Below are 57,671 nucleotides of genomic sequence, written 5' to 3'. Positions count from 1 at the left end.
TCGTTGCCTCAGATAACATCAAAGGCGGCGAAATGGCAGCGAACTTTATGATCGACAAGGTTGGTAAAGGAGCAAAAGTGGCTGAACTAGAAGGTGTACCAGGCGCTTCTGCGACACGTGAACGAGGAAAAGGCTTCCATCAAATTGCAGACAAAGAGTTAGATGTGACAGCCAAACAAGCCGCTGACTTTGACCGGACAAAAGGACTGAATGTCATGGAAAACCTGCTTCAAGGAAACCCAGACATCAAAGCTGTTTTTGCCCATAATGATGAAATGGCACTTGGCGCTTTAGAAGCGATCCAAAGTTCTGGAAAAGACATTCTTGTCGTCGGCTTTGACGGTAACGAAGATGCACTGAACTCGATCAAAGCAGGAAAGCTCTCCGCAACAGTCGCGCAGCAGCCAGAGCTGATCGGTCAGCTGGCAGTCGACGCTGCAAGCGATGTATTAAAAGGCAAGAAAGTAGAGAAAAACATTGCAGCTCCATTGAAACTCGAACAAAAGAAATAAACGAAAACCCCCGATAGCTTGGGGGTTTTTCACATTATTCTGGTCTTTTCAGCACAAAGGACGTGCCTAAATGGGCATAATCATTTCCCGCTAAACGCGCAACTGGCTTCAATTCATGAGTAGAAACATAGCCTTTTTCCGCATCATAAACAGTCTCATCTAAATGCGCACACACCACCCGTCCAATGATATGATCGACTGTGATCTCCCCTTCATCATTTTGAAAGGTGAGATGCTTTTCCAGCTGACATTCAAAGCGAATGCGCGCTTCCTGAATCCCCGGCACTGAAACGACATGGCTCTCCACTTGATGAAGACCGGTGCGATCCAGCTCACTCTCTTCCTGCGGCAAAGTAGCAGCTGTTTCATTAATATCTTCGATCATCGCTTCATCACTCACATGGACCACAAACTCTTCCCTGTCGATGATATGCTGCGCTGTATCTTTCATCTGTCCTTGACGTCGCCCGATAGAAACAGCGATGAGCGGCGGGTGTCCGCTGACGACATTAAAGAAACTAAATGGTGCGGCATTGACGACATGTTCTTTAGACAGACTTGTAATAAACGCAATGGGTCTTGGAACAATGGAACCAGATAATAATTTATATGCTTCTTTTCGTGACAGCTGATCCATTTGTAATGTAATCACTTCAAGCATGCCTCCTCTTTTATGTAACGACATCATCCCATGTCTATCTCTGTCTGCCCTTGCTCCGGCTCAGCGCGATGAAGTATATGGTGGACAAGATGAAATAAAGCCGGATTATGGTTTTCTCGTCTATAGGAAATGGTCCATTCCGCCAGCAGCTGTTCATCTTCAATTGACCGATACACCACATCTAAGTTAAATAAACGCCGGGCTGATTTTGGAATGACAGCAATACCGATACCTGCTGTAACAAGTCCAATAACCATTTGATATTCCGCCGCTTCCTGCACGATATTCGGAGAAAATCCATACTTTTCACATAGCAGAATAAAGTGCTGATAAAGGGACGGCCACGATTCCTTACATAAAGAAATAATCGGTTCATGACGAATATCTTCAATGGTGACCGTTTCTTTTTTGGCCAATGGATGATTTTTCGGAATCGCAAAAATACATTCACTTTGTTTCATTAAACGACTGACCAGTTCTTCATGCGGTGAGGTAGGATGTAAAAATCCAATATCAATTTCCCCGTTCAAAAGTGCCCTGAGCTGCTGCGGTACAGAAAGCTGCTTCAGCTCAATACTGACAGAGGGATAGAGCTCTCTGAATTCACGTACAACTGGCGGCAGAATATCATACGTCGCTGTTCCAACAAAACCAATGATGATTTTTCCAAGCTCCCCTCTTGCTGTATGACGGGCATGATCGACGGCTTTATCCAGCTGATGCAGCACGCCCCGGACCTCATGTAAAAAAACCTTCCCAGCAGCCGTTAACTCCACCACTCGTTTAGACCGGTGAAACAAAGGAAATCCCAATTCTTCCTCAAACTGCTTAATTTGCTGACTAAGTGGAGGCTGTGTCATATTCAATCGTGCGGCCGCTCTGCCGAAATGCAGCTCCTCCGCCACTGTGACAAAATACTGCAAATGTCTCAGTTCCATCCTTTCACTCCTCACACACTTATTCGTGAAACATATTAAAACTACGTTAAACATATATTGGAAAATCTAATTTGTGAAATGTATAGTAAATCATATCATGAAAATATATTTTCATAAAAAATTTTACTTGCCGAAAGGAGTGCGGGGTACATGAATTCTCAGACACAACCCCTAACAAAACGAGGAGCAGAGTTGATTGTCGATACGCTGATTGCTCAAGGTGTGACCCATGTTTTTGCGATTCCAGGCGCAAAAATTGATGCGGTATTTGATGTATTGAAAGACAGAGGTCCAGAGCTTGTACTATGCAGGCATGAACAAAATGCAGCCTTTATGGCAGCAGCTGTCGGCCGTTTAACTGGTAAACCAGGTGTTTGTCTCGTCACATCAGGTCCTGGCGCATCCAATTTAGCGACAGGTCTATTAACAGCCAACACGGAAGGTGACCCTGTTGTTGCAATCGCTGGAAACGTCATGCGTGCGGATCGGCTCAAACGAACACATCAATCACTCGACAATGCGGCATTATTCAAACCAGTGACAAAATATAGCGTTGAAGTACAAGACGTAAACAATATACCAGAAGCATTAACAAATGCTTTTCGCGCGGCACAAAGTGGTCAAGCTGGAGCAGCATTTATCAGCTTTCCACAAGATGTCGTGACAGAACACACCACACAAACACCAGTGTCTGCTCACCCTTCTCCAGAACTAGGTCCTGCACCGGATGCTCTCATCAGTTCGGCCATCGCCAAAATTCAAAATGCGCACTTATCTGTTGCGATTGTGGGAATGAAAGCTAGTCGTCCTGCTGCGGCAAATGCCACAAGAAAATTATTAAAAACACTTGGTATCCCATTTGTCGAAACGTACCAAGGAGCCGGCGTTCTTTCAAGAGAGCTTGAGCCTCAATATGTGGGCAGAATCGGCTTATTCCGTAATCAGCCAGGAGATCTTCTCATTGAACAAGCAGATGTTGTGTTAACCATCGGCTTTGATCCCATCGAGTATGATCCGAAGCATTGGAACCTAAAGCCGCAGCAGCGTCAAATCATCCATGTTGATGACATCCAGGCAGATATCGACCATTTTTACGAACCTGCGCTTGAGCTTGTGGGCAATATATCTGAAACCGTCCAACATCTAGCCCTCGACAGCGTTCCACTTTCACTATGCAAAGAGAACGTAGATCTCGTCACTGATTTACAAGAGCTTTTAAACGACATCGAAAAAGCACCAGAAAGAGAAAGTCATTTATCTCACCCGCTGGATGTCATTCATACGTTGAGAAGACTCATTCCAGATGACACGAAGGTCACATGTGATATCGGCTCTCATGCCATTTGGATGTCACGTCACTTCCGCGTCTATGAACCGAATACTTTCCTGGTGAGTAACGGCATGCAAACCCTCGGCGTGGCCTTACCATGGGCGATTGCCGCTTCCATACTGAATCCAGATGAAAAAATTATTTCTGTCTCAGGGGATGGCGGTTTTCTCTTCTCTGCGATGGAATTAGAAACAGCCGTACGCATGAAAACAAACCTCGTTCATCTCGTTTGGAACGACAGCACATACGATATGGTGGCTTTCCAGCAGGAAATGAAATATAACCGCACATCTTGTGTTGAGTTCGGCCAGATTGACTTAGTGAAATATGCCGAAAGCTTTGGAGCAACTGGATTACGCGTGAACTCACCTGAAGAGCTTTCAACAGTCCTTGAAAAGGGTATAAACATAGAAGGACCTGTCATTATTGATATACCGATTGACTATCAAGACAACCCAGACCTCGCCAGTCAAAAATGGCCAGAAGTCTTTCGTGAAAAACGAACGTTAAATGTCAGATAAGATTTCCATAAATGACATCAAAGGAGTGAGCGAATATGGGGATGATGCACCCAATGAACCAACAGAACGACACAAAACAGCATGACAAACGGCACGAGATCTATCAAGTATCAACGATGACCTCACTGCTTGAAGCCGTATACGATGGAGATTTCTCTCTATCACATATCCCTGAACATGGTGATTTCGGTATTGGCACATTCAATCAGTTAGATGGGGAATTGATCGGCTTTGACGGCACATTTTATCGACTGCGCTCTGATGGAACAGCCACACCGGTAACAGATCAAGATTATTCACCTTTCTGCTCTCTAGCCTTCTTTGAAACAGACATCGTTCATCGAATTGATACACCGATGACGTCCAAAGAACTGGAGAAAGAAATCGACCGTATCTTACCAAGCAAGAATATCTTTTATGCGATTCGTATTGATGGCTCCTTCAAAAAGGTTCAAACCCGTACGGTCGAAAAACAGGGAAAACCTTACGTTCCAATGGTGGAAGCAGTCAAGTCACAGCCTATTTTCGATTTCGAGGATATTCACGGGACTATCGCAGGCTTCCGTACACCGCAGTACGCACATGGCATTGCAGTGAGTGGATATCATCTTCATTTTATTGACGATGGTCGAAGTGTCGGCGGGCACGTATTTGATTACACCGTTGATCAAGTGACCATTCGAATGTCTCAAAAACGTCATATGAATTTACATCTGCCAAATACGCAGGATTTCTTCCAAGCAGACATTGATCGAGCTGACCTTGCACAGCAAATTGCCAGCGCGGAAAGCAGCCCAGAAAAATAAAATGATAACACCTCGGTGATCCGAGGTGTTCAGGCTGTCGAGAAAATCTCGACAGCTTTTATTTTTCCCTTAAAGTTTCCATCCCCTCATTTTATAATAGAGAAAAGCATACTAAAGGAAGGTGTTTTTCTCATGTTCCACACTAGAAATTCTTCTCAGCACGAAGCCGAATTTGTATTGCTAGATCAACTGGTCGAAGAGGATCACCTGCTTCGTAAAATTGATCAGTACATTGATTTTTCATTTATCGTAGATAAAGTAAGACCGTATTATAGCGAGAATAAAGGTCGCCCTTCTCTTGATCCGCTTATTTTGTTCAAAATGATGTTTATCGGATACCTGTACGGTATCCGTTCTGAAAGACAACTTGAAAAAGAAATTTACTATAACATGGCGTATAGATGGTTTTTAGGTTTGAACATCAATGACCCCGTTCCTCATCACTCGACCATTAGCTGGAATCGTCGTACTCGATTCAAAGATACAACGATTTTTCAAGACATTTTCGACGAGATCGTGCTTCAAGCTATCAATCATGATATGGTAGGAGGCCGCGTTCTTTTTACTGATTCAACTCATCTTAAAGCCAATGCCAATAAACATAAATATACGAGAAAAACGATTGAACAAGATACCCAGAACTATATAAATGATTTAGAAGAAGCGATCCAAGAAGATCGGGTGGCACACGGAAAAAAGCCCTTAAAGGTAAAAGAGGAGGTGAAAACGGAAAAAGACATTCGTCAAAGTAAGACTGATCCTGAAAGTGGCTATCTTTATCGTGAAAACAAGCCAGAAGGCTTTTTCTACCTAGACCACCGTACAACAGATATGAAGTACAATATCATCACTGATGCTCATGTCACACCAGGTAATGTCCACGATTCTGTACCATATCTTGAACGACTGGATCACCAAATCGCACGATTTGGTTTTCAAGTAGAAGCTGTTGCCCTTGATTCTGGTTATTTGACAACCCCAATCTGTAAAGGTTTATCCGATCGACGTATTTTTGGTGTTATCGCACATAGACGCTTTCATCCAACAAGAGGATTATTTGAGAAGTGGAAATTTCAGTATGACTCTGAACACGATCACTACATATGCCCGAAGGGTGAAAAGCTTTCATATACCACAACTGATCGAAAAGGTTATAGGTTCTACAAATCAGATCCCAAAAAATGTGCTTCGTGTCCTTTTCTTGAAAACTGTACAAGATCTAAAAATCATCAAAAGGTCATCTCAAGACATGTGTGGGAGGAACATAAAGAAAAGGTCAGACAAAATCGTCTGTCTCCCGCTGGAAAAGAGCTATACAAAAAAAGAAAAGAAAAAATAGAGCGAAGCTTTGCAGATTCAAAACAACTGCATGGGCTTCGCTACTGCCGGTTGAGGGGAAAACAAAATGTGAGTGAGCAAGTGCTTCTCACAGCTGCCTGTCAGAACATGAAGAAGATTGCCACACACCTAGCGAAGCTAGGCTAGGTGTGTGGGAGGCCTTTTTCATTCAATCTTATCCACCATCATTACGATGAAAATAAAAAAGATTGTAGAAAAACATGAGTTTCTCTACAATCTGAACACCTCGGTGATCCGAGGTGTTTTTTATATACATAAAGACTATTGATTGATTATTATATTTTCATTTCGTTAGCAAATGAGAAAATAAACATTCTATTCGTAATAAAATATGATAGAATATCAACAGAAGAAAGGTGGTTATATGGTGTCTAACGACTATAGTATTCCAAACTTAACATTAGACGAAAGAGACAAACAAATTTTATCCATCTTACATGAGGACGGTCGTATGTCCTATACAGATCTCGGAAAACAAGTCGGTCTTTCGCGTGTTGCCGTTCAAGCCCGGATTCAGCAGCTCATTGAGGCAGGTGTCATTGAACGATTCACCGCTGTCATTAACCCAGCCAAGATCGGCATTCATGTCTCTGTCTTCTTTAATGTAGAAGTTGAGCCGAAATTTTTAGAAACAGTCGCTCTTCAGCTTGAGGAGGAAACAGCCGTTACAAGCCTTTATCATATGACAGGACCAAGTAAGCTGCATATGCATGGCATTTTTCAAAACGACCAGGAAATGGAGACTTTCCTGACAAAGAAGTTATACCCGCTTGAAGGCGTCGTCAGTGTCGACTGCCAAATGCTCATTAAACGATACAAAAGCCGAATGGGCATGAAATTGTAGATAGGAGTTGAACCACTTGCAATCATATATTGAACTGATTATCGCTATGGTACGAACCGGTATTCTCGGCTTTGGCGGAGGCCCTTCCGTGATTCCGCTCATTCGCCATGAAGCGGTGGTCAAATACCAATGGATCAATGACGACGAATTTGGAGAAACACTCGCCATTGCTAACGCATTACCCGGTCCGATTGCCACAAAAATGTCGGCTTACCTCGGCTATCGATTAAAAGGCGTATCCGGTGCAATTGTCGCAACAGCTGCTCATATTTTACCGACCTGTCTCGCCATGGTGGCACTTGTCACACTTGTCGGTGTCTTAAGCTCCTCAGTTATTATTCAAAATATGATCGGCGCTGTGACACCTGTCATTGCCGTTCTGTTAGGCATCATGGCATATGAATTTGGACAAAAAACGCTGAAAGGCTTCGGCATGATCTTTGGAGTCGCTTTATTTCTTTTGGCATTTGTCGGTCTTCAGGTGCTGTCGATCCATCCAGGAATTATTGTCATCATCTTTTTATTCTACGGTGCCCTTCATTTCAAACTGAAAAATCGCTGGAATCGGACAAATAAAGAGAAAGGAGTGTCTTCATGATACTGATTCTCTTTTTATTCTGGGCATTCTTCTTGTCCAATCTATTAGGGTATGGAGGAGGCCCTGCATCTATTCCGCTCAATTATGAAGAAATTGTTCATCATTTTCATTGGATGACGAACGAAGGGTTCTCCAATATGCTGGCTTTAGCCAATGCACTCCCAGGACCAATCGCGACGAAAATTGCGGCATATGTGGGCTATGATGTCATGGGCTGGCCAGGATTCATTGTGGCACTACTTGCCACCGTATTACCTTCAGCTGTTGGATTAATATTGTTACTGAAACTCATTGACCGCTTTCGCCAATCCCCTGTCGTAAAAGGCATGACCTTATCCGTACAGCCTGTCATCGCAATGATGATGCTTTTATTAACTTGGGAAATTGGCGAGGATGCCGTGAAAGCCATTGGCTGGACTCAATCGCTCACCATTGCCGCTATTTCATTTTTCTTAATGACCAAATTCAAATTGCACCCTGCCTTTTTGATTGTGGCTGCATTTTTATATGGCGGATTCATTCTTCCACATTAACGTGAAAACCGATAACATCAGCTGTTATCGGTTTTCTTTTTACATATAAATAGGCGAGACTGGACGACGCCCGATCGAATGATATTCGACCCCTGCTAATTCTGCCGCTTCAAGCGTATGACAGTTTCGTCCATCAAAAATAAGCGGGTGTCTCATCCAACCCTTGTAGGCTGAGAGCGGAAAAGTCTGAATATCCGCCCATTCTGTTAAAATACAGACGGCATCGGCATCCTTTATCGCTTCTTCAATGGTTTGAGCAAAAAAGACTTGCTTAGGCAATTCACGAGCTGCTTTGTGTGCGGCAACTGGATCATAGGCCACCAGATCGGCACCTAGCTCATGCATCTCATGGGCAATCGCAATCGACGGCGCTTCCCGCATATCATCGGTATTCGGCTTAAAAGACAGACCAAGAAGGGCGATTCTCTTCCCTTCCAGGTTTGCCCCCATCCGCTCCTGCACACCTCGAATAAAACTTGCTCGCTGCTCATTGTTCACTTTAATCACAGCCTTCAATAGCTCAAAATCATGGGACACATGCCCTGCAATTTGGACAAGTGCATTTGTATCCTTCGGAAAACAAGAACCACCGTAGCCAATGCCAGCCCGGAGAAACGAAGAACCGATCCGCTGATCCAGTCCCATCCCCTCTGCCACCCTTTCAACATCAGCCCCCGTTTTTACACAAATCGAAGCAATTTCATTCATGAAGCTGATTTTTGTGGCAAGAAAAGCATTTGATGCGTACTTGATCATTTCTGCACTTTTACGATCTGTTTTTACAAATGGTAGGTGAAAATCAGCATACATGTCCTCTAGCTGGTCTAAGACGTTCTGTGTTTCCGCTCCAATCACAAGCCGATCCGCCCTCAATGTATCTGAAATGGCAGACCCCTCCCGTAAAAATTCTGGATTAGATGCGACAGATAATGGCTCCTTCCGGCCTAATTCTTGATGAATCAAACGATCAATTTGATCACCCGTTCCGACAGGCACTGTACTTTTCACCACAAGCACCGCGCCTGGCTTCGCTTTTAAGCCCATCTCCTTTGCAGCCTGAAAGACATACTGCAAATCAGCTTGACCATCTGCCTGCTGCGGGGTACCGACAGCAATCATTAACACATCAGCCTCTGAGTAGGCTGCCGCTCCATTGATGTGAAAATGAATGTGTCCTTGCTCTAGATTTCGTTTGAGCAGCTCTTTTAATCCCGGCTCATACATTGGAGGAGTCCCTTGCTTCAGCTTCATGACCTTGCGCCGGTCAATATCAATACATGTCACATGATGCCCTGCCTCCGCTAAACATACCCCTGTGACAAGCCCCACATACCCACAGCCTGCAATCGCAATATTCATGATCCATCAGCTCCCCATACTCCTTATGCTTGTAATGTCATCGTATGCCGGGAGTTTTCGTTCCATTCATAAAAGCATACAAAAACCCCCTGCTGTCACGAGCAGGGGGCTACTTTTATGAAACAAGACCATTTCGAATATGAGCAATCAGATTTTCAAGCATTTCTTTTGTTGTGACATCATTTGAATTTTCACCAATATCATGAGCGTACATCAAAATCTTTAAAAATTCTTCTTGATTTAAACCCTTATTATCCATGTCTGTATCCTTTCGAATCCACTAATTTCATTATTATATGCTGTATGGTTGGTTTATGCAATACTCTAATACATCATTCGACAGCTTTTGAAATTTATGACCATTTTCATGAAAAACTTTTTTATAAATCACCATTGAGCTATAATAAAAGAATTGGAATCTTTTACTTGGTTAGGAGCGGATCAAATGCTTCAGCACAACATCAACGAGGAAGAAATCAAACAAACAGCCGAACAGATCAAAGAACTTCTTCCTGCAACAGATGAAAACAAACAACTCATCAAAAAAGCATTGATTACTTATAGACAGGACAGCGTATATCGTCTCAAGCAAGAGTCTGATACCGAATGGTCAGCTTATGTCCATGATGTCGTGGTAGCAAAGGTGAATCTGCAACTATTATTACCAATCATCAGTAGATGCACTTGTCCAGCTGATGGATTTTGTAAACACATCCTCGCTGTCTTCTTTTCGCTGTACGCTCAAGTAGAGAGTGTGACCGGCTTTACAGAGAATTGGTCAGAAAAGGATGAGTTACAGCGCAGCAAAGAACTGATTCGCCAGCACTTCCAAGTGAAGCGCCCAGACGAACAATCACTCCAAAGCTGGCTGACTTTTTTCCAAGAGGAATTTAACCTCTGGCTTAAACGAACACCGAAGCACCAGCAAACACCACAGCATTTGTATTACGGCTATTTATCGGTCCTGAAAAAACACGCACCCACTTCACCTGAATTCAAGAGTTTGTATGCGATTCATATGTCTATCGATGTGTGGCTAAGGCTTCATGAGCTCATCGACCTCGGCCGGCTTGATGCCGAAAAGGACTTTTATTCCATGAATCCTTATGTAGAACAGCTCATGAACACCATTTTTGATTCAGTGGATCATTTAAAGACATATGCACTTTCCTTTTCCCTCGATCCGTTTCTTGAAAACACACCAACTGCCGTTCGGACACTTCTTCAAATAGACGGACCTTTCCAGCATGAACGAGTCGCGGTCTTTATGGAGATTTGGGGAACTATATTAAATAGAGGGAAATGGGTCAAAAATGAAACCACATTACTCAAAAAAGCACAGCAGCAAGAACAAACGGTTGAGCGCACCATCGGGCTGATGCATATGGATTATTTGCTAAAAGAAGACGAACGACTCTTTCAGCAATTACAGCTGCTCAATGCAGATATGCTGCCAAATGTGCTCAATTGGCTAAAGGATCTCACAAACCGCAAAGATTGGAAGCGGCTTAATCACTGGTATCACGAGATCACATATATATTAGAAGAATATTGCCAGCTGGACCTTTCCTACAGAGAACTGCGAGGAGCCGTCAGTGATTTCTTCTTTTATTTAGATGCATACTTTAAGCAGACGAAAGATCATCACTTGTATGAACGCTACCTCCAAGTCTGTATGCCTTATGCATTTACTGAATATAGCCAGCTTTTATATGCACAGCAGCGCTACGCAGAATGGATTGAAATACACAGCCTCGTTGGTTTCTCCATCAGCGAATTGGAGAAAGAACTGATCAAACAGATTGCAAAAGAAGAACCTGAAGCGCTCATTCCTTCGTACCATCGTGAAATCTCACTGCTCCTCGATCAAAAGAACCGAAGTGCCTATCGAGAGTCTGTGAAAATGCTCAAAAAACTGCGTACGCTTTATCATAAAACGAAAAAAACCGTGATTTGGGAAAGATATGTAAAGCAGCTGCAAGATTCAACGAAACGGCTGCGTGCGTTCCAAGAGGAAATGAAGAAAGGAAAATTGATTGATGACACGCCATAAACAAATTGTCATTCATGCAGAACAAACAGAAGATTTCTCTTTCACCATTTCAGCGCAAGCAGAGGACGGACACCCTGTTCCGCTTAATGAAATGAAGAGGCAGCTTTTTCAATGGCACGAATCTTCTTTTTATGGAACATTCTTAGAAGATGTGAGCTTTATTGGCACACCTGCCTTCCTGTTAAGCCCTTGGATGACCGTGGAATTGCTAGGAAAAAATTCATTTAATACCTTCAGCCATGTGACCTTAACGGATGAAACAGAGCCGCTTATGAAAACAGCCTCTACCATTTACGAATTCATCGAGGATGAAGATTTCGTTCCAGATTACGAGGCATGGACAGAGGGCGTGATCCGGTTTAAAGACAAAGAAGGCTTATTAGAGGGCTATACGGCTGATTGGTTTTCCGCTGCCGTACAGGATTATATTCAATATGATGATACCCTGCAGCACAAATGGAACCGAATGACTGCACAATCGCCTGCCCTTTCATCCTTCCAAGGACATTTTTTAGATGAGCAGGATTTCTTGGAGACGATTGGCTGGATTGAAGATGAGACGCCTTTCACTGTCGGCTTGCGCTTAAATGAGCCGGAATTCGACGGGGATGATTGGAAAATCGAATTGTTTTTGCGCGATAAGAAAAACAGCAGTCTTCACTTCTTTGAAGGCAACCGTTCATTAAAAAAATCTTGGCGTCCATATCAAGAAAAAATCGCAAGAGAACTGGAGCGATTCAGTCAAATTGTTCCCTGGCTCTCTTTCACATCTGGTACAACGCTCATGTCAGAAGAAGAAGCCTGGCTTTTCCTATCTGAAGCAAGTGAAACACTTGTGAATATGGGCATCGAGATTCTGCTTCCATCGTGGTGGCAAATCGTCAAAGAAAGCACCATGATGCTAAAAGCAAAGGTTTCCTCAACACCGCGAGGCGAATCGCATGTTGGAATGGATGCCTTAATGGACTTTAATTGGCGCTTTGCCACAAATGGCATTGAGCTGACAGAAGATGAGTTCAATGAGCTTGTTCAAAGTAAACGCCGCCTTGTCAACATTCGTGGACAATGGATCAAAATCGACCCGACCTTCATCCAGCAAATGAAAAAATGGATGGCGCGCGCCGAAAACGAAGGGCTTCACATGTCTGATATTTTATCTCGTGAACTAGCAGATCAAGAGGCCTCCTCTGAAGCGGTTCCAGAACTATTGGACAGCTCGGCATTTGCTCATATTCAATTTGAACTTTCTTCTCAATTAAGAGGCCTTGTCCATCAGCTAAATGATACAAAAGAGCTGCCTTCCTACAAAATGAGTGAATCCTTTAAAGGTACACTGCGCCCATATCAGCAGCACGGTGTCAATTGGCTTTTATTTTTAAGATCTCATGGATTCGGCGCTTGTTTAGCAGATGATATGGGACTTGGTAAAACGATTCAAATGATCGCTTATTTCACCTATTTGAAGGAGCAGGAGCAAGACGCCGCTCCATCTCTCATCATTGCGCCAACCTCTGTTTTAGGTAACTGGCAAAGAGAGCTGGAAACATTTGCACCACACTTGAATGTCGCTCTGCACTACGGACCATCACGTCCACAAGGCGAAAACTTCACCAAAGCATATGAGTCAACAGATATTGTCCTGACATCTTACGGACTCTCTCACTCTGATCGTGATGAATTAACATCAGCCAAGTGGAATACCATTTGCTTAGACGAAGCGCAGAACATTAAGAATGCCCATACGAAACAATCGAGAGCGATCAGGCAATTAAAAGGGCAGCATCACATTGCCCTCAGCGGGACACCGATGGAGAACCGCTTGACAGAGCTGTGGTCCATTTTCGACTTCGTCAACAAAGGGTATCTCGGCAGCCTGACCAGCTTTCATAAAAAATTCGTCCTTCCAATTGAAAAAGATCGTGAACAAAAAAGAATTGAACAGCTGCAGCAGCTGATCAAACCTTTCTTATTAAGACGAACAAAACAAGACGAAGAGGTCGCCCTGAACCTGCCTGAGAAACTAGAAGAAAAAGAATTCATCCCGTTATCGGCTGAACAGGCATCTTTATACGAACAGCTCGTCAAGGATACATTCGAACACATGGCTTCATTAACAGGGATGCAGCGGAAGGCCATCATCTTAAGTATGCTCGGCAGACTCAAACAGATTTGTGATCACCCTGCCCTCTATTTAAAAGAAAGCGGGACAGATGTGAAGCTGTTGAAACGTTCATTAAAAATGGATAAATTAGCAGAGCTGTTAAAAGCCATACATGATCAAGGAGAAAGTTGCCTCATCTTTACGCAATATATTGAAATGGGCAACATGATCAAACAACTTGCGGAAAAGATGTTTGGAGAACCCGTTCAATTTTTAAATGGCAGTTTATCAAAACTTGAGCGGGACAAAATGGTGGAACGCTTCCAGAAAAAAGAGTTCAACATCTTAATTCTTTCTCTAAAAGCAGGAGGAACAGGACTGAACTTAACCGCCGCCAATCATGTCATTCATTATGATAGATGGTGGAATCCTGCCGTGGAAAACCAAGCGACAGACCGTGCGTATCGTATCGGACAAAAACGATTTGTGCACGTCCATAAAATGATCACAACCGGCACAATTGAGGAAAAAATTGATCAAATGCTCGAAACAAAACAAACATTAAATGATCAAATTATCCAAAGTGAAAGCTGGATTACAGAGCTATCGACGAACGAACTAGAAGATTTATTTACATTGAGTGCGGCCGCTCAATCATCTTAACCACAGCAAAAAGAGGACTTTTCTCAAGCTCGATGAAAAGTCCTCTTTTTTCATTTTCATATGAAAAAATGTTAAATTTGCAGCTTTTTCAAAGCAGATTTTACATTCATATACGTATTCAAATCACGGAAGTCTTCTCTCATTTCTCCCATTTTCATCGCAAGATTTGGTTTAATTCCTGTCACAATCAGTTCAGTGCCAGTCATTAAAATCAAATCGTTCAACTTAAAGATGGCATCCGCCACAAATGAATCGACCTCTAATAAACCGGACAGATCCACAATAAAATAATCGTCCTTGGATTGAGAGATATAGGTGGAGACCGTTGAAATGATTTTATTAAATCTTGGCGCTGTTAACGTACCAATGATCGGTAACACAGAGATACCATCCTTCACCGGAACAATCGGTACAGAAATATTCAACACTTCATCAATTGATTGCTCAAGAAGCTCCTGCTGTTCCTTCTCCTTCGTGACATCCTTTTGCAGACCAACGAAATAAAGACGTTTCCCTTCATTTTCGTCTATCCAAAGAGGAGCCACACTTAACTCGTTCCAAAACATTTGTCCAGATTTTTTATAATTTTTCAGCTGAACAGTGACAGCCTCTTTGTTTTCAATGGCTGCCCTCATTTGTTTTAACACGATTTGCTCAGTTTCATCCCCTTGAAGGAAACGGCAATTCTTCCCTAATACTTCGGTTTCTTGATAGCCTGTCATATCTAAAAAGCCCTTGTTCACATATATTAAAGGATTATCAGGTAAAGACGGGTCCGTTACCGTCAGGCCAACCTGAGTATAGTCTAAGGCTTCCTTGATTAAATGCAGATTTTCGGACTTATAAGATTCCAGCGCCATTCGTGTACTCTCCTTCATTTCCTTACAAGCGGGTTATACTCATAATGAAATTATATGATGTTCCACACCAGGTGTAAATAGAAGTAGTTCTGATTTCTCTTTTGTAGAATGCGCTTCATCCTATAAGAATTATACAAAACACCCAATTCGTCTATTTCAGCAGATGTTGAATCATATGCGCCACACCATGTTCATCATTTGTTAACGTGACATGGTCGGCTAGTTCTTTTATATCCTGTCTCGCATTCCCCATTGCAACACCAATACCAGCTGCCCGAATCATGGATTCGTCATTTAAACTGTCTCCTACAGCCGCTGTTTGGCTTAGAGGAATACCGAGCTTTTCCGCCAGCCTTGTCAATGCCTGCCCTTTTGACGCATCCTTTGAACCAATTTCAAAGTTATGATCAGCCGAACTGACCAATGTTAATTCTGAATCATGTCCAAACGTATCCCACCCGGCTTTCAATCTGTCTTGGAAGAACGAAAAGCCTAAGATGTTGTAAAATGACAGCTTTTGATCCTCACGAAACAACTCTTTATATGTATCAATATAGGCAAAGCCCGACTGGCTGTATTGCACTTCAGCCGCTTGCTTCAGGACATTCGTATCCGTTTCTGGATTTGCACTCTTTAAGCGGTCCATTTCGATGGCAAGAAGCTCTCTGCCGCGGTTCGGTGTGAAAATGGCCTCATTCGTGAAAACTTCATAGTAGTAATCACGCTCTTCAAGCCATGATAAGATGTGTTTTGCTTTTTCTTCGGTTAAAGCAGCCGAATGGTACACCTGCCCATCTGGATCATGAATGACAGCTCCATTTGCACTAATCACCCACGTATTCATACCTAGCTGGTCAAAAATAGATTTCACATCAAAATACGCTCTTCCTGTTGAAACGACAACCTCAATTCCGCTCGCGGCTGCTTCCTTTAATGCCTGCTCGTTTTCCTGACTGACTTTGTGTTCACTGTTCAATAAGGTTCCATCTAAATCCGTTGCGATTAATTGAATGTTTGTCATCGGTCTCTCCTTTTTTGACTTCATTTTCAACTGACATTCCGTTTGTTACATCCATCATCATTATGAAATGAGTATCCACTATTTGCAAGAGATGATCGGCTTATCAGTCAATAAAAGGGTACCCGGTCATGAACACATAACCGGGTACGTATAAGGGGAGACAGGGGACACATGACCTTTACAAAAAAGCATCGGTTTCTATTACGCAGTGTAAATGTGCACAAGGCAGTGTCTATCAGCTTTAGCTAGAGGGGGGCTGTCAGATGCTAGACCTTTGCCTTTTGATTCAAAACTGACCTCCTTTCCTTTCAACTAGCCCTAGTCTACTAAGAATAAGCGCAGCAGACAAAACACGAAAATGGCAAAATAGCCCTTCAAATTCTCTATTTCCTCACTCATTTTTGTTTTTTACCGCTTGTGTATAAAACATCATCTTGTTTTGTTTGACGAAATACTTATTTTTCATAAATTGATAAAAAACATCTGAATGAATCCAATTACTAGCAGGCATGTGAATATAATCAGATCCGTCCCACGCAAACCAATAAAAACAAAGCCGCCCGTCATGAATCGACAATTGGAATTCAAAGCAGTCCATTTGATCGCCGGTGACGTATTGAAAAGTGAGAGACTCGCCTTCCTCCATATACACATCACAAAATGAGAGAATGTCTCCCCATGAATACACTCTCATATCGCGTTCCTTTTCCTTACCAATATGTATTTTTCGCAGTTGATAGGACGTCATAAAACATCTCCTTTCACTAATGTACTGCCTGTTCTGAGTAGGCAGCGGTTTCATTTATACAGATGTTGTATGCTATAATGATACATACGAATAATGAACGCTTGTGAGGTGATAAATATGAAAACCTTTAGGCTGATTGATTTAAAAATCGAACTTGATCCAAAACAAGATAAAATGTCCAGCATTCCCCTTCGAGACGGCTTAATCATTAATAAAGAAGACGGCGAAAATCACTGGATGATCGAGGCACTCCTTCCAAAGAAACATAGACAGGTGTTTGAGGTACTCTTTCAGCAGCATACAGAAGTGAAGATTCTCGTGACGATCACAAAAGAAAACAATCGCCCGGTTCATCTATCTGTCCAAGTCAAAAACATCGTTGCCTTAGAAGAAAATATTTCTGTGCTACTCGATGGTAAAATGATCACAAATCGTTACAGAACAGAAACCGAAGAAGTATTAAAGGACCTCGTCAAAGAGGGACTTTCAGGAGAAAAACTGCTGGATGCTTTTAAACAAAACACATAAAAAAAAGAGCGGGTTCAGCCGCTCTTTTTCTATTACACATCTTTCGATTGGCTTTGATTTTTCAATAGATCTCTAATTTCCGTTAGCAGCACTTCCGTTTGATCTGGTGTTTCCACAACTTCTTCTTCCTCTACCTTTTCTCGTTTTAATTTATTTAAATAACGAATAAAGATAAAAATGGAAAACGAGATAATTAAGAAATCGACCACTGTTTGAATGAAGTTTCCATACAAAATTTGCGCAGAGCCGATTTTAATGGACAACCCGCTAAAATCATGTCCACCAATTATAATCCCGACAAGCGGCATGATCAAATCATTCACAAGAGAAGTGACAATTTTGCCAAATGCTCCCCCAATGATGACACCGACAGCGAGGTCAATGACATTCCCCTTGACTGCGAACTCTCTAAACTCTTTCAGCATCCTTATCACCTTCATCTTTTTTGTCTAATATGACGTTTTTTTGTCAAAAATGCAAGTCCTTATCCGTTTCGACTGAACTTCCCCATTAAAAAAAGCGGTTCATGCAAGATGAACCGCTGGATCAATCACGATACTTTAGGACCGATAGAAAATGTAAGTTCTGCTTCACATGCCACTTCGCCATCCACCGTTGCTACCGCTTTTCCTTTGGCAACTGGACCGCGAAGACGCGTCACTTCAACCTCTAAACGAAGCTGATCGCCAGGCTTGACCTGTCTTTTGAATCGGCAGCTGTCAATCCCTGCAAATAGACCAATTTTCCCTTTGTTTTCTTCTTTGCCTAACATAATCACCCCAAAAACCTGTGCAAGGGCTTCTACAATCAGCACACCCGGCATGACTGGGTATCCTGGGAAATGGCCGTTAAAAAATTCTTCATTCACTGTCACATTTTTAATTCCGACCGCTCTTTTCTCACCATCAACCTCTAAAATACGGTCGACCAATAAGAATGGATAACGATGTGGTATCATTTCTTGAATTTGCTGAGCATCAAGCATGTCTTGATCTCTCCTTCTTTTCTATATCGCTGATCTTCATTTGATTCCTCTAGAAGTATATTATGAATGCGGTCATTTTTCAATGTCCAGTCAACAAATATGGTAAAAAGTAACATCTACCATTACCAATTGTCATGAAATATAATCCACACTACACTCATCGTTTTTTCACAAATATGGTAATATATATTACATCATTGATTGAATAAGAGGGTAAAAATGAATTTTATGAGCGATAAATCCATTAAAAAACTTCTCCATTCGTGGTATACAATGCTGAAGCATCGACATTTTTCGAAGGCTGAAGAGATGAAAACGACCTTACTCAAATATAAACGCAGATTATCGAAAAAACAGGAGCTCTATTTACATTATCAGCTTATGCTTTTTCGCCATCAGCTCTGGATGAATCAGAATGAGGACTTAGAAAAACTCAAACATGAACTGATGCAGCACAAGGATCAAATGAACGAAGAACTGCAATATTACTTCTACTTCTTTCTCGGACTATACGAATCTTTAAAAAGTGATCAACATGATGCCATTCACTATCTTGAAAAGGCAGAGGAAAAACTGCCATTACTAAACGATGAGCTGGAAGAAGCAGAGTTTCATTTTCGTACAAGTGGTGTTTATTACAACAACCGCTATTCGTTGTTATCCATTCGTCATGTTCAAACAGCCATGGATATCTTTGCAAAGCACGGAGATGTCCATAGCATTTATCGGTGCAAGATTGTGCTCGCACTTAACTTTAGCGACCAAAAAAAATATGAGGAAGCTGAAGCTATTTTTAATGAGATTATCGAATACGTGAAAATGATTGACGATCAGGAACTGCTCGGCATTGTTTATTATGACGCTGGTTTTATTCAATCGAGACAAAACCGTCATAAAGAAGCACTTGAATACTTTAAAAAAGCGCTTCGTCTCCCAGCATACCGAAAGTCGGCACACTCCTACGTATCGTGTCTCTACGAAACAGTGCGCTCCTGCTTTAAAGAAAATTTAACCGATGAAGGAATGAGGTATATTCAAAAGGGGCTAAAAGAAGCGGTTGATTCCCAGTTTGATCTATTAAGAATCAAGTTCCAAATCTTATTCCTTCTTTACAGCCAAACACCTAAGGCAGATGAGCAAATTGCCAATCTCGTCACATGTCTTGAACGAAAAGAAGCCTGGGTTGATCTTGAGGATTTGCTTGCAGATGTCTCAGATTTTTATAAAAAAAAGGGCGACTTTGAGCGAGCCGCCTTCTTTATCATGAGAGGCTGATATCAGCCTGCTCATTATCTAATCGTATTGATTAACCCTAGCATCTGATCGCCCATCGTAATGGTTCTTGAGTTCATCTGATACGAGCGCTGTGTTGTCATGAGGTCTGTTAATTCTTTAGACATGTCCACATTCGAGGTTTCAAGCGCACCTTGCTGAAGCTGAATCGCTTGGCGGTTTGCCCCATTCAGTGCCGTTAATGCGCCTTGATAGTTGCCGTCTACTGAGAACAAATTATCTCCTTCAGAGATGAGCGCTGAAGAATTATTCACTTGTACAACTCCCAGATTCACCTGCTGATTCGGTTGATTATCTCGAGAAACTGCCGTAAGCCGTCCATTCTTATCGATAGAAATATCGCGGAAATTCGCATTTAAGACGATCGCATTTCCGTTTTCATCAAGAATTGGATAGCCTTCGCTTGTCACAAGCTGGACCTGATTACGATTGTTACCTGGCTGTAAATAAAGAGAGCCGTCTCTTGTATAACGGATATTACCGCCGGCATTGACCTGCAAATACTGCGATGGTGCACCAAATGCAACATCAAGATCACGGCCTGTTTCTTTAATAGAGCCTTGCAATGAGTTAATGGATGCATTGACCATTGTACCAGTTCCAAGCCTTAGCCCGGCAGGTGTTAAACGACTGTTTGCCACCTGCTCATTTTTTTCATCAACCTGATCAAACTGCTGCCTGATCAGCTCTGAGAATCGGGTGTTTTTTGCGCGATAGCCTGTTGTTTCACTGTTGGCAATGTTATTACTGATGATATCAAGCTGCTTTTGCACCTCGTTCATCGACACTGCTGCATTGATCATCGTTCTAAGCATGAGAATCCTCCTTTCTCTTTCTTTTCTTCATTAGTACACTCTTCCAATTTCATTCACAGCTTTTTCTAAGCTTTTATCATACGCCTGAACCACTTTTTGGTTTGTTTCGAATGCTCGATAGGCTGTAGTCATTTCAGTATACGATTTCGTCACATCAACGTTCGACAGCTCTGATACACCTTGGCTTAACGTATAGGACACTTGACCGTTATTGACTGCACTTGGCAGAGGCTGGTTATCAGCTGTACGGTATAAATCATTTCCTTCACGCGCAAGGTTTCTTGTATCCATCGCAACACGTACATCAATTTGTCCGAGATTTTGTCCATTTTCACTCACAGTACCATCTGCATTCACTTTAAAATTCTCACTTTGAACTGTTATCGGCTGGCCCGCAACTGAGAGAAGGGGACGGCCATTGATGGTCAACTGATTTTGGTCGTTCAATGTAATGGAACTGCTTTTCGTATAACGAACGCCTTCTGGTGTATTCACAGCATAAAAAAGCGCTGACTTTTGATTTGTCTCCGGGTTGATGGGTACATTATTTTCTACTAATGCAATATCAGTTGTTTGATCCGTTGTTTTTAATGTTCCTTGGGTAAATTGAGGAATCAATTCCTGCATGTATGTCCCCGTATTAATACCGCCAATCGCCGTTTGCTGCGGGATACTAAAGCTTTTGCCTGAAGATGTTTGGAAACGTCCCGATTCCATTCGGCTCAGCAGCATTTCGGGAAACGCCCGCATAGCTCCTTCATCCGCTTTATAACCTGGTGTATTCGCATTTGCGATATTATTTGAAAGCATTTCTGTCCGCCGCTCTTGAGCGATCATGGCAGATGTTGCGGTGTATAATCCTTTTAACACATGCTCACCTCATTCAAATTCTTTCACATGACCTAAAACCATCAGTACACAATCTTCTAAGAAATATATCGGCATATTTGCAGGCTTCTTTAATAAAAATCCCTCATTCTTTCTAAAAAGAATGAGGGAAATCATTAGCTGAGTTTACGCTTTGGCAGCTTGTCCATATTATCAAGCATCACGCCAGTACCTACTGCTACACAATCCATTGGATTTTCAGCAACGAAAACTGGTACTTTCAGCTCTTCTGCAAGCAATTGATCAAGCCCGTTTAGAAGCGCTCCGCCACCTGTAATGATGACGCCGCGATCAATGATATCAGCTGATAATTCAGGCGGTGTTCTTTCAAGAACTTGTTTGGCTGCCTGAACAATCGCAGATACAGATTCACGTAAAGCTTCTTCTACTTCTTTGCTTGTGACGGTAATTGTTCTTGGTAATCCTGTCACCATGTCTCGTCCACGAATCGAAATCTCTTCGTGACGTGCGTCTGGGAATACCGTTGCAACTTGGATCTTAATGTCCTCTGCAGTGCGCTCACCAATCAACAGCTTGTACTCTTTTTTAATGTAGTTTAGAATTTCCAGATCAAATTTGTCTCCAGCCATTTTAATAGAAGAGGCGGTCACAATGTCACCCATAGAGATGACAGCGATATCTGTCGTTCCGCCTCCAATATCTACGACCATGTTTCCACTTGGCTGAAAAATATCCATACCAGCACCAATGGCTGCTACTTTTGGCTCTTCTTCAAGAAATACATGCTTCCCGCCGCTTTTTTCAGCAGCTTCTTTGATCGCTTTCTGCTCAACAGATGTAATGTTTGTCGGGCAACAGATGAGCATACGCGGCTTTGAGAACAGCCCTTTCACATTTAATTTGTTAATAAAATGCTTGAGCATTGCTTCAGTTACTTCAAAATCAGCAATTACGCCATCTTTTAATGGACGAATCGCAACAATATTCCCAGGCGTACGTCCAACCATACGTCTCGCTTCTTCTCCAACAGCCAATACTTTTCCGCTGTTTTTGTCAAGAGCGACAACAGATGGTTCATTTAACACAATTCCTTTTCCTTTGACATGAATCAGTACATTGGCAGTACCTAGATCAATTCCAATATCCCTAGCAAACATCTATATATATCCTCCTTGATAATCTGTTTCCATAGCAAATACCACATTCTACCCTAATTATATATTCTATCATAATTTGAAGAAAAAAAGATATTTCTTTACAAAAGTCTTTACAAAATTTGTGGTTAGAAACTACCGATAAGAGGAAGATATATATATCATGTTTATGAACAAAGAACTAAGCTTACTGTTTCACAGGCTCGCCTTCTAAAATTTCTTCTTTTTTATACTTTAACTTGGTGGCTTCTCCTCCTCGCAAGTGGCGGATTGATTTATGATAATCCAGTATCTCCTTCACTTCATTAGCCAGATCTGGATTAATTTCTGGCAGTCTTTCTGTTAAATCCTTGTGTACAGTACTTTTAGAGACTCCAAATTCTTTCGCAATTACACGAACGGTTTTCTTTGTCTCCACGATATACTTTCCTATCTTGATTGTTCGCTCTTTGATGTAATCGTGCACACCACTCGACCTCCCTAAAATGGATGTGAGAAGTGTGAAATGAGATCCGTATCAATATTATCTATTTTCAGAGGCGCTTGTTCGTCTTAATTTCTCATCCATTAGGTAGTAAATGCCAAACACGATCCCTCACCTCAAACACTCTCTTTGTCAGGTTTGTAACAGTGTATTAGCATTGCAGAGGGAATATGCTAAAAATGAAGTGGGACAAGGGATTTATCAGAAAAATGCAAAACAAAAAATCATTTCGAGTGGCGAACATTTCCCCTTTACAAGCAAAGGTGTAACACGTAAAATAGGAAAGGTGATTTTATTTACCTAGCTAAATATTTAATGAAGGTGAGCATATGGATACATTAAACAGACAGTGTTTACATCAAATACATCAAAGCGCCCGGCTGCTGTCTAAAAAGGCGAACGAAGCGCTTGCTGCTTATGACTTGTACATGTCCCAGTGGACTGTACTTTTTTGTTTGGATACATTCGGCCCGAAAACACAAAAAGACATTTGGACCTATTTGAACGTCGAAGCACCGACCATTACCCGAACCGTTACGCGCCTAGAAGCAAACGGCTGGGTGAAGCGTGTCCAAGGAACAGACAAACGTGAAAATCTCATCGTCATGACAGATGACGCAAAGGCCCGTTTTGAAGAAATCAAACAGACGATGGAACAATTTGAAGAAGAATGTCTTTCGGATTTTACCCGCGAAGAAAAACAACTCCTCCATACACTTTTACACAAATTATCAACTGAATAGGAAGTGACATACATCATGAACGAACGTATTTGGACAAAAGACTTTATCATGATTGTCCTGGTGAATTTATTTACCTTCACCTCTTTTTATGCCCTTTTGACATTGCTGCCCATTTACACAATGGATGAACTAAATGGAACAGAATCACAGGGCGGCCTCCTTGTGACGGTCTTTTTATTATCTGCCATTGTCACGAGGCCATTTTCTGGTGCCATGATTGAGAAATTCGGCAAAAAACGCATGGCGATCTTCTCTTCAACGGTCTTTGCCTTACTCACTTATTTATACATTCCGATTGATCAATTCCAAACGCTTCTGATCCTGCGTTTCGTACAGGGGATCTTTTTTAGCATTTTGACCACAGTAGCCAGTGCCATTGCGGCCGATATGATTCCGAAACATAAACGCGGGGAGGGTCTTGGATACTTTGTGATGTCAATGAACCTCGCCGTAGTTATCGGTCCGTTTATCGCACTGAATCAAGTAGGAAAAATAGGTTTCCATTCTTTATTTCTTCTCTTTTCCATCATTGTCACCATCGGAGCGGCTTTTACGATGTTGATTAGACAACCAGAGCCTGCAAACGGCGGCAGCGTCATCTTTCGATTCACTTTTTCTCATCTGTTTGAAAAAGGCGCCTTAAAAACGGCGGCAGTTGGAATCATTATCTCTTTCTGTTACTCGCCGATCATTTCATTTATTTCAGTCTATGCCAACTCCCTTCATCTGATGGGGGCAAGCAGTTACTTCTTTATTGTTTTTGCAGCTGCGATGCTCGGTTCACGTCCATTTACAGGGCGACTGTTCGACCGAGTCGGACCTCACATTGTGATCTATCCATCTATCGCTCTTTTTGCAATTGGTTTATGGATGCTGACCGCTACACATTCAGCCACAATGCTTCTTCTATCAGGTGCTGTCATTGGTCTTGGCTACGGCTCTTTGGTACCATGTCTGCAAACCCTTGCGATTCAGCACTCACCAGCTCACCGTACAGGCTATGCAACCGCCACTTTCTTTACCCTGTATGATACCGGAATTGCTGCTGGCTCATTTGTATTCGGTCTCCTTGTCAGCTTCACAGATTTTTCAAATGTGTATCTCATTGCAGGCATTGTCGTTTTACTCAGTATGGGTGTTTTTTATTGGAGCGAACGAAAACCGCAAGAAGCAAAAACACAAAAGGTTTCCCTATCAGAATAGGATACTGTTTTAAACTTCACCGAAAACATGCTAAAATATAGGATGTTTCAAATGGACATACAGACCGTTTGAAAAATAGGTGGCGTTAAGCGAAAGTATAGGTGATGTTTTGAATTACGAATTGTTTAAAGTCATACACGGGATGGCTCATCATTCTGAGTTTTTAGATCAGACCATGATTTTCATTACAAAAAAGGCCCTTCTCGTGTATGCCCTTGTCTTATTGATTTGCTGGTTTTTAGGTAATCACACATTTAAGAAGCACGTCTTCTTTTCCGGTGTAACAGGCATCGTGGCACTTGTCGTCAATTTTGCCATTACGCTGTTTTATTATGAAGAGCGGCCGTTTGTGGCGCATAAAGTCGACACACTCATCCCGCACTCAGCAGACGCTTCCTTCCCAAGTGACCATACAACAGGCGCACTGGCTCTTTCATTAGCCATTAGATCCCGTAATAAAAAGCTCGGCAACATATTGCTCGTTTTTGGATTACTTACAGGGTTCTCCCGCATCTGGGTCGGCCACCATTATCCATTTGATGTTTTAGGCAGCTTAATCGTATCCATTGTGGTTGTCTTCATCATGAATAAATTATGGAAGTTCTTTGACTCTCCAATTGATCGCATCGTGACATTTTACGAGGCCATTTTGGGAAAAATATTCAGAAGGAAGCAAAAGGATCAAGGCTCTGACCTGTCCAACTCTTAAGCGGCTTGTGATAAAGTGATGAAGATGTCTCTTCTCCTTTATCCAGCCGCTTTTTTGATTGTTTGTCTTCCTCTGACCATACTTGAAAAGTAAAGACTGACACCAATACCGATCAGAGAAATCATGATCAATGTCCAGCCTAATTGTTCAAAATGAGAACCCGCAATTTCCTCACCAAACAGCATCCCAAGCACGGCAGATGACAAAATGGAACCAAGGTACCGGCATGTTTGAAAAAGTCCAGATGACGTGCCAATCATTTGCTGAGGGCTTGCTTTTAGCATCGCAGCTTGAAGCGCAACATTCCCAATGCCGTAACTCACTCCAAGCAATGAAAGGACCACTCCTTTTCCCCATAACGGCGCAGGAATAAAAAAGAAAGTCATGGCTGAAGCCCCGGCCAGCATCAGCACAGCACTTGCTAAAACAGGATGACGTTCATCCCCGCGATCCACCCACTTTCCAGTCAGCGGCGATACAATGATGCTCATTCCTGACATGCACAGCATAAAGAGACCCGTCATCTCCACACGCCAGCCCAATTCATCCTGAAAATAACTAGGCAAACCAAAAAAGAGACAATAGAAGAAAATATTCAAAATGATAAATTGCACATACACAAGTGACAGCCGCTTCTCTTTTCGAAACATCCGAATTTGAATGAACGGTTCATCCACCTTGTGTTCCCACCAAACAAAAGCACCTGCACTCAAAAGACAGAGAATGCCCTGTACATACTGAATACCATCAGCAAATGATAATAAAAATGAAAGCAGCGATACAATACAAGCTGTAAAAAGAAGCATCCCTGGCAAATCGAGCTTACGTACCATTTCTCCTATGCGAAGCTTTTTCTTCTTCTCCTTAGGAAATAAAGAAAGACCAAGGAAAAAACTGATCAATATAAATGGCAGATTCACTAAAAAGATCGCCGGCCAGCTGCCAATTGTCATTAAAAAACCGCCAAGCGTTGGCCCAAGCGCTGTCATCGCTGAAGCAAAGATGGACAATACCGCTAAAGCCGAAGCCTGTCTTTCCTTCACATGATCCCGAATGAGCCCGACGCCAGAAGGATAGATCGCGCTGCTTCCAATCGCCTGCAGCAGCCGAATCACAATCAGCACAGCAAATGTCGGGGCAAACGGGGCACAAATAGCTGAGACTGCCACTAGAGCTAGTCCAAATAAAAATAAGGTTCTCCTGCTCATCACATGATCTCCAATCCGTCCGCTCACTGGCTGCGTGACCGCACTGGCCAAATAAAAGGTTGAAATGAGCCAGGATACCGTCGTAAACGACAAACCGAATTCATGCTGAATTTGATGCAAGGCCAAAGAAATCATCGAGGAATTCAGTGGATTTAACATCGTTCCAAATGCGATAGCAGTTAAAAAAACTTTCCGGTTGTTTTTCCATTTGTTCATACACCGGCTCCTCCTTGTAAAATGGCATGTTATTGGCCTGTTCTTCCGTTATTATGAGATTCATTTCCCTTTTTTACCCTAAGCAATTCAAGTTCTCTCTCACAAAAGCATGTCATACATTGTAAAAAGGGTGTGTGCTGGAAAAACACATATAAAATTGAGAATAAAAGGTTCAAATGGTAAGATGCACACATATGAAAATGCCTACTTTCTCCTTATATGGAGAACGGCTGAAAAGGAGGAAAAGCCAATTCATAAAAAAAGACGGTTGTGGGTCCCAGCCCTTTTCTCAGTTGCAGTATTACTTCTGTCTTCGTGTGGTTCAAATGAAACGAATGGGAACGGAGATAAACGTAATTCTACAGCGAAAGGGTCACCGATTTTGGAGGATGGAAAGTTTATTTTTGCAGCATCAGGTGAATTTCACCCATTCAGTTACATGGATGGAAACCAGATGTCAGGCTTTGATATTGATGTAGGCAATGCGATTAGTGACAAGCTCGGCCTCGAGCCTGTACAGAAAAAATATAAATTCGCAGGCATCGTCGAAGGCGTCAAATCAGGGAAATTTGATGCGGCAGTTGCAAGTCATACCATCAATGAGGAACGAAAAAAACACGTCCTTTTTTCTCAACCTTATTACTACTCCGGTCCGCAAATCTTCACACGACCTGGAGCAGACATTCAAAGTGCAGATGACTTAAAAGACAAAGAGATCGCTGTCTCTAAAGGCTCGTCCTATGCTGATATTGCGAAAGAACATAGCGGGAAAGAACCAAAATATTACGACAGTGATGTTGTCGCTTTAGAAGCACTAGCCAACGGTAAACACGATGCGGTCGTCACTGATTTCGCCACAGGTGCAGAAGCCATGAAGAAAAAACTAAAAATCGAAGCGCAAGAAAGACTCGGACAAAGCGAGCAAGCAATCGCTGTCTCTAAAGACAATAAAGAACTGATAGAAGAGATCAACGATGCGATTGATGCACTAAAAAAAGACGGAACATTAAGACAAATTAGCGAGAAGTATTTTGACGAAGATATTACCGTCAAACAAGATTAAAACCACGATTGTGCGCCCTTCTACTCTAGGCGCACTTTCTTCAAATGGAGATGATTTATTTTGCCTACCCTATCACACTTTTTCCAAACGCTGATTGAGTCTAGAGGCGTTTTCTTAGAAGGGATGCTGCTGACCTTACAACTGACTGTGATCAGCATCCTCATCGGTATGTTCATCGGGCTTTTCTTCGCTCTAATGAAAATATCTCGTGTGGCGGTTTTCGGATATATCGCGAATGCTTATATCTTTCTTGTGCGCGGGACGCCACTCATTGTGCAAATTTTCATCTTATATTTTGGACTCACGGAATTAAATATACCTGACTTTTGGGCGGCCTCTATTGCCCTTGCCTTCCATAATGGTGCCTATATAGCAGAAATATTCAGAGGCGCTATCCAATCAATTGACCAAGGTCAAAAAGAGGCAGGACGTTCTCTTGGCATGGGACGCTTTTTAACCATGAGACGCATCATTCTCCCGCAAGCGATGCGGCGTGCCCTTCCCCCACTTGGCAATCAGTTTATTATCGGCTTAAAAGACTCATCTCTTGCCGCCTTTATCAGCGTCAATGAACTATTCAACGTAGCGACCACTCAAGGCTCCAACAGCTTTGACAATATGACCTATTTACTGGTTGTCGCTGTCTATTACTTAGTTCTTGTCCTGCTGTTAACATTCGCTGTGCAAACCTTTGAAAAGAAACTTTCAGTCAGTGATCATTAGGAGGAGAAGCATGACAGAATCGAAGGAAATCATTCGTGTTGAAAATCTCAATAAATACTTTGGGGAGCTGCATGTCTTAAAAGATATCAATCTTACTGTGTATGAAAATGATGTCGTCGTCTTAATTGGTGCAAGCGGCTCTGGGAAAAGCACCTTGCTCCGTTGTATGAATTTTTTAGAAATAAAAAATGAAGGTCAGATCATCATTGATGGCAGTCCCGTTCATCCAAAACGAGATCAATTAAACGAAATGAGGCAGAAAATAGGCATGGTGTTTCAGCATTTTAATCTCTTCCCTCACAAAACCGTACTTGAAAACATTATTGAAGCACCTGTGATGGTGAAGAAAACAAAGAAGGCACAGGCCATCGCTGAAGCCAATATCCTGTTAGAAAAAGTCGGCCTTGCGGATAAAGCCAGCGTCTACCCCTCTAAGCTATCAGGCGGTCAGAAGCAGCGCGTTGCCATCGCACGAGCTCTCGCCATGAGGCCTGATGTCATGTTATTTGACGAGCCTACATCCGCCCTTGACCCAGAGCTTGTAGGCGAGGTGCTGCATACCATGAAAAGCCTCGCAAAAGAAGGCATGACAATGGTCATTGTCACACATGAAATGGGTTTTGCAAAAGAAGTAGCCGACCGAGTCGTCTATATGCACGAAGGTCGTATCATCGAAGAGGGCATCCCAGCAGAATTGTTCGATTCCCCTCGAGAGGAGCGAACCAAATTGTTTCTCAGCTCCATTTTATAGGTCAAATGCCCTTTATTTTTAGCGATCCACACACGTTTTTTCTCATTTTTTACGAACTTTTCTTCCATTTATATTGATAATGACTAAAAAACCATGTGAGATAAACTTACATGAATATGTTATATATGACTTTTCTCTCTATAATGAAGAATTAAGAAATCTTTTAATTCTGAATGATTCGGGGGAATGCAGCATGCAAATGGGTGATACAGTATTTATGTTCTTCTGCGCACTACTCGTGTGGTTAATGACACCGGGTTTAGCATTATTCTACGGAGGACTTGTGAGAAGTAAAAACGTGTTAAGTACGACCATGCACAGCTTAACATCACTAGCCATTGTCTCTATCGTCTGGATTGTGTTTGGCTATTCACTCGCCTTTGCGCCAGGCAATGCATGGATCGGAGGCTTTGACTGGGTTGGACTAAAAGGCGTTGGCTTCGAGCCTGGTTCATATAGCGATACCATTCCACATTCATTGTTTATGATGTTCCAAATGACCTTTGCCGTCTTAACCACAGCCATCATCTCAGGCGCCTTTGCTGAACGTATTCGTTACTCAGCAGTGGTCGTGTTTACACTCCTTTGGGTCACATTTGTATACGCCCCAGTCGCACACTGGGTTTGGGGCGGTGGTTGGATTGGAGAAATGGGTGCGCTTGACTTCGCTGGCGGAAACGTCGTTCACATTTCTTCCGGTGTTGCCGGTCTAGTCGTTGCGATTGTTCTCGGAAAGCGAAAAGAAGCGGCAAGTTCTTCCCCGCATAACTTAATTTACACACTTCTTGGCGGAGCTGTCATCTGGTTTGGCTGGTTTGGCTTTAACGTTGGAAGTGCCCTGACTTTAGACAGCGTCGCCATGTATGCCTTTATCAACACCAATACAGCAGCGGCCGCAGGAATCATCGGCTGGCTGTTAGTCGAGTGGATGATCAACAAAAAACCAACGATGCTAGGCGCCATCTCTGGAGCCATTGCTGGTCTTGTAGCCATTACACCTGCCGCAGGTTTTGTTACACCGTTTGCTTCTATTATAATAGGATTGATCGGCGGAATCGTTTGTTTCTGGGGAGTCTTCTCACTCAAAGCCAAATTCGGCTACGACGATGCACTGGATGCATTCGGACTTCATGGAATTGGTGGTACTTGGGGAGGAATTGCCACAGGTCTTTTCGCGACAACATCTGTCAATGACGGCGGAGCCAATGGCTTATTTTATGGAGATCCAAGCTTACTTTGGAAGCAAGTGGTCGCCATTGTTGCCACTTATGTCTTTGTTGCGGTCGTCACATACGTGATCATCAAAATCGTCAATATCTTCTTCAAGATTCGCGCAACTGAAGAAGAAGAATCAGTCGGTCTTGATTTAACGATGCACGGCGAAAAAGCATATCAAGATTAAAGAAGAAGGGGTGTCTCTATGAGTAAAATGTATAAAGTGGAGATTGTCACACGTCCAGCTAATTTTGAAACATTAAAGGTGGAGCTTGGAAAGATTGGTGTCACCTCTATTACCTTTTCAAATGTGCACGGCTGCGGCTTACAAAAGGGACATACAGAACTATACCGCGGCGTCAAAAAGGAAAGCAATGTATACGAGCGTTTAAAGATCGAAATCGTCCTAAGCAAAGTACCTGTCGAACAGGTTGTTGAAACAGCTCAAAAGGTACTTCGCACAGGCGAACCAGGGGATGGGAAAATTTTTATATATGAAATAGAAAATACGATTAACATTCGGACAGGTGAAGAAGGACCTGCCGCGTTATAGCACCCCCTCCGCCAAATGGCGGAGGTTTTTTTGAAGACAGAAAAAAACCTCTGCATACGCATCTACACAGAGGATCTTACAAGACATTAAGATTGTTTGGTTTCTTCTGACTGACTGCTGTCTTTAGATGAATCTGAAGACTTTTCCTGATCAGAGGATTTCCCCTTCTCATCAGACTTTTCTTCGGTTTTCTCTCCAGCCGGCTCTTTTGCCTTATCTTCAGCAGCAGGTTCCTTCGTTTTTTCATCAGCTTTTGGCTGAGCAGGTTCTTTTGCTTCTTCCGTCACTTCTTGAGCTGCTTTTTCAATAGTAGAAACAGGCTTATCAATGAAGTTAAGTGGATTGAGCGCTAAACCTTCCATACGAATTTCAAAGTGCACATGGTTGCCGCTTTCAGCACCATATAGATTCTTACCAGAAGCACCGATGACATCATTCTGCTTCACTTCATCGCCTTCTTTTACACTTACTTGAGACAGCGATTGATAAACAGTTGACAATCCATCTTCATGTTCAATTTCAACGACATGACCGAGAACTGGATCTTTTTTCGCCTGAACGACAGTTCCACTAAGAGCAGCTGTGACATCAAACACTTTGCCATCTTTATCTGCAAGATCAATACCTTTGCTTAAGGTATAGGTGTTATTATAGTTTACAAGTGCTGCTTCTTTTTCTTTTTGATCAGCATCTGCTTCATAGAACTTTTTCACGACAGAAACATTATCAGAATTCTGGACCGGCATGGCAACATTTTCAATTGGCTTTCCAACTTCAACGGCATCATCACGCTGTTCTTGTCCTGTTTGATTTCCATCAGATAGTTGGTCTTTCACATCTTTTGATACAGCTTGATACCAAAGAACGGCTGTTAACACGACCGCTGCGCTGACCAAGTAAATAGCAGGGAATACCCAGCGCTTACGGAAAAATTGCTGAACTTTTGTGATTTTGGAAGTACGTTTCTTTTCTTCCTCTCTCATTTTTCATCACCTCAGCAACATTCTGAACACTTTTCAAAAAATATATACACACGAAATCATTTTTCTTTTTATTTTGCGCAATCACATCAATAATATGTATGATGAATGAAAAAAGGTGGAGGACTTTATTGTGAAAACTTTCAACCGCATTGCAACAGAAGATGACCTCAAAGCGATTGTCGATATTTACAATTCAACGATTGCTTCAAGAGAAGTTACAGCCGATACAGAACCTGTTACAGTTGAGGACCGCCGGCAATGGTTTTTAAATCATTCAGAGAAAAGACCTCTCTATGTGAAAACAGATGAAGCAGGCAATATCTACGGCTGGCTCAGCTTTGAAACGTTTTACGGCAGACCCGCATACAACGGAACCGTTGAAATGAGTATATACTTGAACCAAGACTATCGCGGAAAAGGTTTAGGCTCTCTTTTCTTACAAGAAGCCATCGAATTGGCGCCCTCATTAGGCATCCGAACATTACTTGCCTTTATTTTCGGCCACAACGAAGCCAGCATTCGATTATTTAAAAAACACGGCTTTGAGACATGGGGACACTTACCGCGCATCGCAGAAATGGACGGTAACAGGTACGATTTAGATATATTAGGAAAAGAATTATAAACGAGCGAAAATGATCTTTATTTCAGCTCTTCTTTTCAAGCGTGATGGAACGCCCTTGAAGTCTAGGAAGGACGAGTTACTAACGCAAAGCGAATTTGACATTCGTGAGCACCGAGCGCAGGACTGACAAAGAATGCGAGGGTTTGTCTACACGCTGGAGCGTCTCTTAAAGAAAGAGACGCTTTTTTATGAGGCTTGTAAGAGCTGTTCAAATTGTTTTGCATTCTTAAGCGATTTCCTTTGCAAAATGATTCCTTGTTCATCAATGAGAATCGCTTGCGGGACAACCGTTACCCCATACAGCTCCACCATTTGTGAAGAACGTATATATACGGCTTGTGCAGGCAGCAATTGTAGCAGCGAATCGTCATCCGCTTGTTCATCGCCATTTATAAAAATGACATGAACATCATCACGTGAAAATGAGTGCTGCATATCAGCTAAAATGCTTTTACACGTCATACAGGTAGAATTCACAAAGAACAGCATCACGCCTTTCCCATGTTGCAAATATTCCTTTAACATCACCTTTTCGCCTTCATGCGTATAGCTTCGAAATAACGGCGCCGGCTCACCAACATCCGCTTCCTTCAATTCAATCCCATCAAAGGATTTTATTTTATTCATAAACCTTCCGATAAAACGGGCAAGCAGAAACACCACCGCCAGCTGAGCAATGACAATCAATAACACAATGATTAATAGAATATCCTTCATTTCATTTTATCTCCTTCTATCATTGATTCATTTTCAATATCGAATTGATTGATCCACTTTCGCTTGAACAGCATGATTTCTTGACTGAGCGCTATGATGAAACAGACAGCTGCTGCAATGAGAAAACAAATGATGTTTAAGTGCCATGGCATCGTATCTACATAAGGGTGTACATAAAATAACCCAACCACAAGAGCAAGCATCAACAGATTACGGATCACTATTCCCCAATGAAGGCGATCGTTTTCAAGAAGCCCTCCACAGCCGCATGAAATATCATGATGCCCTCTTAACAAATTGAACGTGACCGCTCCAGTATAGATACATAAAAGGGCTGTAAGCCCAAATGCAGGTACGACAGACATGTTCCATATGAACAAATGAACCGTACACACCAATTCAATCAACAAGAATAAATAAAACATAGGTCCTGCGAAAGAAGGCGGTAGCAGACGATAAGCCTTCATCTGCTGCACATGTGCTGTCTGCTTTCTTACTTTATCGAGCCATGCACCTGCAAAAATGATTCCTAGTAAATAGACACCTATGAAATAAAAGACACTCACCTTACACCATCTCCTTTTGTTGGAATAGTTGAGATTGTGCCTCGTAAAGCCTTTTGTACTCACCTTGTAACGCCATCAGTTCATCATGGTTCCCTTCTTCAATGAAAGCACCATCTTTCATGACGATGATACGGTCTGCTAAGCGGGCCGCTCCCATACGATGTGTAATAAACAAAACACCTTGATTCTGCGTGTGATCGAATAGCTTACGGATGAGTGAAATCTCCGAAAATGGATCAAGAGCAGAAGTCGGTTCATCTAAAATGATAAAATCACTTTCTCTAAAAAAGGTTCTCGCCATCGCAAGCTTTTGCCATTGTCCGCCAGACAGTTCCTGCCCTTCTTCAAAAAAACGACCAAGTTGCGCATCATATGTGTCTTCCATTTGATTAATTCTTTTCTCTATCCCTGCTTGCCGGGCAGCTGACATCAACCGCTCTTCATCATCTATATCATTGATACGACCAAACCCTATGTTTTCTTTCACAGTGAATTCGTACTTCATAAAATCTTGAAACAGAACTGCCATTCTATCGTGATATGTCTTTTTATTAATAGTCGAAATAGATTCACCATTGACTTTGTGCATATTCGGCTGATCTGGATCGTATAATCCGGTTAAACATTTGATTAAAGTGGTTTTACCAGAACCGTTATCCCCTACTAATGCAAGGCGTTCACCTTTATTCATATGAAAGTATATACGCTCAATAGCAGGCTTTTTCATATTTGGATAAGTAAAAGAAAGATTTTCTAGTGTGATGGACTGGATATGATCAATTCTCCGAAGCGATGCTGCCTCTTCTGCCTGTTCATGATGTTCCTCTTCCCTCTTTTGGAATGATCTCATTTCATCAACATAAAGGCTCGTCTCATATAAACTAGAACATTCCCTCGTTAAATCTTGAAAACCACTTTGAATGTTCTGTACAGCTTGCAGCACTGCGACAAATGTCCCGGCTTCTAATCTTTTTTGAAAAATAAGATAGACAATCAAAAGCCCACAGCACATATAGGCAAATGTCATGAGCAACCCGCCTGCCATCTCCCAGCGAACTTGCCGTTTCAGCAATTTATATTTCTCATCTGCACTTTTGACATAATGACCTTTCCACTTTTGAAGCAGATAATTCCCTATTCCATATAAACGTATTTCTTTTAGAGAATCTCGTTGCGCTACAAGATCGGACACATACATTTCTCGTCGATCATTAGCAGTTAACAGACGGTTTAAACGATAACGCGCACCTCCAAAGAAAAGCTCAATCCACAATACAGGCAAGGTAAACACGAACAAAATGGCCGCCAAGCCCCAGTGAATACCCACCATATAGATAAGAAGTGATACAACAGTAATCAACGCGCTCATGATTGTAAAAATACTTCTGACCATACTGAGAACATGCTGATGACTGTTCATCACACGTTGACTTTCATTATAAAAAGATGGGTGTTCAAACGTAATAAACGGGAGCCTTATCGCTTTTTGAAGCAATTCACCCTTCAAATTCAGACCAATCAAATTTGTCGCTCTCTGCTGACTAAGCTGAAGAATGAACTGAAGCCCATATCCTAAAATCACAATGACCATTTGCAGTCCAAATAACCACAAAACCTTTTGGATGTCACCTGAAGACGTCATAAATAAAATAATTTCATTAATCAATGTTTGAATAATCCAGACACTAGCCAAAGGCATAAAACCAACGATCACTTGAATCAACAAGGTTAAAAGAAGATATGAACGACTTTTTTTCCAAGTATAGGAGATTGCATATAAACAATGGTTCACTGTACTCATCAAACGCTCCACCTTACACCATTTAGTATAATTGACATATTTTTGATATTTGTATTATGATAGCTTTGCGCAACTTCACATTGAGAGGACGATATGCAATGAATTCAATCTTTCTTTTACAAATCGCTCTGATACTTTGCACCCTTTTATTCACTGTCGGAATCATCATCTATTTAAAACAGCAGATGCAGCTTATCATCTTACCGAACGAACATATTGGACAAAAACTTGCGCATCCGCTTCTCGAACAACCATCACCCATTCAAATGCATGATCTGCTGCAAACAAATAGCAAGCAGCAATTACTGATTTTCACTGACACAGCATGCCCGCACTGCATCCCATCACTTGAACAATTCCTAGAAACGAAAAAGCAGCGTAAATTAAACATCTCATTTAGTATCTTGTTGAAGAATGGACAAAAAGAAGATCAAGAATTATATCGTGATAACCAAACTAACATGCGAATAATCCCAGTGGGCGAACAAATAATAGACGCATTTCAAATCCAAGAGTTTCCATATTACATCATGGTAGAAGATGATGAAACAATCTCATATGCAGCACCTTTTCCAGATGGTCTTTATTCAAGGCGGCCTGCAAACTAAAGATAAATGAGGCATGTGAAGAATATCAAACACGCCTCATTTTTTATTATTTTGGTGTTGGCTGAACATCCTTTTCTTTTTCCTCCGCAGCCATTTCACTAGCTTCGCTTGAAGCGGATACTTGTTCCTCAGCTTGTTCAAACTCACTGCGAGCTTCATTTGAAATGTCAACTTGATCACCATGCAGATTCACAGTAACGGACGAAGAAGACCCCTCTTTTTGAACCTCTTTCTCTAGTTCCTTTAATTTAGACACATGAAGCTCTAAATCTTTTCCTTGCTGAACCAAAGCCAGTTGTTGAAATAATGCCTTTCTCTCTTCTGGAGAGTGGTCACCTTGAACAATTTGCGCTGCTTGGGTTAAAAAAGAATTTGATGTTTGGCCCGCTTGACGGCTAACCGACGTCTGCATAGTAGCATTTGTTACGAATGAAATTGAAGATATGCTCAATGCGTTCACATCCTAATAAGTGAAATACTTAAATTTAGCAGCCACATTTAACGCGTTCTTGGCTAGTACAAATCTCACCTGTGTCACGATCCACATAGTAACGGAAAGTTCCAACGCCTTGAAGGAAACAAGTTGGTGCTGATTGACAAGAAGTCACCAATCTTTGCAAAATACATCGAGCAGCTGCAGGTTGAACATTGGTCATTTTGTTTAAAAAACGATCTAACATACAAATTCCACCTTCCAATTTTTATGGTATTACAACACAATAATAACCAATTAAAATACAACTAACAACATATTTTGATAATTTTACTAATTATTTTTAACTATTATTCTAATTTATGACATAATTTTAATTTAAAAAATCTAGTATTTATTACCTTTTTCTTATTCAGAAATAATTTATTTATCCATAAATAGATGAGTAAAGATAGAAAAAAAAGGCTATTGTTCAACATTCGCTCTTCCTAAAGTACTGCTGGGTCAAGTATGATAGAGAGTGAATACATAAAGGAGTGAACACAATTGCAACAAACTGAGAAAATCATTCAGTCTCTTCATTCAATAACAAAGTGGGGAAAGGTTGGCAGCATCTTTCTCTATATCTCGGGCGGGCTGTCTATCCTTATAGGATTTTGGTTAGTTCTTCCTGCTGCCGTTGGCGTTTTTCTCATTATGATGGGCGTTCATGTTCAAAAATCTGTGAAAGCAGCTGAACAATTGATTCAAGCGCCTGATACTTCTTACGAAGAACTATTAGAACAATATGCTAAAATGATGAAAATGCAGACACTGTTTGCCATTTCAAGTATTGCCGCAGTTATTCTCTCGTTCATCGCTATCATTTTGATGTTTATACTAGGTGGATTAGCCTTTCTCCAAGATTTTCCTAGTGATGTTCAACAGTACGATGATCATTATGAAGAAGAACTCGGAGACTTTTATTAATGAAGAGGGGTATCAATTCAATTTGATACTCCTTTTGTTTTGCAATTTGGCATTGATCATGATACTTAGCTTGACAATCAACCTTTATCATTTTAAAATACAAATCGTAACCATTACGAATTAAAGGAGGATCATATCACTTATGCGCGTGAAAATCACCTTAGCCTGTACTGAAACAGGTGACAGAAACTATATCACAACAAAAAATAAACGAACGAATCCAGACCGATTGGAGTTAAAAAAATATTCTCCACGATTAAAGAAATATACACTTCATAGAGAAACAAAATGATTTTTCACAATTTAAATCGTAATAATTACTTTTTAAGTGAGGCGGAAAACAAAATGATCGTTTTCAAAAAGGACAAAAACCAATGAATAAGAGAATACCTGTCACAGTATTAAGCGGCTTTTTAGGAGCTGGAAAAACAACGATATTAAATCATGTTCTTCAGAACCGTAAAGGGCTAAAAGTAGCTGTTATTGTAAATGACATGAGCGAAATTAATATTGATGCGGAATTAGTCAAGCAAGGCGGCGAGCTCTCTCGATCAGATGAAAAACTTGTTGAACTCTCTAATGGGTGTATTTGCTGCACATTGAGAGAGGATTTATTAATTGAGGTAGAGCGTCTTTGTAAAGCTGGTAATATAGACTATATTGTCATTGAGTCTACAGGTATTAGTGAACCAATCCCTGTCGCTCAAACTTTCTCTTACATTGATGAAGAAATGGGCATAGATTTGACACGCTTTTGCAGGCTAGACACGATGGTAACAGTGGTAGATGCAAACCGTTTCTGGACTGATTTCCAATCAGGAGAAAGTTTATTGGATCGCAAGGAAGCTGTTTCCGATGATGATGAACGAGAAATTTCCGATTTACTTATTGATCAGATTGAATTTTGTAACGTGCTGATTATCAATAAATGTGATCTTGTATCAGTAGCAGAACTAGATCGACTGGAGCATGTACTGACCACACTTCAACCAGAAGCAACTATTATTAGAACCTCAAAAGGTAATATACAGCCAAGTGACATTTTGAATACTGGTTTATTCGATTTTGAAAAATCAAGTGCTTCTGCAGGCTGGATAAAAGAAATCAATGCTGGACATTCTCAGCACACGCCCGAAACAGAAGAATACCGAATCTCATCATTTGTTTATGAAAGAAGGCTCCCTTTCCATACTGGCAGGCTGAATACATGGTTAGATCATATGCCGGAGCAGATCGTTCGTGCTAAAGGATTTGCATGGCTAGCTACGCACCATGATTTAACCATTTTAATTTCACAAGCCGGGAAATCCGTTGCGATTGAACCCATTGCATACTGGATTGCTGCCTTGCCGGAGCAAGAAAGAGCACGCGTTTTAAATCAGGAACCAGAAATTCTAGATGAGTGGGACGCAGAGTTTGGTGATCGACATACAAAACTTGTTTTTATCGGTGTAGATTTACCTAAAGCAGATATGATTCGTACACTAGATCAATGCCTACTTACACCTGAAGAATTTGATCAAGACTGGACAACGTTTGAAGACCCCTTTCAATGGAAAATACACAATTAAACCAGGAGGGTTTTAAGTGGCAAAGAAATCAAAAATAGCAAAAGAAAAAAAACGGCAGCAGCTTGTTTTGAAATATGCAGAATTAAGAAAAGAGTTGAAAGAAAAAGGTGACTATGAAGCTTTGCAGAAATTACCTAGAGACTCTTCCCCCACTCGCTTAAAAAATCGCTGTGAATTAACGGGCCGTCCTAGAGGTTACTTGAGAAAATTTAAAATGTCTCGAATTGCTTTTCGTGAGCTTGCCCATAAAGGACAGATCCCCGGAGTGAAAAAATCAAGTTGGTAAAGATTGATTCGATCTTATCATAGTTCCTGTCAAAGTAAAGCAGCACAAAATGAATAAAAACCTCTTTTCCAACCTTACCTCTCCATTTTCGAGGTGAAAAATTGCATTTTAAAAAACAGCAGAATCTCTGCTGTTTTTTTATGCTGATGGACTTATAAGATAACTTGTCCTGTTTTTTAAAATGAGATTTCCAACAAATGATTATGACATTTTCTCTGCTTTTCAAAAATCAATGTTCATGATACTTTGTTGTCACTACCCACCGATGTAGGACATCTCAACTTTTTTCTGATCTTTCTTCTGTTCTCTCTCAGCTGAATATTGATCATGTCTGTTTGACCATAATTCCTTCAATGTGTTCACTAGATATTGATCATCTTCTGTCGTACGAATGATTCGTCTCAGATCAAAACCAGATGACGCAAAGAGACAGGTGAATAATTCGCCACGTGCAGATAGTCTAGCTCTATTACACGATCCACAAAAAGCATCTGAAACAGAAGAGATAATGCCAATCTCTCCTGAACCATCCTCATAAAAATAACGATTGGCTACTTCACCTTTATACCGAGGGGGTTTTGGTTTGATAGGATATTTTGAATGAATCAGCTCTATCATTTCTTTTTTCGTCAGCACATGCTTTAGGTTCCATTTATTCGTATTGCCAACATCCATAAATTCAATAAATCGTAGAATGTGTCCTTCTTTTTTAAAATAGGCTGCCATTGGTAAGATATCTTGATCATTCACACCTTTTTGGACAACCATATTGATCTTAATGGCAAGTCCAGCTTTTTTTGCAGCCTCAATTCCATCAAACACTTTTTGGATGGAAATTTGTCTTCCATTCATCTGCTTAAAACGGTCTGGGTTTAAAGAATCTAAACTAATGGTGACTCTGTGAAGACCTGCTTTCTTTAGCTTATCAGCGTATAAAGGTAAAAGCGTTCCATTAGTCGTCATAGCGATGTCTTCAATACCTGGAATTTTTGCAAGCTTTTCGATCAAGATGGGCAAATCTTTACGCATTAAAGGCTCTCCGCCCGTAATACGTAATTTCACCACACCTAATTCCTTTGCAAAAAGGGTAGCAAGTCGTTCAATTTCTTCGAAGCTAAGCAGCTCTTCCTTATTCAAAAAAGGATAATCTGGTCCAAAGATTTCAGCAGGCATACAGTACGTACATCTAAAGTTACAGCGATCAGTTACCGATATTCTTAAATCGCGCAATGGTCGATGTCTTTTATCCAAAATACTGCCCATACTTTGCCTCCTATTCTGTAATACGCTGGTGATGAGTATAGATATTAAAAGATTCTCCTCTAACGAATCCAACTGTTGTTATATTTAATTCTTCTGCCATTTTCAGCGCTAGCTCAGTAGGAGCTGATTTTGATATCACAATCGATACTCCTAATTTTGCTGCCTTCAACAAAACTTCAGACGAAATGCGGCCGCTAAATACAAGGATTTTATCTCTCAGTGGGATTCGGTGAAGTAAACAATATCCATAGATTTTATCCAAAGCATTATGTCGTCCTATATCCGTTCTAGTAATGAATAGCTTTTCTGTGTCACACAGTCCCGCATTATGCACACCGCCAGTATGTTGAAATAATTGGCTTTCCTCTTGTAAACATTTCATTAAATGAATACAGGTTTCAGCAGGAATGTTGATTCGATCAATCGCTGTTTTTGCCGTTTTCACATCTTGAAGAAAATAAAAGTGCCTTCCCTTCCCACAGCAAGATCCAATCACTCGTTTGGTAAAGTCTGATGAATGAAAATGACTTGAGTGATGTAAATCAACATATGCAAAACCCATACTTTCATCTATTGTAAACCTTTTAATCTCTTTTTCAAATCGAATAACTCCTTCTGAGGCTAAAAAACCGATAACCAATTCTTTCAAATGATCTGGGGAACAAACGAGTGTTACAAACTCTTCGCCATTCACCAGCACAGTTAAAGGAAATTCTTCTACAACTTCATCTGTTCTGCAGGTAAATTGACCGTCGCGATATTGTTGAATGACTCGTTTCTTTTTAACAGAAGGATTCATGACTGATCTTCCTTTCAACACAAATTTAGTTATATGAACCAGTCAAATTGTGATATTATTTTAAAAAGTCATAAAAATGTAACATATTTCTATCTTATCAAACTTTTTGATTGCTTTATATGGGGGGAACACAATGAACAAATCAAAAAATCGTTGGCTCATCGCTACAAGTGCTGTGGGAATTCATTTATCTATTGGATCTGTTTATGCATGGAGTGTTTTTACGAATCCTTTACATCAAACCTTTCAGTGGTCATTAACAGAAATAAGCCTTACATTTAGCATTGCCATTTTATTTTTAGGCTTATCGGCTGCTTTCATGGGACATTTCGTTGAAAAGTATGGTCCAAGGGCATCGGGGCTCTTTTCAGCTATTTTCTTCGGTATTGGAATGACTGGATCAGGGTTTGCTGTCCACATGTCTTCATTACCTCTCCTCTACTTATTTTATGGTGTACTCGCTGGGATAGGATTAGGTGTAGGTTATATTGCTCCTGTATCAACATTAGTCAAATGGTTTCCGGATCGAAGAGGACTCGCAACCGGTTTAGCCATTATGGGTTTTGGTTTTGCTTCTCTTATTTGCAGTCCAATTATTCAATATCTCATTGAAAAAGTTGATATAGCAAATACCTTCTATATTCTTGGAATCTCTTATTTTATCATCATGGTCATCTCATCTCTTTATTTATCACCACCCACGCCCGATGACGTCAAACAATTTGACGTGTTGAAAACTAGTCGAAAAAAAATTCCTCAAGATTTATCACAGCTCACAGCAAATGAAGCGATCAAAACACGGCGCTTTTATTATTTGTGGCTTATGCTCTTTATCAATATCACGTGCGGAATTGCCATTATTTCAGTAGCGTCGCCGCTTGCTCAAGAAAGTGTTGGCTTCACCGCAGGCGCTGCAGCTACTCTTGTTGGTATTTTAGGTGCTTTTAATGGGCTGGGACGAATCGGCTGGGCTTCGTTCTCTGATTATATCGGGAGACCAAATACGTATACAATTTTCTTTAGTATTCAGCTCATTGCTTTTCCCTTACTTCCATACTTAAAAGAACCGCTCATCTTTTCAATTGTGATGGCGATCATTTATACGTGCTATGGTGGAGGATTTGCCTCAATTCCAGCCTATATTGGAGATTTATTTGGTACGAAGCAGCTTGGTGCCATACACGGTTATATTCTCACCGCTTGGGCCGCTGCTGGTTTAGCAGGACCTTTATTTTCGTCCTTCATTCGAGATATAACAGGCAATTACACACAAAGTCTCATGGTGTTTTCCGGCTTATTTTTCATTGCTTTTATCATATCTCTTCTCATTCGGAGGGATATTAAACAACTTAGAGAATCAAATCTTACTGCCACTTCTTCTGTCACAGCCCGTCCGTAATTTGAATTTGACAGAATCACATTCTACAGGTAATTTTTAGATATGAAAACGCATTAAAAGGTAATCGGAGGGTGATGATATCATGGGGAAAACAAAACACAAGGGGCCTATTAAACTTAGCAAAAAACCCTCACCAAAGCTATGGGCTTCTTTTGCTCCTATGGGGCTTGGAAAAGTTAAACCGAAACACATTCGAGATACGATGAAGGTGGCATGGGAGAACAAAGATAACCTCCCCTATGCATACCGTATTTTAACACAGGGCGTTTGTGACGGCTGTGCACTTGGTGTATCAGGTTTATACGATCAGACACTTGCAGGGCCCCATATATGCACCACAAGGCTTAATGTGCTTCGTCTTAACACAATGCCAGCTATTGACCCGAAATGGTTCGAAGATATTCATCAGCTAAAGCAAATGGACAGCACCGCACTTCGTAAACTTGGGCGTATTCCCTATCCATTGATTCGAAAAAAAGGTGATAATGCCTTTACACGTATTTCTTGGGATGATGCATTAGATCAGATTGCAGCTAAAATCAACTCAATTGATAAACAGCAGCTCGCTTTCTATTTAACCGCAAGAGGGATTACAAATGAAGTGTATTATACTGCGGCAAAGGTTGCACGATTTATAGGAACAAATCATATCGATAATGCTTCTCGCATTTGTCATTCACCTAGCAAAACCGCTCTTAAGCGTTCTCTTGGTATAGGTGCCTCCAGCTGTAATTACAGTGATTGGATTGGAACGGATGTATTGATTTTTTGGGGCTCTGTCGCAGCAAACAATCAGCCTGTTTCTACTAAATATATGTACGCCGCTAAAAAGAAAGGGACTAAAATTATTGTCATCAATCCATATAAAGAGCCTGCGATGGAAAAGTACTGGGTTCCCTCTATTCCAGAGAGTGCATTATTCGGCACAAAAATAGCTGATGATTTTTACCAAGTCAATATAGGCGGCGATATTGCGTTTATGAATGGCATCATCAAACATTGGTTTGACATGGAGGAGCATGCTCCTCATTCCGCTCTTGACCATGAATTTATTCAAGCACATACAACCGGCATACAGGATTTAAAGCAACATGTCGATCAGTTGAAATGGGAGGATCTAGAAGCATCATCAGGCTTATCTAAGGAAAGAATGAAGGAATTTGCTGTACTTCTTGCCAATGCCAATTCAGGTGTTTTTATTTGGAGTATGGGCCTCACCCAGCATCGTTTTGCAACTGATAATATATCACAAGTCGCAAATCTTGCCATGTTACGTGGATTTATTGGCAGAAAGCATTGTGGTGTCATGCCTATTCGCGGACATAGCGGCGTCCAAGGTTCAGGAGAAATGGGCGCCGATCCATTCGTGTTGCCAGGCAGTGATTTTGATGAAGAGAATATTGAAAGAATTGAGAAGATATGGGGATTCGACATTCCAAAATGGCATGGTGACACCATTGGTCAATCATTTGAGAAAATGACTCTTCCAAAAGAACACCCGCAAAAGCTCAAGATGCTGTTTACTAGCGGTGGAAACTTTTTAGAAACGATGCCAAATCCAGAAGCGATTGAAAAGGCATTATCTGAGCTTGAACTCCGTGTCCATCAAGATATTATTTTGAACACCTCTACACTCGTAGAAGCAGAAGATACCGTGATTGTTCTGCCTGCTATGACACGATATGAACAGCCAGGCGGAGGTACATCAACTAGTACGGAGCGCATGGTGTATTTCAGCCCGGAAATTGAAGGACCTCGTATTGAAGAAGCCAGAGCTGAATGGGACATTTATATTGATCTTGCGAAAAGGGTTCGTCCAAAAGATGCCGAGCTGATTCATTTTGAGAATGCTGAAGCCATTCGTCGTGAGATCGCCATCGCAAATCGAAACTATGATGGCATACAGCATTTGCGTCATAAAGGGGACGTCTTTCAATGGGGAGGCGCTTGGCTTTGCGAAGATGGCGTGTGTCCAACACCGGATGGCAAAGGACACCTTCTGCCTGCCCAGCTGCCTCAATATCGGAAAACGGAGGGGCATTTCAACATCACGACAAGACGAGGTAAGCAATTCAACTCAATGATTTACAGTGAAAAGGATGCCTTTAATGGCGGAAAGCGGCATTCTATCTTGTTGAACGAGGAAGATGCAAAAGAGCTTTATATCAATGAAGGAGATCCAGTTGTCCTTTTTAATCAATATGGGTCCTATCAAGGAGTTGCTCAATTCGGAGATCTGAAACGTGGAAATATTGCTGTTTATTGGCCTGAAGGGAACGTTTTAATACCAAAAGGAGTTTATGAAAGCTATTCACAGATTCCAGAATATAATACCACTGCAATATTAGAAAAAGCCGAAACCTTTCATGCAAGAAAAGATCAGCACTACGTGGAGAAACGAATTGATGAATTAGAAACGACTTTAAATTGATCTTCAACTAAAAAAACAGCTGGGGGTTTGTCTCCCCAGCTGCATATTCACATCCTACTGGCCAAAAGAGCTCGCTTCTTTTTGAAGAATGTGATTCAATTCTTCTGCATTTGCTGCTGGTTGATATTGTCCACCGCCAGCTTTTGCAACAGATTTTAGACTTTTTGCTTCTTTTTGATTTACATCGAAGCCAATGATATTGACGATTGTATCAATACCTTCTTCATGTAATTGCTTTGCTGCTTGTGATGGGCTCCCGCCACAAGTTTCTTCACCATCACTGACAACATATACAATATTTTTTCCCTCAGCTTGGTGATCTTTAAAATCTTGTTTCGTATCAGTTAATGCTTTTGCAAGTGGTGTCCAGCCTGTTGGACCATACACATTCAGCGCTTGTTGAAAGGTTGATTCCTCATAGGTTCCAAACCCATAAACTGCTTCAGAACTTTCACAAGAAACGGCTTTTCCTGCATTTTTATTGGTTCCTTCATGACCAAAAACACGAAGCAGGACTTGCGTATCTTCTGATAAAAGACTTGCGAAGCTTTGAATCGAACGTTTTGCGATATCAATTTTCTTTTCGCCTTCAACCGATTGTGCCATACTGCCACTTAAATCAAGTAAAATCACCACATGAGCCGGCTCCTTTTTCGTTATAGCATGAGCAGGTGAAGAAAGAAGCAGGACAAGACTAGCTAAGATGGTTAATACAATATTTCTTTTCATCAATAAAAAACCTCCCTTTTTTCATTTGTACAGAAAAAGAGAAACGAAAGCATCAATCAATCGTTTCCCTTTTCTTCAGCAAGTTTATTCGTGTAGTTTTAATGATTCTGCTGTAAAGATAGAACCCATTTCTTTGCCAGTGCTTGCTTGGTAGTAAGAGCCTTTACCAGCTTTGGCTACTTCCTTCAATTGGCCTTCATAGCCATCGTTAAAGTCTAATCCGATTACATTGACCACAGTAGATCCTTTTGAGTTATGCAAATCTTTTGCTACTTTCACTGGATCTCCGCCACAAGTTTCTTCACCATCAGTAATTAAGTACACAATATGTTTTGTTCCATTATGAAGCTGCTTATCCGTTTGCTTTGCACTTTCAAGAGCACGTGCAATCGGTGTCCAGCCATTTGGTCCAAGACCGTTTAGAGAGTTTTCGAAGCTTTCCTTTTCATAAGGTTGAACGCCGTAAACGCCTCTAATGACTTCACATGATTGAGCTTTACCTGAGTTTTTGTTGTTTCCTTCAGAACCAAACAAGCTCATACGGATTTTCGCGTTTTTCGGAAGTGATTGAGCAAATTTGAATACCTCTTGTTTTGCTAGATCAAATTTGCGCTCTCCTTCTACTTTTCTTGCCATGCTTCCACTGGCATCAAGTAAAATTGTCACTCTTACATCTTTCTTATGTTTTTTGGCTGCTGTTGCTTCTGCAAATACTGGTGAAGAGATTGACATTGATAATGTCAATACAGCTAAGGCTACGAGTGTAAATACTTTTTTCATCATGCTTTTCCTTCCTCCTTATGTATTTGATTGAAACATCTTAATCGTAAATTATTCTCACTTGGAATGGTATAGGACTCGATCCCTTTTTCTCTTTCATCAAAATCACTAAAATTCTGTCAGATGTCTAGATATTTTCACCTAACGCTTCCTTTTTCTCTTTGTTTTCTCTTTCTTTCGAGGGACTTTGTATCGGCCATCGGTTCTTGTCGGGACATAAATGTTTAAGATTTCCTGACCTGCGCCTTAAGTCACAATTTGACACATTCTGTTCAAACCTCTTTGAAAACAAAAAAAGATGCCCCATTTTGAGGCACCTTTTCCTTTATTTCTTAGCCATATATGTGTTGAGAAAGCGATCAGCTGATTCAATTTGAATTCCTTTATAATAATGTTTCACGATCTCATCTACTTTTTTGCCTGACTGGGCCATATAATGTGCACCATACTGACTCATTCCCACACCATGGCCATATCCTTTTGTCGTAATCACAATTTGCTGGCCTTTTCGTTCCCATGTAAAGTCCGCAGAATGCAGCCCTAGTGATTCACGAATATCTCTGCCTGTCAGTGTTTTCCCGTTTATGACTGCTTTGGCTACTTGATTTCCTGGTGTCCGTTCTACAATCTCTCCCACCTGATGCTGCTGATTGAGGGTTACACCCAGTTTTTGCTGAAATTCACTAACTGTGATGATTTGCTTGTTTTGAAATTTGGGTGATTTTTCGTCCCATTTGCTTGAAACACTTTTCAAATATGGGATTTCGTTTTTCCAATAGGATTCTGCATTTTCAGTTTTCCCGTTACTTGTTGAAAAGAAAGAAGCATCAATTGGTTTTTCATCATAAGTCAGCACTTTCCCTTGTGTGCTGGCGACGGCTTCTGTGATCTTTTTTAATTTCCAATTGTACGCTTCCCCCCAAATTTTCTTCAGTTCCTGTTTATTTTTGTAGACCTGGAACATTTGTGTGTCATCTACAAGAGAGCCTTTTGGCGATTTTACGGTCTTGTCGATGATCATTTGTCTGACGATATACGTTCTAGCGGCGAGTGCCTGTGCTTTGAGTGCCTCGATTTCAAAATCAGCTGGCATTTCCGAAGCGACGACACCGATCACATACTCTTCTAAGGGGATGTTTTCTACCTGTTGATGCGCTGAACGATAGACTGGAATGGAGACGGGTGATTGCTTCAATTTGACTGAACCTTTCACTTCTTTTTTTGCTGATGGTTCTGCTGCTACGTGTTGGCTGGCCGTTGGTTTTCCTTGGAACGTCGGCAACACGAGTAAGGTTGGAATCATTAAAATGATGATGCATATTCCTGCGATTGTCCATATCATTGGTTTCATATTTGGCTGCCCCCATTTGTCATTGAATCTCTTTTATCCTATGGACAAGGACAAGCTAATATGACAGCTTCTTTCATTCATTGGACAAGTCTTTTGGTGATATGCTGGTGCTCTTCATCATTTGATTTTACTGTTCGTCTTTATGAATAAAATTTAAGATGATTGGATACACTAATGATAAGCTTTTAAAAATAAAACACTCTATGATTCTAAAAAAAATCAGCATGCCCAAATGGACACACTGATTTGTTTATTACGCGTTTAGATCTGACACAACTTGTTCTTGTGTCACATCTGCTGATTCATCATTTACTCTTTCAATGTCTGCACCGATTGCTGCAAGCTTTTGGTGGAAGTTCACATATCCACGGTCAATATGCTTCAATTCAGTGACGCGTGTATGACCTTCTGCCACTAATCCAGCAAGTACAAGTGCTGCTCCTGCTCTTAAATCAGTCGCTGAAACTTCAGCACCTTGAAGTTGAACCGGCCCATTGATAATCACAGAGCGACCCTCAATTTTAATATCGCCATTCATGCGGCGGAATTCTTCAGCGTGCATAAAACGATTTTCAAACACAGTTTCTGTGATCATGCTTGTTCCGTTCGCACGAAGCAATAGCGCCATCATCTGAGACTGCATATCCGTTGGGAACCCAGGATGCGGCATTGTTTTTAGATCGATTGGCTTGAGCTCAGATGGTCCAATGACTCTTAAACCTTCTTCTTCTTCAATGATCTGAATACCCATTTCTTCCATTTTTGCAATAAGTGAAGTCAGGTGTTCCGGAACTGCGCCTTTCACAAGGACATTTCCTTCTGTAATGGCTGCTGCCACCATGAAAGTACCCGCTTCAATTCGGTCAGGAATGATGGTGTGTTTTGCACCGTGAAGTGTTTCCACACCTTCAATTTTGATTGTACCAGTACCAGCCCCGCGAATCTTACCGCCCATGGCATTAATGTAGTTTGCCAAATCAACAATTTCAGGTTCTTTTGCTACGTTCTCTAAAATGGTTGTTCCTTCAGCTAATGCTGCTGCCATGATGATGTTTTCAGTTGCACCTACACTTGGGAAATCCAAATAAATTTTTGCACCTTTTAGACGGCCTTTTACTTCAGCCTCGATGAATCCATTACCTACTTGAATTTTAGCTCCCATTGCTTCGAAGCCTTTTAAATGCTGATCAATTGGTCTTGAACCAATTGCGCAGCCTCCAGGTAATGCAACCCTTGCATGACCTGTTCTAGCTAAAAGTGGTCCCATGACGAGCACAGATGCTCGCATTTTACGCACATACTCAAACGGAGCCTCAGTTTCTAGTGCATGAGATGCATCTACTGATACTTCGTTATTTTCAAAATGTACTTCTGCTCCTAAATGACGTAACACTTCATTGATTGTATATACATCGGAGAGCGTAGGTACATCACAAATTACGCTTTTTTCTGTACTTGCTAACAAAGATGCAGCGATAACTGGTAAAACGGCATTTTTTGCGCCTTCTACTTTAACTGTGCCGTTTAACTTTTGACCGCCGCGGACGATGATTTTTTCCAAGGTCTTCCCCTCCGCGTCCCAAATTCTCTATATTAATATTCAGTCGTTACGATTGGTGTGCCAACCGTAATCGTATGATTTTCGTTCATTTCCGAACTTCTGATGGCAATTTGAACATTCATTTTATCATTTGAAGTCATAATGAACTGTTCCCACTTCTCTGTGTAAGCGGAAAGCGACACAAAATTAGACTCAACGAGATACTCAACTGGTTTTGCTTGAAATTCATTTGCTATCATTTTAGCTTTTTTTTGCAAAACAACATCCATCATACCATTTACATGACCATTAAGACAAGTAAAAATCACAATTTTTTCTTGTAATATGCTTTTTGCATGACGTACGAACTGATCATATGTATGCTCCCAGGTATTCAGTGGACGAGCACCTTTTTGCTCATATAATAAATACGACTTTTGATTGGATTTTGTGTCGGTCTTCACGAGTAAAATTTTCGAAAATGTATCATTTTTTTCATCTTTGTAAATACCTGTGACTTTGGTGACATGTTTCTCTTTTTTTTCGGTCCACTCATATTGTCGTAGTTCGTCTTTCAAACGTTTCACTTTATTTGAAAATTGTTTGGATGAAATATCTACATTTGTTTTGGCATGAAGGGTCCATCCATCCACTTCGATTTGCTGGTTTTTCAGACCTTCTGCTATTTGGGCGAGCGGAGACGTTTCTTCCGCACGCACACCTTGAATCATTAGAACAAAAAAAAGAATAAACGCAAATAATGGCCAACCCTTCAAATACTTTCTCATTTGTCATTCCCCCTTGCTACAAGTGTTGCCGCAAGGAGATAAATGCATACGTGGAAAAGTCATCAAAGACCATCCTTTTGACACTTCTTTTTACGTTCCCGCAGAAGGTTGCGATCAAACCTTTTTTGTTAAAACATATAAGGGATTTGTCTGGAGAAATTTAAATAATCAAGGAAGAAATTGCTGACTGCCGATGCAATGGCAATGGTGATTAGCATCATCAACAACCTTGCTTGAACGATTTTTCCTTTTTTAATCAGTGGATCGATATTCACGGCAAGCAATGCCCACCACGTAATGGCGATAAAAAATAAGTGGATCACAATACTGACAATTGCTTGTTGTCCTACGTCTTCCATACAGTTGAATCCTCCTTTTATTTATTTCTGTAAAGGAAAACTCCCTTTCATTATATCCGCTAAAATCGGAAAGATGAATCATTTGGAAAAAAGAGCTACATTTAGTGTAAATCCCCTCTTATTCTGATACGAAGGAGATGATATACTGCGTGTGGAAGGAGCTGAACAGATTGAAAGATTCTTTTCCTGACTTTGTTGATTTGTACGGAGAACAGGTTCCCTCATTTGATCATGAATGGGAGGCCATTGCTTTCTACTTTGATTATAGACAGACACAGCTAGAAGAATTAGCCCAATTGTGTCATTTTCATCACATTTCTTTAGATTATTCTGAGGACAGCCTGTATCAGTTAGAATCATTATACTTCGATGCGTTTACCCAGCAGCTTTTTGCTGAGTGGAAAATGCCAATTGATGCATTGGAAGCGATGATGAGTGTGTATATGGGAGAGGTTGTCATCAGGCATCATTCGGATGCTGACTGGGTGGTGCGGCCTTATATGGACTCTCCGCATCAATATACCCTCGGCTTGCGCCGAGACAATAAGACATGGCATAGTCCCGCATTTTGCGAGCACTTATATCTTGAAAAGCAAGCATCTCATCCTTATGTGTCGATGTATCAGTCTCTCATGTAACTCTTAAAAAAATCCTTCTTATCACAATGATAAGAAGGATTTTCTGTTTTATTTCCCTGCTACATTTAAACGGTTTAACGCCCGTTTTAATGCGAGTTCCGCCCGGCGTACATCACTTTCATTCGGGTGGTTCAAATGCTCTTCAGCACGCTGTTTTGCTGATTTAGCACGTTCTACATCAACTTTGTCTGATGTTTCAGCAGCTTGAGCAAGAATGGTTACTTTTTCAGGGCGAACTTCTACAAAGCCGCCGCTGACTGCAACCAATTCAGTTGATCCACTATGTTTTAAGCGAACTGCACCGATTTTTAGCGGAGCAACCATTGGAACGTGGCCAGCTAAAATACCAAGCTCACCGCTTTCTGCTCTTACACTGACCATTTCCACATCCGCTTCATACACTGGGCCGTCGGGAGTAACGATATTGACTTGAACGGTCTTCATGCTTTTACCCTCCTAAGGACCAGATTAGGCCTCTACACCCATCTCTTTGGCTTTTTCAACCACTTCTTCAATGCGGCCGACTAAGCGGAATGCATCTTCTGGAAGGTGATCGTATTTACCAGATAGGATTTCCTTGAAGCCTTTAACAGTTTCTTTCAATGGCACATAAGAACCTTTTTGGCCAGTGAACTGTTCTGCTACGTGGAAGTTTTGAGATAGGAAGAATTGAACACGACGAGCTCTGTGTACCACAAGCTTATCGTCCTCAGATAATTCATCCATACCTAAAATGGCAATGATATCTTGCAATTCTTTATAACGCTGTAATGTTTGCTGAACTTCACGCGCAATGGCATAATGCTCTTCGCCAACAATCTCAGGTGCAAGGGCACGAGATGTTGATGCAAGTGGATCTACCGCTGGGTAAATCCCCATTTCTGTCAGCTTACGCTCTAGGTTTGTCGTTGCATCAAGGTGAGCGAACGTTGTAGCTGGAGCTGGATCTGTATAGTCATCCGCAGGTACATAGATCGCTTGAATCGATGTAACCGATCCTACGTTTGTAGACGTGATACGCTCTTGAAGCTGACCCATTTCTGTTGCAAGGGTTGGCTGATAACCTACCGCTGAAGGCATACGTCCAAGAAGGGCTGATACTTCAGAACCTGCTTGTGTAAAACGATAGATGTTATCGATGAAGAACAATACGTCTTGACCTTGTTCATCACGGAAATGCTCTGCCATTGTCAAACCAGTTAGAGCTACACGCATACGTGCACCTGGTGGCTCGTTCATTTGGCCGAAGACCATCGCTGTTTTTTCGATAACGCCAGAATCTTTCATTTCGTAGTAAAGGTCATTTCCTTCACGTGTACGCTCTCCAACACCAGCAAATACAGAAATACCGCCGTGTTCTTGTGCGATGTTGTTGATCAATTCTTGAATCAGAACGGTTTTACCTACACCGGCTCCACCGAATAGACCGATCTTTCCACCCTTGATGTAAGGAGCAAGAAGGTCTACAACTTTGATACCTGTTTCAAGAATTTCAACTTCTGTAGAAAGTTGATCAAAAGAAGGCGCTTGTCTGTGGATTGGATCTCTTTGAGCTTCCACACCAAGTGGCTCATCTAAGTCAATGTTATCTCCCAGTACGTTGAATACACGTCCAAGTGTTACGTTACCAACTGGTACTGAAATTGGTTTTCCAAGGTCTACAGCTTCCATACCGCGCTTCACACCGTCTGTTGATGCCATTGCGATGGTTCTCACTGTATCATCACCTAAATGTAGTGCTACTTCTAAAGTTAAGTCGATATCAACTTCACTTTCGCTTTCCGCTTTATGCGAAACTTTGATCGCATTATAAATCTCAGGCAAGTGACCGTCTTCAAAACGAACGTCTACGACTGGTCCCATGATCTGACTGATGCGTCCTGTTTTCATTGCATTCCCTCCTGACAATTATTTCTATTCTAAGGCAGCTGCTCCGCCGACAATTTCTGTAATCTCTTGTGTAATCGCTGCTTGACGAGCACGGTTGTAAGAGAGTGTCAGGCTGTCGATCAATTCTTTTGCGTTGTCTGTTGCACTCTTCATTGCTGTCATTCTTGCAGCATGTTCACTTGCTTTGCTGTCAAGAAGCGCACCGAAAATCAAACTCTCTGCATATTGAGGAAGGAGAACTTCAAGAATTTCTTCTTCAGAAGGCTCAAACTCATAAGATGCGGAACGTTTATTTGGTGTCGCTGCGGCTGAAAGGTCCGTTAGCGGCAATAATTTTTTCTCTGTTACTTCTTGTGAAATGGCACTGACGAAATGGTTATAGAACATGTAAAGCTCATCAAACGCTTCATCAGAGAACATTTGCACTGTACTGCTTGCTAATTCTTTAATATCAGCAAACGCTACTTCGTCTCCAAGCCCTGTTACTTCAGAGATCACTGGAATACCGCGCTTTTTGAAGAAGTCGCGTCCGATTTTACCAATCACAATCACCGCATATTCATCAGCAGACTGATGACGAGATTGAATGGTTTGGTAAGCGGCACGCAAAACCGAGCTGTTAAAAGGTCCGGCAAGTCCTCGATCAGATGTAATGACGAGATACCCTGTTTTCTTAACAGGTCTTGAAAGAAGCATTGGGTGCTTAGCACTTGTTCCAGTTGCGATTGCCGCAACGACTTCTTGGATTTTCTCCATGTATGGAACAAAGGACTTCGCATTGTTTTCAGCACGATTCAGTTTCGCAGCTGATACCATTTGCATCGCTTTTGTGATCTGACTCGATTTTTTTGTTGACGTGATCCTTGACTTAATATCGCGTAATGAGGCCAAAGATTTCACCACCTTTTTTCAGGAATCCGTGTTCATTTACGTGAAAAGAGAGAAAAAGAGAATCTTTTTCTCTCGGAAAGATTACTAATTAGTTGCTTGGTGCAAACGTACGTTTAAAGCCTTCGATTGCTGTCTTCCACTCTTCATCAGCAGGCATGTTTCCTGTTTGAGAGATTGTGTCAAACAAGTCTTTATGGTTTTCTTCAATGTACATGAATAACTCAGCTTCAAAACGTTTGACATCAGCAACAGCTACATCGTCTAAGTATCCTCTTGTCAGTGCATAAAGAATCGCTACTTGTTTTTCAACTTTAAGCGGTTTGTTCAAGTCTTGTTTTAAGACTTCAACTGTTCTAGCACCACGGTTTAATTTGGCTTGAGTCGCTTGGTCTAGATCAGATCCAAACTGAGCGAATGCTTCAAGCTCACGATAAGAAGCAAGATCCAGACGAAGTGTACCTGCTACCTTTTTCATCGCTTTGATTTGTGCAGATCCACCTACACGAGATACAGACAATCCTGCGTTTACCGCTGGACGTACGCCTGAGAAGAAGAGGTCAGATTGTAAGAAGATCTGTCCATCTGTGATTGAGATAACGTTTGTTGGGATATATGCAGAGATATCACCAGCTTGCGTTTCTACGAAAGGCAATGCTGTGATAGAACCGCCACCCTTTTCATCACTAAGCTTCGCTGCACGCTCTAATAAACGAGAGTGAAGATAGAAAACATCACCAGGGAATGCTTCACGGCCTGGAGGACGACGAAGCAATAATGAAAGCTCACGGTAAGCTGCCGCTTGTTTAGAAAGGTCATCATACACAACAAGCACATGCTTGCCGTTATACATGAATTCCTCACCCATCGTTACACCTGCATAAGGAGCAAGGTAAAGAAGTGGAGCTGGCTGTGATGCAGAAGCTGTGACAACGATTGTGTAGTCAAGCGCACCATGCTTACGAAGTGTTTCAACAACACCACGAACAGTTGATTCTTTTTGTCCGATCGCTACATAGATACAGATCATGTCTTGATCTTTTTGGTTTAGGATCGTATCAATTGCAACAGATGTTTTACCTGTTTGACGGTCCCCAATGATCAATTCACGCTGTCCGCGTCCGATTGGAATCAAGGCATCAATCGCTTTAATTCCCGTTTGAAGCGGCTCATGTACCGATTTACGATCCATAACGCCTGGTGCTTCACTTTCGATTGGACGTGTTTTGCTTGTTAAAATTGGACCTAGTCCATCAACAGGCTGACCAAGTGGGTTCACAATACGTCCGATTAACTCTTCTCCTACTGGAACCTCCATGATACGACCTGTACGTTTTACATCGTCACCTTCACGGATATCTTTGTAAGGTCCTAAGATTACGATACCTACGTTAGACTCCTCAAGGTTTTGAGCCATACCCATTACACCGTTAGAGAACTCAACAAGCTCTCCTGCCATAATGTTGTCAAGGCCATGTACACGCGCGATACCGTCCCCTACTTGAATGACTGTACCGACATCTTTTACTTCAATTTCAGATTGATAGTTTTGGATTTGCTGCTTTATCAGCGCGCTAATCTCTTCAGCTTTGATACTCACTAAGGTTTCACCCCTTCTAACGATTTTCGCCTGCAAGCTGACGTTCAATGCGGGAAAGCTTTCCGCTGACACTGCCGTCATAAATGCGGTTTCCGATACGGATTTTCACTCCGCCTATTAGATCCTTGTCAATCACGTTTTCAACACGCAGTGATGTGACGCCGGCTTTTTTCGCAAATACTTCAGATAAAGATTGAATTTCAGCCCCGCTGAGCGGTTTAACTGAATACACGAGCGCATCGTCTATTTGTTTTGCACGGTTTGCAAGTTTCACAAACTCAGACGTCATTTCAGAGAAAATATTCGTGCGTCCGCGGTCAATCAGTAAATACATTGTGTGTAACACATGCGTTGAAACACCTTTGAAAGCTTCTGCAATTAGATGTTTCTTTTTGTCTGACGTAATCTTCGGATGAACAAGAAAGTTGTTCAGTTCTTGATCAGCCTTTAGAACTTTTTTGATCTCATTCAGCTCTTTTTCAGTTTCGTCTACTGCCGAAGAAGCAAGAACGATGTCAAAAAGAGCAGAAGCGTAACGCTTAGAGACAATAGTCACGCTCATCGGCTTTCGCCTGCCTCTTTAAGGTACTCTTGGATCAATTTCTCTTGTGCTTGCTCATCAAGTTCTTTTTCAATCACTTTAGAAGCAATTAACACAGATAGTGATGCAACCTGCTCACGCAGCGCAGCAACAGCTTGTTCTTTTTCTTTCACGATTTCAGTTCTAGCAGACTCTTTCAAGCGCTCTGACTCTTGACGTGCTGCTTGAATGATCTCTTCTTTTTGTTTCTCACCAATTTTTTTCGCGTTTTCGATGAGTGTATGTGATTCTTCGCGTGCTTCTTTCAATAAAACACGTTGTTCTTCAAGAAGCTTTTCAGCTTGGACATGTTTTTGTTCAGCACTTGAAATTTCATTTCCTATATAATCTTCACGCTGTTTCATAATCCCTAATAAAGGCTTAAGCGCAAATTTCTTTAAAAGTGCAAGCAGGATGAGCATAGCGATTAGCTGGAACAACATATCCCCGGCGTTAAAACTTAAGCCCCCTGCTCCTAAAACCACTGGTAACTGAGACATTTAGTACGGCAACTCCCTTCTTTAAATAATATGTTAAGAAACAAAACATAAAGGAATGGCGAAGTTTCGAACTAATCTGATCTTCGCCATTAAAATTCATATTAGAACGCTTCTCACATATTAACCAAAGAATGCCAAGAATGCGATAACGACAGCGATAATTGGAAGTGCCTCAACT

General features: G+C 41.4%; 62 protein-coding genes (2 of these 62 cut by a window edge). 28 read left to right on the top strand and 34 right to left on the bottom strand.

Features of this window, described 5'->3' with window-relative positions; translation table 11 throughout:
• Positions 1–512: the 3' portion of a ribose ABC transporter substrate-binding protein RbsB gene (rbsB, locus tag BK049_RS10535; RefSeq protein WP_008354820.1), read on the top strand. It extends 406 nt beyond the left edge of the window; only the last 512 of its 918 coding nucleotides appear in the window; the start codon falls outside the window, past its left edge; the stop codon is at positions 510–512.
• Positions 513–546: 34 nt separating this feature from the next.
• Here rbsB and BK049_RS10530 read toward each other — a convergent pair whose 3' ends face one another.
• Together BK049_RS10530 and alsR are read right to left on the bottom strand one after the other, a co-directional pair.
• Positions 547–1,164, bottom strand: coding sequence for a flavin reductase family protein (locus BK049_RS10530; protein WP_174549228.1), 618 nt, complete (start codon positions 1,162–1,164; stop codon positions 547–549).
• 32 nt (positions 1,165–1,196) lie between these two features.
• Complete coding sequence (alsR, locus tag BK049_RS10525; protein ID WP_071168462.1) at positions 1,197–2,111, bottom strand: acetoin biosynthesis transcriptional regulator AlsR; 915 nt, start codon at positions 2,109–2,111, stop codon at positions 1,197–1,199.
• A 150-nt stretch (positions 2,112–2,261) separates the two neighbouring features.
• On the opposite strand from alsR, the gene alsS reads away from it, so the two are divergent.
• From alsS to chrA, 6 genes are all read left to right on the top strand, one after another.
• Positions 2,262–3,962, top strand: a complete 1,701-nt coding sequence (alsS, locus tag BK049_RS10520; RefSeq protein WP_071168461.1) for an acetolactate synthase AlsS — start codon at positions 2,262–2,264, stop codon at positions 3,960–3,962.
• A 35-nt stretch (positions 3,963–3,997) separates the two neighbouring features.
• Positions 3,998–4,768, top strand: coding sequence for an acetolactate decarboxylase (gene budA, locus BK049_RS10515; RefSeq protein WP_071168460.1), 771 nt, complete (start codon positions 3,998–4,000; stop codon positions 4,766–4,768).
• A 132-nt stretch (positions 4,769–4,900) separates the two neighbouring features.
• A complete protein-coding gene (locus BK049_RS10510) occupies positions 4,901–6,253 on the top strand; it encodes an IS1182 family transposase (protein WP_071167934.1) in 1,353 nt (450 codons plus the stop codon).
• A 241-nt stretch (positions 6,254–6,494) separates the two neighbouring features.
• Positions 6,495–6,971 carry a chromate efflux transcriptional regulator ChrS gene (gene chrS, locus BK049_RS10505; RefSeq protein ID WP_071169219.1) on the top strand — a complete coding sequence of 159 codons (477 nt, stop codon included), beginning with the start codon at positions 6,495–6,497 and terminating at the stop codon, positions 6,969–6,971.
• A 16-nt stretch (positions 6,972–6,987) separates the two neighbouring features.
• Positions 6,988–7,569 carry a chromate efflux transporter ChrB gene (chrB, locus tag BK049_RS10500; RefSeq protein ID WP_008354832.1) on the top strand — a complete coding sequence of 194 codons (582 nt, stop codon included), beginning with the start codon at positions 6,988–6,990 and terminating at the stop codon, positions 7,567–7,569.
• Positions 7,566–8,102 (top strand): chromate efflux transporter ChrA, encoded by a 537-nt coding sequence (gene chrA / locus BK049_RS10495; protein WP_008354833.1) that lies wholly within the window; start codon positions 7,566–7,568, stop codon positions 8,100–8,102. The genes chrB and chrA overlap by 4 nt, the downstream gene beginning before the upstream one ends.
• 39 nt (positions 8,103–8,141) lie before the next feature.
• On the opposite strand, the gene BK049_RS10490 is transcribed toward chrA, so the two are convergent.
• Both BK049_RS10490 and BK049_RS19510 read right to left on the bottom strand, forming a co-directional pair.
• The gene (locus tag BK049_RS10490; RefSeq protein WP_071168459.1) at positions 8,142–9,461 is read right to left on the bottom strand and encodes a UDP-glucose dehydrogenase family protein; all 1,320 of its coding nucleotides are present in this window, start codon (positions 9,459–9,461) and stop codon (positions 8,142–8,144) included.
• A gap of 115 nt (positions 9,462–9,576) precedes the next feature.
• Positions 9,577–9,720 (bottom strand): YwzD family small protein, encoded by a 144-nt coding sequence (locus tag BK049_RS19510; RefSeq protein ID WP_003214884.1) that lies wholly within the window; start codon positions 9,718–9,720, stop codon positions 9,577–9,579.
• A gap of 186 nt (positions 9,721–9,906) precedes the next feature.
• On the opposite strand from BK049_RS19510, the gene BK049_RS10485 reads away from it, so the two are divergent.
• Positions 9,907–11,514 carry an SWIM zinc finger family protein gene (locus BK049_RS10485; RefSeq protein ID WP_071168458.1) on the top strand — a complete coding sequence of 536 codons (1,608 nt, stop codon included), beginning with the start codon at positions 9,907–9,909 and terminating at the stop codon, positions 11,512–11,514.
• Positions 11,501–14,278: a DEAD/DEAH box helicase gene (locus BK049_RS10480; RefSeq protein ID WP_071168457.1), complete on the top strand. Its 2,778-nt coding sequence runs from the start codon at positions 11,501–11,503 to the stop codon at positions 14,276–14,278. Before BK049_RS10485 ends, BK049_RS10480 begins: the two co-directional genes overlap by 14 nt.
• Before the next feature lie 71 nt (positions 14,279–14,349).
• Here the strand turns inward: BK049_RS10480 and ytvA are convergent, their stop codons facing one another.
• The 3 genes from ytvA to BK049_RS10465 form a co-directional block, all read right to left on the bottom strand.
• Positions 14,350–15,138 (bottom strand): YtvA family blue-light photoreceptor, encoded by a 789-nt coding sequence (gene ytvA / locus BK049_RS10475; RefSeq protein WP_083381113.1) that lies wholly within the window; start codon positions 15,136–15,138, stop codon positions 14,350–14,352.
• A 151-nt stretch (positions 15,139–15,289) separates the two neighbouring features.
• Positions 15,290–16,150 carry a Cof-type HAD-IIB family hydrolase gene (locus BK049_RS10470; RefSeq protein WP_217265634.1) on the bottom strand — a complete coding sequence of 287 codons (861 nt, stop codon included), beginning with the start codon at positions 16,148–16,150 and terminating at the stop codon, positions 15,290–15,292.
• A 400-nt stretch (positions 16,151–16,550) separates the two neighbouring features.
• Positions 16,551–16,907, bottom strand: a complete 357-nt coding sequence (locus BK049_RS10465; RefSeq protein ID WP_071168454.1) for a hypothetical protein — start codon at positions 16,905–16,907, stop codon at positions 16,551–16,553.
• A 117-nt stretch (positions 16,908–17,024) separates the two neighbouring features.
• Between BK049_RS10465 and BK049_RS10460 the strand changes: the two genes are divergently transcribed.
• Positions 17,025–17,435, top strand: a complete 411-nt coding sequence (locus tag BK049_RS10460) for a YwpF-like family protein (RefSeq protein WP_008354847.1) — start codon at positions 17,025–17,027, stop codon at positions 17,433–17,435.
• Between the two features lie 32 nt (positions 17,436–17,467).
• Here the strand turns inward: BK049_RS10460 and mscL are convergent, their stop codons facing one another.
• The gene (gene mscL, locus BK049_RS10455) at positions 17,468–17,860 is read right to left on the bottom strand and encodes a large conductance mechanosensitive channel protein MscL (protein ID WP_071168453.1); all 393 of its coding nucleotides are present in this window, start codon (positions 17,858–17,860) and stop codon (positions 17,468–17,470) included.
• Between the two features lie 125 nt (positions 17,861–17,985).
• Entirely contained in the window at positions 17,986–18,420 is a 435-nt protein-coding gene (gene fabZ / locus BK049_RS10450; RefSeq protein WP_008354851.1) for a 3-hydroxyacyl-ACP dehydratase FabZ, read from the bottom strand.
• Positions 18,421–18,639: 219 nt separating this feature from the next.
• On the opposite strand from fabZ, the gene BK049_RS10445 reads away from it, so the two are divergent.
• Positions 18,640–19,695 (top strand): tetratricopeptide repeat protein, encoded by a 1,056-nt coding sequence (locus tag BK049_RS10445; protein WP_008354853.1) that lies wholly within the window; start codon positions 18,640–18,642, stop codon positions 19,693–19,695.
• Positions 19,696–19,709: 14 nt separating this feature from the next.
• Here the strand turns inward: BK049_RS10445 and BK049_RS10440 are convergent, their stop codons facing one another.
• From BK049_RS10440 to spoIIID, 4 genes are all read right to left on the bottom strand, one after another.
• Positions 19,710–20,528 (bottom strand): flagellar hook-basal body protein, encoded by an 819-nt coding sequence (locus BK049_RS10440; RefSeq protein ID WP_008354855.1) that lies wholly within the window; start codon positions 20,526–20,528, stop codon positions 19,710–19,712.
• A gap of 30 nt (positions 20,529–20,558) precedes the next feature.
• Complete coding sequence (locus BK049_RS10435) at positions 20,559–21,398, bottom strand: flagellar hook-basal body protein (RefSeq protein WP_008354857.1); 840 nt, start codon at positions 21,396–21,398, stop codon at positions 20,559–20,561.
• Between the two features lie 134 nt (positions 21,399–21,532).
• Positions 21,533–22,534 carry a cell shape-determining protein Mbl gene (gene mbl, locus BK049_RS10430; protein ID WP_007497573.1) on the bottom strand — a complete coding sequence of 334 codons (1,002 nt, stop codon included), beginning with the start codon at positions 22,532–22,534 and terminating at the stop codon, positions 21,533–21,535.
• Positions 22,535–22,718: 184 nt separating this feature from the next.
• A complete protein-coding gene (gene spoIIID / locus BK049_RS10425) occupies positions 22,719–22,997 on the bottom strand; it encodes a sporulation transcriptional regulator SpoIIID (RefSeq protein ID WP_008343327.1) in 279 nt (92 codons plus the stop codon).
• Positions 22,998–23,344: 347 nt separating this feature from the next.
• Between spoIIID and BK049_RS10420 the strand changes: the two genes are divergently transcribed.
• The 3 genes from BK049_RS10420 (at position 23,345) to BK049_RS10410 (ending at position 25,670) form a co-directional block, all read left to right on the top strand.
• Positions 23,345–23,758: a MarR family winged helix-turn-helix transcriptional regulator gene (locus BK049_RS10420; protein ID WP_071168452.1), complete on the top strand. Its 414-nt coding sequence runs from the start codon at positions 23,345–23,347 to the stop codon at positions 23,756–23,758.
• 15 nt (positions 23,759–23,773) lie between these two features.
• A complete protein-coding gene (locus BK049_RS10415) occupies positions 23,774–24,961 on the top strand; it encodes an MFS transporter (protein ID WP_071168451.1) in 1,188 nt (395 codons plus the stop codon).
• Between the two features lie 109 nt (positions 24,962–25,070).
• Positions 25,071–25,670: an undecaprenyl-diphosphatase gene (locus tag BK049_RS10410; protein WP_034738166.1), complete on the top strand. Its 600-nt coding sequence runs from the start codon at positions 25,071–25,073 to the stop codon at positions 25,668–25,670.
• Between the two features lie 38 nt (positions 25,671–25,708).
• On the opposite strand, the gene BK049_RS10405 is transcribed toward BK049_RS10410, so the two are convergent.
• A complete protein-coding gene (locus tag BK049_RS10405; protein ID WP_071168450.1) occupies positions 25,709–27,094 on the bottom strand; it encodes an MFS transporter in 1,386 nt (461 codons plus the stop codon).
• 184 nt (positions 27,095–27,278) lie between these two features.
• Between BK049_RS10405 and BK049_RS10400 the strand changes: the two genes are divergently transcribed.
• From BK049_RS10400 to BK049_RS10380, 5 genes are all read left to right on the top strand, one after another.
• Positions 27,279–28,157, top strand: a complete 879-nt coding sequence (locus tag BK049_RS10400) for a transporter substrate-binding domain-containing protein (RefSeq protein ID WP_174549227.1) — start codon at positions 27,279–27,281, stop codon at positions 28,155–28,157.
• 60 nt (positions 28,158–28,217) lie between these two features.
• A complete protein-coding gene (locus BK049_RS10395) occupies positions 28,218–28,880 on the top strand; it encodes an amino acid ABC transporter permease (protein WP_008354871.1) in 663 nt (220 codons plus the stop codon).
• A gap of 10 nt (positions 28,881–28,890) precedes the next feature.
• On the top strand, positions 28,891–29,631 hold the full coding sequence (locus BK049_RS10390; RefSeq protein ID WP_071168449.1) for an amino acid ABC transporter ATP-binding protein: 741 nt from the start codon (positions 28,891–28,893) through the stop codon (positions 29,629–29,631).
• A 193-nt stretch (positions 29,632–29,824) separates the two neighbouring features.
• On the top strand, positions 29,825–31,033 hold the full coding sequence (locus tag BK049_RS10385; RefSeq protein ID WP_008354877.1) for an ammonium transporter: 1,209 nt from the start codon (positions 29,825–29,827) through the stop codon (positions 31,031–31,033).
• An 18-nt stretch (positions 31,034–31,051) separates the two neighbouring features.
• The gene (locus BK049_RS10380) at positions 31,052–31,399 is read left to right on the top strand and encodes a P-II family nitrogen regulator (protein WP_007497589.1); all 348 of its coding nucleotides are present in this window, start codon (positions 31,052–31,054) and stop codon (positions 31,397–31,399) included.
• An 86-nt stretch (positions 31,400–31,485) separates the two neighbouring features.
• Here the strand turns inward: BK049_RS10380 and spoIIQ are convergent, their stop codons facing one another.
• Complete coding sequence (spoIIQ, locus tag BK049_RS10375; RefSeq protein ID WP_008354880.1) at positions 31,486–32,382, bottom strand: stage II sporulation protein SpoIIQ; 897 nt, start codon at positions 32,380–32,382, stop codon at positions 31,486–31,488.
• A gap of 127 nt (positions 32,383–32,509) precedes the next feature.
• On the opposite strand from spoIIQ, the gene BK049_RS10370 reads away from it, so the two are divergent.
• Positions 32,510–33,007, top strand: coding sequence for a GNAT family N-acetyltransferase (locus BK049_RS10370; protein ID WP_034738194.1), 498 nt, complete (start codon positions 32,510–32,512; stop codon positions 33,005–33,007).
• Between the two features lie 186 nt (positions 33,008–33,193).
• Here BK049_RS10370 and BK049_RS10365 read toward each other — a convergent pair whose 3' ends face one another.
• Genes BK049_RS10365 through BK049_RS10355 form a run of 3 tightly spaced genes read right to left on the bottom strand, consistent with a single transcriptional unit; the run spans position 33,194 to position 36,091 of the window.
• Positions 33,194–33,724 carry a TlpA family protein disulfide reductase gene (locus BK049_RS10365; RefSeq protein ID WP_071168448.1) on the bottom strand — a complete coding sequence of 177 codons (531 nt, stop codon included), beginning with the start codon at positions 33,722–33,724 and terminating at the stop codon, positions 33,194–33,196.
• Entirely contained in the window at positions 33,721–34,290 is a 570-nt protein-coding gene (locus BK049_RS10360) for a MauE/DoxX family redox-associated membrane protein (protein ID WP_008354886.1), read from the bottom strand. Before BK049_RS10360 ends, BK049_RS10365 begins: the two co-directional genes overlap by 4 nt.
• Before the next feature lies 1 nt (position 34,291).
• Complete coding sequence (locus BK049_RS10355) at positions 34,292–36,091, bottom strand: ABC transporter ATP-binding protein (protein ID WP_071168447.1); 1,800 nt, start codon at positions 36,089–36,091, stop codon at positions 34,292–34,294.
• Between the two features lie 98 nt (positions 36,092–36,189).
• Between BK049_RS10355 and BK049_RS10350 the strand changes: the two genes are divergently transcribed.
• Positions 36,190–36,699, top strand: a complete 510-nt coding sequence (locus BK049_RS10350; protein ID WP_071168446.1) for a thiol:disulfide interchange protein — start codon at positions 36,190–36,192, stop codon at positions 36,697–36,699.
• A 46-nt stretch (positions 36,700–36,745) separates the two neighbouring features.
• Here BK049_RS10350 and BK049_RS10345 read toward each other — a convergent pair whose 3' ends face one another.
• The gene (locus BK049_RS10345) at positions 36,746–37,150 is read right to left on the bottom strand and encodes a hypothetical protein (protein WP_071168445.1); all 405 of its coding nucleotides are present in this window, start codon (positions 37,148–37,150) and stop codon (positions 36,746–36,748) included.
• Positions 37,151–37,678: 528 nt separating this feature from the next.
• On the opposite strand from BK049_RS10345, the gene BK049_RS10340 reads away from it, so the two are divergent.
• The 4 genes from BK049_RS10340 (at position 37,679) to rpsN (ending at position 39,958) form a co-directional block, all read left to right on the top strand.
• A complete protein-coding gene (locus tag BK049_RS10340) occupies positions 37,679–38,101 on the top strand; it encodes a DUF5362 family protein (protein ID WP_071168444.1) in 423 nt (140 codons plus the stop codon).
• A gap of 142 nt (positions 38,102–38,243) precedes the next feature.
• Positions 38,244–38,393 carry a 50S ribosomal protein L33 gene (gene rpmG, locus BK049_RS10335; RefSeq protein ID WP_003214771.1) on the top strand — a complete coding sequence of 50 codons (150 nt, stop codon included), beginning with the start codon at positions 38,244–38,246 and terminating at the stop codon, positions 38,391–38,393.
• 82 nt (positions 38,394–38,475) lie between these two features.
• Complete coding sequence (locus BK049_RS10330) at positions 38,476–39,672, top strand: GTP-binding protein (RefSeq protein ID WP_008354898.1); 1,197 nt, start codon at positions 38,476–38,478, stop codon at positions 39,670–39,672.
• A 16-nt stretch (positions 39,673–39,688) separates the two neighbouring features.
• Entirely contained in the window at positions 39,689–39,958 is a 270-nt protein-coding gene (rpsN, locus tag BK049_RS10325) for a 30S ribosomal protein S14 (RefSeq protein ID WP_008354900.1), read from the top strand.
• A gap of 255 nt (positions 39,959–40,213) precedes the next feature.
• On the opposite strand, the gene moaA is transcribed toward rpsN, so the two are convergent.
• Complete coding sequence (gene moaA / locus BK049_RS10320; RefSeq protein WP_034738170.1) at positions 40,214–41,221, bottom strand: GTP 3',8-cyclase MoaA; 1,008 nt, start codon at positions 41,219–41,221, stop codon at positions 40,214–40,216.
• 10 nt (positions 41,222–41,231) lie between these two features.
• The gene (fdhD, locus tag BK049_RS10315) at positions 41,232–42,020 is read right to left on the bottom strand and encodes a formate dehydrogenase accessory sulfurtransferase FdhD (RefSeq protein ID WP_008354904.1); all 789 of its coding nucleotides are present in this window, start codon (positions 42,018–42,020) and stop codon (positions 41,232–41,234) included.
• Positions 42,021–42,153: 133 nt separating this feature from the next.
• On the opposite strand from fdhD, the gene BK049_RS10310 reads away from it, so the two are divergent.
• Both BK049_RS10310 and BK049_RS10305 read left to right on the top strand, forming a co-directional pair.
• Positions 42,154–43,419 (top strand): L-lactate MFS transporter, encoded by a 1,266-nt coding sequence (locus BK049_RS10310; protein ID WP_008354906.1) that lies wholly within the window; start codon positions 42,154–42,156, stop codon positions 43,417–43,419.
• A gap of 82 nt (positions 43,420–43,501) precedes the next feature.
• Positions 43,502–45,850, top strand: a complete 2,349-nt coding sequence (locus BK049_RS10305; RefSeq protein WP_071168443.1) for an FdhF/YdeP family oxidoreductase — start codon at positions 43,502–43,504, stop codon at positions 45,848–45,850.
• A 54-nt stretch (positions 45,851–45,904) separates the two neighbouring features.
• On the opposite strand, the gene BK049_RS10300 is transcribed toward BK049_RS10305, so the two are convergent.
• The 6 genes from BK049_RS10300 to BK049_RS10275 all read right to left on the bottom strand — a co-directional run bounded on the left by BK049_RS10300 (position 45,905) and on the right by BK049_RS10275 (position 51,397).
• Entirely contained in the window at positions 45,905–46,579 is a 675-nt protein-coding gene (locus BK049_RS10300; RefSeq protein ID WP_071168442.1) for a VWA domain-containing protein, read from the bottom strand.
• A gap of 84 nt (positions 46,580–46,663) precedes the next feature.
• Positions 46,664–47,359 carry a VWA domain-containing protein gene (locus tag BK049_RS10295; RefSeq protein ID WP_034738196.1) on the bottom strand — a complete coding sequence of 232 codons (696 nt, stop codon included), beginning with the start codon at positions 47,357–47,359 and terminating at the stop codon, positions 46,664–46,666.
• A 325-nt stretch (positions 47,360–47,684) separates the two neighbouring features.
• Positions 47,685–48,710 carry a stage II sporulation protein D gene (gene spoIID / locus BK049_RS10290; RefSeq protein ID WP_071168441.1) on the bottom strand — a complete coding sequence of 342 codons (1,026 nt, stop codon included), beginning with the start codon at positions 48,708–48,710 and terminating at the stop codon, positions 47,685–47,687.
• A 253-nt stretch (positions 48,711–48,963) separates the two neighbouring features.
• Positions 48,964–50,271, bottom strand: a complete 1,308-nt coding sequence (murA, locus tag BK049_RS10285; protein ID WP_008354919.1) for a UDP-N-acetylglucosamine 1-carboxyvinyltransferase — start codon at positions 50,269–50,271, stop codon at positions 48,964–48,966.
• Positions 50,272–50,303: 32 nt separating this feature from the next.
• A complete protein-coding gene (locus BK049_RS10280; RefSeq protein ID WP_008354921.1) occupies positions 50,304–51,038 on the bottom strand; it encodes a YwmB family TATA-box binding protein in 735 nt (244 codons plus the stop codon).
• Between the two features lie 128 nt (positions 51,039–51,166).
• Complete coding sequence (locus tag BK049_RS10275) at positions 51,167–51,397, bottom strand: DUF1146 family protein (protein ID WP_008354922.1); 231 nt, start codon at positions 51,395–51,397, stop codon at positions 51,167–51,169.
• 170 nt (positions 51,398–51,567) lie between these two features.
• Here BK049_RS10275 and BK049_RS10270 point away from each other — a divergent pair, with 170 nt between their 5' ends.
• Positions 51,568–52,035: a hypothetical protein gene (locus BK049_RS10270; RefSeq protein WP_071169217.1), complete on the top strand. Its 468-nt coding sequence runs from the start codon at positions 51,568–51,570 to the stop codon at positions 52,033–52,035.
• A 48-nt stretch (positions 52,036–52,083) separates the two neighbouring features.
• Here BK049_RS10270 and BK049_RS10265 read toward each other — a convergent pair whose 3' ends face one another.
• From BK049_RS10265 to atpE, 7 genes are all read right to left on the bottom strand, one after another.
• Positions 52,084–52,479 (bottom strand): F0F1 ATP synthase subunit epsilon, encoded by a 396-nt coding sequence (locus BK049_RS10265; protein WP_008354926.1) that lies wholly within the window; start codon positions 52,477–52,479, stop codon positions 52,084–52,086.
• 24 nt (positions 52,480–52,503) lie between these two features.
• Entirely contained in the window at positions 52,504–53,925 is a 1,422-nt protein-coding gene (gene atpD / locus BK049_RS10260) for a F0F1 ATP synthase subunit beta (RefSeq protein ID WP_008354929.1), read from the bottom strand.
• Between the two features lie 24 nt (positions 53,926–53,949).
• Complete coding sequence (locus tag BK049_RS10255; RefSeq protein WP_008354930.1) at positions 53,950–54,816, bottom strand: F0F1 ATP synthase subunit gamma; 867 nt, start codon at positions 54,814–54,816, stop codon at positions 53,950–53,952.
• Positions 54,817–54,904: 88 nt separating this feature from the next.
• A complete protein-coding gene (gene atpA / locus BK049_RS10250) occupies positions 54,905–56,413 on the bottom strand; it encodes a F0F1 ATP synthase subunit alpha (RefSeq protein ID WP_008354932.1) in 1,509 nt (502 codons plus the stop codon).
• A gap of 16 nt (positions 56,414–56,429) precedes the next feature.
• Positions 56,430–56,975, bottom strand: coding sequence for a F0F1 ATP synthase subunit delta (locus BK049_RS10245; RefSeq protein WP_071168440.1), 546 nt, complete (start codon positions 56,973–56,975; stop codon positions 56,430–56,432).
• Positions 56,972–57,493: a F0F1 ATP synthase subunit B gene (atpF, locus tag BK049_RS10240; protein WP_008354935.1), complete on the bottom strand. Its 522-nt coding sequence runs from the start codon at positions 57,491–57,493 to the stop codon at positions 56,972–56,974. The genes BK049_RS10245 and atpF overlap by 4 nt, the downstream gene beginning before the upstream one ends.
• 120 nt (positions 57,494–57,613) lie before the next feature.
• A protein-coding gene (gene atpE, locus BK049_RS10235; RefSeq protein ID WP_003214968.1) for a F0F1 ATP synthase subunit C crosses the window boundary here: on the bottom strand, positions 57,614–57,671 show its end. It continues 155 nt past the right edge of the window; 58 of the gene's 213 nt are visible here — the last part of the coding sequence; its start codon lies off the right edge, out of view — the gene reads right to left on this strand; the stop codon is at positions 57,614–57,616.

The organism is Bacillus xiamenensis (assembly GCF_001857925.1).
Classification (GTDB): Bacteria; Bacillota; Bacilli; order Bacillales; family Bacillaceae; genus Bacillus; species Bacillus xiamenensis.
Note: the sequence above shows the minus strand (reverse complement) of the source record. Positions and strands in the feature narration are given on the sequence as shown.

Coding starts and splice junctions, on each gene's coding strand:
- moaA (WP_034738170.1), bottom strand. CDS start 41,221: ATGGGCAGTATTTTGGATAAAAGACATCGACCATTGCGCGATTTAAGA.
- alsS (WP_071168461.1), top strand. CDS start 2,262: ATGAATTCTCAGACACAACCCCTAACAAAACGAGGAGCAGAGTTGATT.
- fabZ (WP_008354851.1), bottom strand. CDS start 18,420: ATGCTTGATGCTCAGCAAATTCAAGAAATGATACCACATCGTTATCCA.
- BK049_RS10385 (WP_008354877.1), top strand. CDS start 29,825: ATGCAAATGGGTGATACAGTATTTATGTTCTTCTGCGCACTACTCGTG.
- BK049_RS10460 (WP_008354847.1), top strand. CDS start 17,025: ATGAAAACCTTTAGGCTGATTGATTTAAAAATCGAACTTGATCCAAAA.
- BK049_RS10480 (WP_071168457.1), top strand. CDS start 11,501: ATGACACGCCATAAACAAATTGTCATTCATGCAGAACAAACAGAAGAT.
- BK049_RS10245 (WP_071168440.1), bottom strand. CDS start 56,975: ATGAGCGTGACTATTGTCTCTAAGCGTTACGCTTCTGCTCTTTTTGAC.
- chrA (WP_008354833.1), top strand. CDS start 7,566: ATGATACTGATTCTCTTTTTATTCTGGGCATTCTTCTTGTCCAATCTA.
- atpD (WP_008354929.1), bottom strand. CDS start 53,925: ATGAAAACAGGACGCATCAGTCAGATCATGGGACCAGTCGTAGACGTT.
- BK049_RS10420 (WP_071168452.1), top strand. CDS start 23,345: ATGGATACATTAAACAGACAGTGTTTACATCAAATACATCAAAGCGCC.
- BK049_RS19510 (WP_003214884.1), bottom strand. CDS start 9,720: ATGGATAATAAGGGTTTAAATCAAGAAGAATTTTTAAAGATTTTGATG.
- BK049_RS10485 (WP_071168458.1), top strand. CDS start 9,907: ATGCTTCAGCACAACATCAACGAGGAAGAAATCAAACAAACAGCCGAA.
- BK049_RS10390 (WP_071168449.1), top strand. CDS start 28,891: ATGACAGAATCGAAGGAAATCATTCGTGTTGAAAATCTCAATAAATAC.
- fdhD (WP_008354904.1), bottom strand. CDS start 42,020: ATGAATCCTTCTGTTAAAAAGAAACGAGTCATTCAACAATATCGCGAC.
- BK049_RS10465 (WP_071168454.1), bottom strand. CDS start 16,907: ATGACGTCCTATCAACTGCGAAAAATACATATTGGTAAGGAAAAGGAA.
- mscL (WP_071168453.1), bottom strand. CDS start 17,860: ATGCTGAAAGAGTTTAGAGAGTTCGCAGTCAAGGGGAATGTCATTGAC.
- BK049_RS10365 (WP_071168448.1), bottom strand. CDS start 33,724: ATGAAGGATATTCTATTAATCATTGTGTTATTGATTGTCATTGCTCAG.
- BK049_RS10300 (WP_071168442.1), bottom strand. CDS start 46,579: ATGAAAAGAAATATTGTATTAACCATCTTAGCTAGTCTTGTCCTGCTT.
- atpF (WP_008354935.1), bottom strand. CDS start 57,493: ATGTCTCAGTTACCAGTGGTTTTAGGAGCAGGGGGCTTAAGTTTTAAC.
- BK049_RS10355 (WP_071168447.1), bottom strand. CDS start 36,091: ATGAGTACAGTGAACCATTGTTTATATGCAATCTCCTATACTTGGAAA.
- BK049_RS10380 (WP_007497589.1), top strand. CDS start 31,052: ATGAGTAAAATGTATAAAGTGGAGATTGTCACACGTCCAGCTAATTTT.
- BK049_RS10415 (WP_071168451.1), top strand. CDS start 23,774: ATGAACGAACGTATTTGGACAAAAGACTTTATCATGATTGTCCTGGTG.
- BK049_RS10440 (WP_008354855.1), bottom strand. CDS start 20,528: ATGCTTAGAACGATGATCAATGCAGCAGTGTCGATGAACGAGGTGCAA.
- BK049_RS10305 (WP_071168443.1), top strand. CDS start 43,502: ATGGGGAAAACAAAACACAAGGGGCCTATTAAACTTAGCAAAAAACCC.
- spoIID (WP_071168441.1), bottom strand. CDS start 48,710: ATGAAACCAATGATATGGACAATCGCAGGAATATGCATCATCATTTTA.
- BK049_RS10510 (WP_071167934.1), top strand. CDS start 4,901: ATGTTCCACACTAGAAATTCTTCTCAGCACGAAGCCGAATTTGTATTG.
- BK049_RS10350 (WP_071168446.1), top strand. CDS start 36,190: ATGAATTCAATCTTTCTTTTACAAATCGCTCTGATACTTTGCACCCTT.
- BK049_RS10400 (WP_174549227.1), top strand. CDS start 27,279: ATGCACACATATGAAAATGCCTACTTTCTCCTTATATGGAGAACGGCT.
- ytvA (WP_083381113.1), bottom strand. CDS start 15,138: ATGGCGCTGGAATCTTATAAGTCCGAAAATCTGCATTTAATCAAGGAA.
- BK049_RS10280 (WP_008354921.1), bottom strand. CDS start 51,038: ATGAGAAAGTATTTGAAGGGTTGGCCATTATTTGCGTTTATTCTTTTT.
- BK049_RS10445 (WP_008354853.1), top strand. CDS start 18,640: ATGAATTTTATGAGCGATAAATCCATTAAAAAACTTCTCCATTCGTGG.
- BK049_RS10330 (WP_008354898.1), top strand. CDS start 38,476: ATGAATAAGAGAATACCTGTCACAGTATTAAGCGGCTTTTTAGGAGCT.
- BK049_RS10405 (WP_071168450.1), bottom strand. CDS start 27,094: ATGAACAAATGGAAAAACAACCGGAAAGTTTTTTTAACTGCTATCGCA.
- BK049_RS10275 (WP_008354922.1), bottom strand. CDS start 51,397: ATGGAAGACGTAGGACAACAAGCAATTGTCAGTATTGTGATCCACTTA.
- spoIIQ (WP_008354880.1), bottom strand. CDS start 32,382: ATGAGAGAGGAAGAAAAGAAACGTACTTCCAAAATCACAAAAGTTCAG.
- alsR (WP_071168462.1), bottom strand. CDS start 2,111: ATGGAACTGAGACATTTGCAGTATTTTGTCACAGTGGCGGAGGAGCTG.
- BK049_RS10295 (WP_034738196.1), bottom strand. CDS start 47,359: ATGAAAAAAGTATTTACACTCGTAGCCTTAGCTGTATTGACATTATCA.
- mbl (WP_007497573.1), bottom strand. CDS start 22,534: ATGTTTGCTAGGGATATTGGAATTGATCTAGGTACTGCCAATGTACTG.
- BK049_RS10490 (WP_071168459.1), bottom strand. CDS start 9,461: ATGAATATTGCGATTGCAGGCTGTGGGTATGTGGGGCTTGTCACAGGG.
- rpmG (WP_003214771.1), top strand. CDS start 38,244: ATGCGCGTGAAAATCACCTTAGCCTGTACTGAAACAGGTGACAGAAAC.
- BK049_RS10265 (WP_008354926.1), bottom strand. CDS start 52,479: ATGAAGACCGTTCAAGTCAATATCGTTACTCCCGACGGCCCAGTGTAT.
- budA (WP_071168460.1), top strand. CDS start 3,998: ATGGGGATGATGCACCCAATGAACCAACAGAACGACACAAAACAGCAT.
- BK049_RS10310 (WP_008354906.1), top strand. CDS start 42,154: ATGAACAAATCAAAAAATCGTTGGCTCATCGCTACAAGTGCTGTGGGA.